At 55.0% G+C, this 57,671-nt stretch carries 48 protein-coding genes (2 of these 48 cut by a window edge); 10 read left to right on the plus strand and 38 right to left on the minus strand.

Translation table 11 applies throughout. The features are described 5' to 3' along the window. Both guaA and guaB read right to left on the minus strand, forming a co-directional pair. Window positions 1-126, minus strand: the start of a protein-coding gene (guaA, locus tag SGBXF1_RS18175; RefSeq protein WP_037417582.1) for a glutamine-hydrolyzing GMP synthase. 1,452 nt of this gene lie to the left of the window's left edge; the window shows 126 of its 1,578 coding nt (coding positions 1-126); the start codon lies at window positions 124-126; its stop codon lies off the left edge, out of view. A gap of 101 nt (window positions 127-227) precedes the next feature. After that, complete coding sequence (gene guaB / locus SGBXF1_RS18180; RefSeq protein ID WP_061808312.1) at window positions 228-1,691, minus strand: IMP dehydrogenase; 1,464 nt, start codon at window positions 1,689-1,691, stop codon at window positions 228-230. A gap of 170 nt (window positions 1,692-1,861) precedes the next feature. On the opposite strand from guaB, the gene xseA reads away from it, so the two are divergent. After that, window positions 1,862-3,253 carry an exodeoxyribonuclease VII large subunit gene (xseA, locus tag SGBXF1_RS18185; protein ID WP_186428536.1) on the plus strand — a complete coding sequence of 464 codons (1,392 nt, stop codon included), beginning with the start codon at window positions 1,862-1,864 and terminating at the stop codon, window positions 3,251-3,253. A 114-nt stretch (window positions 3,254-3,367) separates the two neighbouring features. Here xseA and SGBXF1_RS18190 read toward each other — a convergent pair whose 3' ends face one another. Further along, complete coding sequence (locus SGBXF1_RS18190) at window positions 3,368-5,734, minus strand: glycoside hydrolase family 31 protein (RefSeq protein ID WP_186427305.1); 2,367 nt, start codon at window positions 5,732-5,734, stop codon at window positions 3,368-3,370. A gap of 11 nt (window positions 5,735-5,745) precedes the next feature. Next, a complete protein-coding gene (locus SGBXF1_RS18195) occupies window positions 5,746-7,053 on the minus strand; it encodes an MFS transporter (protein WP_037417576.1) in 1,308 nt (435 codons plus the stop codon). A gap of 365 nt (window positions 7,054-7,418) precedes the next feature. Here SGBXF1_RS18195 and SGBXF1_RS18200 point away from each other — a divergent pair, with 365 nt between their 5' ends. The 3 genes from SGBXF1_RS18200 (at window position 7,419) to SGBXF1_RS18210 (ending at window position 10,112) form a co-directional block, all read left to right on the plus strand. After that, the gene (locus tag SGBXF1_RS18200; RefSeq protein WP_186427306.1) at window positions 7,419-8,501 is read left to right on the plus strand and encodes a LacI family DNA-binding transcriptional regulator; all 1,083 of its coding nucleotides are present in this window, start codon (window positions 7,419-7,421) and stop codon (window positions 8,499-8,501) included. 244 nt (window positions 8,502-8,745) lie between these two features. Then, complete coding sequence (locus SGBXF1_RS18205; protein ID WP_186427307.1) at window positions 8,746-9,771, plus strand: M4 family metallopeptidase; 1,026 nt, start codon at window positions 8,746-8,748, stop codon at window positions 9,769-9,771. Further along, entirely contained in the window at window positions 9,771-10,112 is a 342-nt protein-coding gene (locus tag SGBXF1_RS18210; protein ID WP_186427308.1) for a protealysin inhibitor emfourin, read from the plus strand. Before SGBXF1_RS18205 ends, SGBXF1_RS18210 begins: the two co-directional genes overlap by 1 nt. 70 nt (window positions 10,113-10,182) lie before the next feature. Here the strand turns inward: SGBXF1_RS18210 and SGBXF1_RS18215 are convergent, their stop codons facing one another. From SGBXF1_RS18215 to SGBXF1_RS18275, 13 genes are all read right to left on the minus strand, one after another. Continuing rightward, window positions 10,183-10,404, minus strand: a complete 222-nt coding sequence (locus SGBXF1_RS18215; RefSeq protein WP_186427309.1) for a zinc ribbon domain-containing protein — start codon at window positions 10,402-10,404, stop codon at window positions 10,183-10,185. Window positions 10,405-10,417: 13 nt separating this feature from the next. Beyond that, window positions 10,418-11,374, minus strand: a complete 957-nt coding sequence (locus tag SGBXF1_RS18220) for an AEC family transporter (RefSeq protein WP_037417564.1) — start codon at window positions 11,372-11,374, stop codon at window positions 10,418-10,420. 98 nt (window positions 11,375-11,472) lie between these two features. Continuing rightward, window positions 11,473-12,960, minus strand: coding sequence for a ribosome biogenesis GTPase Der (gene der / locus SGBXF1_RS18225; protein ID WP_037417561.1), 1,488 nt, complete (start codon window positions 12,958-12,960; stop codon window positions 11,473-11,475). 241 nt (window positions 12,961-13,201) lie between these two features. Further along, on the minus strand, window positions 13,202-14,383 hold the full coding sequence (bamB, locus tag SGBXF1_RS18230; RefSeq protein ID WP_037417558.1) for an outer membrane protein assembly factor BamB: 1,182 nt from the start codon (window positions 14,381-14,383) through the stop codon (window positions 13,202-13,204). Window positions 14,384-14,394: 11 nt separating this feature from the next. Further along, entirely contained in the window at window positions 14,395-15,015 is a 621-nt protein-coding gene (locus SGBXF1_RS18235) for a YfgM family protein (RefSeq protein ID WP_037417556.1), read from the minus strand. A gap of 13 nt (window positions 15,016-15,028) precedes the next feature. After that, entirely contained in the window at window positions 15,029-16,303 is a 1,275-nt protein-coding gene (hisS, locus tag SGBXF1_RS18240) for a histidine--tRNA ligase (RefSeq protein ID WP_037417553.1), read from the minus strand. A 138-nt stretch (window positions 16,304-16,441) separates the two neighbouring features. Next, complete coding sequence (gene ispG / locus SGBXF1_RS18245; protein WP_037417550.1) at window positions 16,442-17,563, minus strand: flavodoxin-dependent (E)-4-hydroxy-3-methylbut-2-enyl-diphosphate synthase; 1,122 nt, start codon at window positions 17,561-17,563, stop codon at window positions 16,442-16,444. 47 nt (window positions 17,564-17,610) lie between these two features. After that, window positions 17,611-18,582 carry a cytoskeleton protein RodZ gene (rodZ, locus tag SGBXF1_RS18250; protein WP_061808316.1) on the minus strand — a complete coding sequence of 324 codons (972 nt, stop codon included), beginning with the start codon at window positions 18,580-18,582 and terminating at the stop codon, window positions 17,611-17,613. Continuing rightward, a complete protein-coding gene (gene pilW / locus SGBXF1_RS18255; protein WP_037417543.1) occupies window positions 18,572-19,321 on the minus strand; it encodes a type IV pilus biogenesis/stability protein PilW in 750 nt (249 codons plus the stop codon). The genes rodZ and pilW overlap by 11 nt, the downstream gene beginning before the upstream one ends. An 87-nt stretch (window positions 19,322-19,408) precedes the next feature. Further along, a complete protein-coding gene (rlmN, locus tag SGBXF1_RS18260) occupies window positions 19,409-20,605 on the minus strand; it encodes a dual-specificity RNA methyltransferase RlmN (RefSeq protein WP_061808317.1) in 1,197 nt (398 codons plus the stop codon). Between the two features lie 290 nt (window positions 20,606-20,895). Next, entirely contained in the window at window positions 20,896-21,321 is a 426-nt protein-coding gene (gene ndk, locus SGBXF1_RS18265; protein ID WP_085118257.1) for a nucleoside-diphosphate kinase, read from the minus strand. Window positions 21,322-21,502: 181 nt separating this feature from the next. Beyond that, entirely contained in the window at window positions 21,503-23,827 is a 2,325-nt protein-coding gene (pbpC, locus tag SGBXF1_RS18270) for a peptidoglycan glycosyltransferase PbpC (RefSeq protein WP_186427310.1), read from the minus strand. A 61-nt stretch (window positions 23,828-23,888) separates the two neighbouring features. Then, window positions 23,889-28,880, minus strand: a complete 4,992-nt coding sequence (locus SGBXF1_RS18275) for an alpha-2-macroglobulin family protein (RefSeq protein ID WP_186427311.1) — start codon at window positions 28,878-28,880, stop codon at window positions 23,889-23,891. Between the two features lie 146 nt (window positions 28,881-29,026). On the opposite strand from SGBXF1_RS18275, the gene SGBXF1_RS18280 reads away from it, so the two are divergent. From SGBXF1_RS18280 to SGBXF1_RS18290, 3 genes are all read left to right on the plus strand, one after another. Then, window positions 29,027-30,037 (plus strand): LacI family DNA-binding transcriptional regulator, encoded by a 1,011-nt coding sequence (locus SGBXF1_RS18280; protein ID WP_186427312.1) that lies wholly within the window; start codon window positions 29,027-29,029, stop codon window positions 30,035-30,037. Between the two features lie 149 nt (window positions 30,038-30,186). Continuing rightward, window positions 30,187-31,626, plus strand: coding sequence for a Na+/H+ antiporter NhaC (nhaC, locus tag SGBXF1_RS18285; protein ID WP_186427313.1), 1,440 nt, complete (start codon window positions 30,187-30,189; stop codon window positions 31,624-31,626). A gap of 1 nt (window position 31,627) precedes the next feature. After that, window positions 31,628-32,806, plus strand: a complete 1,179-nt coding sequence (locus tag SGBXF1_RS18290) for a MalY/PatB family protein (RefSeq protein ID WP_186427314.1) — start codon at window positions 31,628-31,630, stop codon at window positions 32,804-32,806. 86 nt (window positions 32,807-32,892) lie between these two features. Here SGBXF1_RS18290 and sseB read toward each other — a convergent pair whose 3' ends face one another. From sseB to trmJ, 11 genes are all read right to left on the minus strand, one after another. After that, on the minus strand, window positions 32,893-33,723 hold the full coding sequence (gene sseB / locus SGBXF1_RS18295; RefSeq protein WP_037417524.1) for an enhanced serine sensitivity protein SseB: 831 nt from the start codon (window positions 33,721-33,723) through the stop codon (window positions 32,893-32,895). An 89-nt stretch (window positions 33,724-33,812) separates the two neighbouring features. Next, window positions 33,813-35,108: an aminopeptidase PepB gene (gene pepB / locus SGBXF1_RS18300; RefSeq protein WP_037417521.1), complete on the minus strand. Its 1,296-nt coding sequence runs from the start codon at window positions 35,106-35,108 to the stop codon at window positions 33,813-33,815. A 239-nt stretch (window positions 35,109-35,347) separates the two neighbouring features. Beyond that, on the minus strand, window positions 35,348-35,548 hold the full coding sequence (gene iscX / locus SGBXF1_RS18305; RefSeq protein WP_012146329.1) for a Fe-S cluster assembly protein IscX: 201 nt from the start codon (window positions 35,546-35,548) through the stop codon (window positions 35,348-35,350). Between the two features lie 13 nt (window positions 35,549-35,561). After that, on the minus strand, window positions 35,562-35,897 hold the full coding sequence (fdx, locus tag SGBXF1_RS18310) for an ISC system 2Fe-2S type ferredoxin (protein ID WP_037417518.1): 336 nt from the start codon (window positions 35,895-35,897) through the stop codon (window positions 35,562-35,564). A 2-nt stretch (window positions 35,898-35,899) separates the two neighbouring features. Beyond that, a complete protein-coding gene (gene hscA / locus SGBXF1_RS18315) occupies window positions 35,900-37,750 on the minus strand; it encodes a Fe-S protein assembly chaperone HscA (protein WP_186427315.1) in 1,851 nt (616 codons plus the stop codon). A 150-nt stretch (window positions 37,751-37,900) separates the two neighbouring features. Continuing rightward, entirely contained in the window at window positions 37,901-38,422 is a 522-nt protein-coding gene (gene hscB, locus SGBXF1_RS18320; protein WP_037417512.1) for a co-chaperone HscB, read from the minus strand. Window positions 38,423-38,485: 63 nt separating this feature from the next. After that, the gene (gene iscA / locus SGBXF1_RS18325) at window positions 38,486-38,809 is read right to left on the minus strand and encodes an iron-sulfur cluster assembly protein IscA (protein ID WP_037417508.1); all 324 of its coding nucleotides are present in this window, start codon (window positions 38,807-38,809) and stop codon (window positions 38,486-38,488) included. Window positions 38,810-38,864: 55 nt separating this feature from the next. After that, a complete protein-coding gene (iscU, locus tag SGBXF1_RS18330) occupies window positions 38,865-39,251 on the minus strand; it encodes a Fe-S cluster assembly scaffold IscU (protein ID WP_012146333.1) in 387 nt (128 codons plus the stop codon). Window positions 39,252-39,275: 24 nt separating this feature from the next. Continuing rightward, entirely contained in the window at window positions 39,276-40,490 is a 1,215-nt protein-coding gene (locus SGBXF1_RS18335) for an IscS subfamily cysteine desulfurase (RefSeq protein ID WP_037417506.1), read from the minus strand. Window positions 40,491-40,544: 54 nt separating this feature from the next. Next, window positions 40,545-41,039, minus strand: coding sequence for a Fe-S cluster assembly transcriptional regulator IscR (iscR, locus tag SGBXF1_RS18340; RefSeq protein ID WP_006318200.1), 495 nt, complete (start codon window positions 41,037-41,039; stop codon window positions 40,545-40,547). A gap of 193 nt (window positions 41,040-41,232) precedes the next feature. Next, complete coding sequence (gene trmJ / locus SGBXF1_RS18345) at window positions 41,233-41,967, minus strand: tRNA (cytosine(32)/uridine(32)-2'-O)-methyltransferase TrmJ (RefSeq protein WP_037417502.1); 735 nt, start codon at window positions 41,965-41,967, stop codon at window positions 41,233-41,235. Between the two features lie 119 nt (window positions 41,968-42,086). Between trmJ and suhB the strand changes: the two genes are divergently transcribed. Next, window positions 42,087-42,890, plus strand: a complete 804-nt coding sequence (gene suhB / locus SGBXF1_RS18350; RefSeq protein WP_037417499.1) for an inositol-1-monophosphatase — start codon at window positions 42,087-42,089, stop codon at window positions 42,888-42,890. A gap of 103 nt (window positions 42,891-42,993) precedes the next feature. Here the strand turns inward: suhB and SGBXF1_RS18355 are convergent, their stop codons facing one another. After that, window positions 42,994-44,016 (minus strand): nickel/cobalt transporter, encoded by a 1,023-nt coding sequence (locus SGBXF1_RS18355; protein ID WP_186427316.1) that lies wholly within the window; start codon window positions 44,014-44,016, stop codon window positions 42,994-42,996. After that, on the minus strand, window positions 44,007-44,675 hold the full coding sequence (locus SGBXF1_RS18360) for a DUF1007 family protein (protein WP_037417494.1): 669 nt from the start codon (window positions 44,673-44,675) through the stop codon (window positions 44,007-44,009). Before SGBXF1_RS18360 ends, SGBXF1_RS18355 begins: the two co-directional genes overlap by 10 nt. A 144-nt stretch (window positions 44,676-44,819) precedes the next feature. On the opposite strand from SGBXF1_RS18360, the gene csiE reads away from it, so the two are divergent. Continuing rightward, a complete protein-coding gene (csiE, locus tag SGBXF1_RS18365) occupies window positions 44,820-46,085 on the plus strand; it encodes a stationary phase inducible protein CsiE (RefSeq protein ID WP_186427317.1) in 1,266 nt (421 codons plus the stop codon). On the opposite strand, the gene SGBXF1_RS18370 is transcribed toward csiE, so the two are convergent. Together SGBXF1_RS18370 and glyA are read right to left on the minus strand one after the other, a co-directional pair. Continuing rightward, window positions 46,082-47,233 carry a 3-phenylpropionate MFS transporter gene (locus SGBXF1_RS18370; protein ID WP_037417491.1) on the minus strand — a complete coding sequence of 384 codons (1,152 nt, stop codon included), beginning with the start codon at window positions 47,231-47,233 and terminating at the stop codon, window positions 46,082-46,084. The two genes, csiE and SGBXF1_RS18370, sit on opposite strands and share 4 nt — an antisense overlap. 155 nt (window positions 47,234-47,388) lie before the next feature. Beyond that, on the minus strand, window positions 47,389-48,642 hold the full coding sequence (glyA, locus tag SGBXF1_RS18375; RefSeq protein WP_037417488.1) for a serine hydroxymethyltransferase: 1,254 nt from the start codon (window positions 48,640-48,642) through the stop codon (window positions 47,389-47,391). A gap of 372 nt (window positions 48,643-49,014) precedes the next feature. Between glyA and hmpA the strand changes: the two genes are divergently transcribed. After that, window positions 49,015-50,205, plus strand: coding sequence for an NO-inducible flavohemoprotein (gene hmpA, locus SGBXF1_RS18380; RefSeq protein ID WP_037417485.1), 1,191 nt, complete (start codon window positions 49,015-49,017; stop codon window positions 50,203-50,205). Between the two features lie 237 nt (window positions 50,206-50,442). Here the strand turns inward: hmpA and SGBXF1_RS18385 are convergent, their stop codons facing one another. The 6 genes from SGBXF1_RS18385 to SGBXF1_RS18410 form a co-directional block, all read right to left on the minus strand. Further along, window positions 50,443-51,630 carry a c-type cytochrome gene (locus SGBXF1_RS18385; RefSeq protein ID WP_186427318.1) on the minus strand — a complete coding sequence of 396 codons (1,188 nt, stop codon included), beginning with the start codon at window positions 51,628-51,630 and terminating at the stop codon, window positions 50,443-50,445. Further along, window positions 51,627-53,537: an NAD(P)-binding protein gene (locus SGBXF1_RS18390; protein WP_186427319.1), complete on the minus strand. Its 1,911-nt coding sequence runs from the start codon at window positions 53,535-53,537 to the stop codon at window positions 51,627-51,629. Before SGBXF1_RS18390 ends, SGBXF1_RS18385 begins: the two co-directional genes overlap by 4 nt. Before the next feature lie 86 nt (window positions 53,538-53,623). Continuing rightward, the gene (gene patD, locus SGBXF1_RS18395; protein WP_037417476.1) at window positions 53,624-55,048 is read right to left on the minus strand and encodes an aminobutyraldehyde dehydrogenase; all 1,425 of its coding nucleotides are present in this window, start codon (window positions 55,046-55,048) and stop codon (window positions 53,624-53,626) included. Between the two features lie 47 nt (window positions 55,049-55,095). Beyond that, window positions 55,096-55,902, minus strand: a complete 807-nt coding sequence (locus SGBXF1_RS18400; RefSeq protein ID WP_012146350.1) for an ABC transporter permease — start codon at window positions 55,900-55,902, stop codon at window positions 55,096-55,098. Then, window positions 55,892-56,830 (minus strand): ABC transporter permease, encoded by a 939-nt coding sequence (locus SGBXF1_RS18405; RefSeq protein WP_370452814.1) that lies wholly within the window; start codon window positions 56,828-56,830, stop codon window positions 55,892-55,894. The genes SGBXF1_RS18400 and SGBXF1_RS18405 overlap by 11 nt, the downstream gene beginning before the upstream one ends. Window positions 56,831-56,837: 7 nt before the next feature. After that, on the minus strand, window positions 56,838-57,671 hold the 3' portion of the coding sequence (locus SGBXF1_RS18410; protein ID WP_037417470.1) for an ABC transporter ATP-binding protein. Its footprint extends 195 nt past the window's final position; only the last 834 of its 1,029 coding nucleotides appear in the window; its start codon lies beyond the right edge, outside the window; it ends in the stop codon at window positions 56,838-56,840.

A 57,671-nucleotide genomic window follows, 5' to 3' on the forward strand; every position in this document is an offset into this window, starting at 1 on the left:
GCTAACGTCCCAGGCCCACAGCTCGCAGTAAACGCCGATTTCGCGCACGCGGCGTGCTACCAGTTGAGTGTATTGCGAACCAAAGTCCAGAATCAGGATGCGATGCTTATGGATATTTTTTGTCATGTGAGGCGAATTCCAGCAACAGAGAAAAAGAGCGAAAATAGTGTTTTCGGGGTGAAGCGTTACGCCCCACCCCGGCTTCTCCCGCAGGAGAAGTTAAAGCATTAACCCATGCGGTAGTTCGGTGACTCTTTGGTGATGGTCACGTCATGCACGTGGCTTTCCTGAATACCGGCGCCGCTGATGCGCACAAATTCAGCCTTGGTGCGCAGCTCATCGATGGTGCCGCAACCGGTCAGACCCATGCAAGAGCGCAGACCGCCCATTTGCTGGTGAACAATGGCTTTCAGCATGCCTTTGTAAGCCACACGGCCTTCGATGCCTTCCGGCACCAATTTGTCAGCAGCATTATCGGTCTGGAAGTAACGGTCAGAAGAGCCTTTGGACATCGCACCCAGTGAACCCATCCCGCGATAGGATTTGAACGAACGGCCCTGATACAGCTCGATTTCGCCCGGAGATTCTTCGGTACCTGCCAGCATGGAGCCAACCATGACACAAGATGCCCCCGCCGCGATGGCTTTGGCGATGTCACCGGAGAAACGGATGCCGCCGTCGGCGATAACCGGGATACCGGTGCCTTCCAGCGCTTCAACCGCGTCGGCGATAGCGGTGATCTGCGGTACGCCTACGCCAGTTACGATACGGGTAGTACAGATAGAACCAGGACCGATACCCACTTTCACTGCGCTAACACCGGCATCAGCCAGTGCTTTGGCGCCAGAAGCGGTCGCGACGTTGCCGCCAACGATCTGCAGATCCGGGTATTTGGCGCGGGTTTCACGAATGCGCTGCAATACGCCTTCGGAATGGCCGTGGGAAGAGTCGATCAACAGGACGTCAACACCGGCAGCAACCAGCGCATCAACACGCTCTTCGTTACCTGCACCAGCGCCAACCGCAGCGCCTACGCGCAGACGGCCATGTTCGTCTTTACAGGCGTTTGGCTTGCGTTCTGCTTTTTGGAAGTCTTTTACGGTGATCATACCCAGCAGATGGAACTGGTCGTCTACCACCAGCGCCTTCTCAACGCGTTTTTCGTGCATTTTCTGCAGCACGACTTCACGCGCTTCACCTTCTTTCACCGTAACCAGGCGCTCTTTCGGCGTCATCACGGCGGTAACAGGCTGGTTCAGATCGGTAACGAAGCGAACATCACGGCCGGTAATGATGCCGACCAGTTCGTTTTCTTCGGTCACGACCGGGTAGCCGGCAAAGCCGTTACGCGCGGTCAGTTCTTTCACTTCTTTCAGGGTGGTAGTCGGCGTTACGGATTGTGGGTCAGTGACCACGCCGCTTTCATGTTTTTTCACGCGGCGGACTTCTTCAGCCTGACGCTCGATGGACATGTTTTTGTGGATGAAGCCTAAACCGCCTTCCTGCGCCAGCGCGATAGCCAGATTGGCTTCGGTAACGGTATCCATGGCTGCGGACAGCATAGGGATGTTCAGGTGGATGGTTTTGGTCAATTGGGTGCCGAGCTCAGCGGTATTAGGCAGAACCGTAGAGTGAGCTGGAACCAGGAGAACGTCGTCGAATGTCAGTGCTTCTTTTGCGATGCGTAGCATGGGCAATATCTCACCAGAGTGGGCTGTGAAAAAGATAAAATATTGCCGCGGCATTATACAGAGCGTAAACGGTTGCCTCCAGCACTTTCTCACAAAAACTCTTGATTACCTTTTTCAGCCATGTAGTATCGACCAATTAAGTGCTTGTTTTGAAATTTGATCTGGGTCACATGTCGCTACCTGTTTCGCCGTCTATTTTTACCGTAAGCCGCCTGAATCAGACGGTTCGACAGCTGCTGGAAATGGAAATGGGCCAAATTTGGCTCTCCGCCGAGATTTCCAACTTCTCCCAACCCTCTTCCGGCCACTGGTATTTCACGCTGAAAGACGATCGTGCGCAGGTCCGTTGCGCGATGTTCCGCAACACTAACCGTCGCACCACTTTCCGTCCGCAGAATGGCCAACAGGTACTGGTTCGCGCCAGCATTACGCTGTATGAACCCCGCGGCGACTACCAGCTGATTGCCGAAAGCATGCAACCTGCCGGTGATGGCCTGCTGCAACAGCAGTTCGACCAGTTGAAACAGCGCCTGAGCGCCGAAGGCCTGTTCGACCAACAGTTCAAGCAAGCCTTGCCCAGCCCGGCCAAACGCGTCGGGGTCATTACCTCCGCCAGCGGTGCCGCGCTGCACGATGTGTTGCAGGTGCTGCAACGGCGTGATCCTTCACTGCCTATCATCATTTACCCCACGTCGGTGCAGGGTGCAGAAGCGCCATTGCAGATTGTGCGTGCCATCGAAACGGCTAACCGCCGCGACGAGTGTGACGTGCTGATTGTCGGCCGTGGTGGCGGTTCGCTGGAAGATCTGTGGAGTTTTAATGACGAACGCGTAGCGCGGGCGATTTTCGCCAGCCGCATTCCAATTGTCAGCGCCGTCGGCCATGAAACCGACGTCACCATTGCCGACTTTGTCGCCGACCTGCGTGCGCCAACCCCTTCAGCCGCCGCCGAACTGGTCAGCCGCAATCAGCTGGAGCTGCTGCGCCAGTTGCAGTCCCAGCAGCAGCGAATGGAAATGGCGATGGATTACTATCTGGCCCAGCGCCAACAACAGTTCACCCGCATCAACCACCGTTTGCAGCAACAGCATCCGCACCTGCGCCTGGCGCGCCAGCAGACACTGTTGTTCAAGCTGCAACGCCGGTTGGAAGAAGGTATGCAGAACCAACTGCGGGTCTCTTCACGCCGCAGCGAGCGGGCCCAACAGCGCTTGGCGCAGATGCAGCCACAGGCACGGATTCATCGCTATCAGCAACGTGTGCAGCAGCAGGAATATCGACTGCAGCAGGCGCTGGAGCGGCAGCTTAACGCCTGGCGTCAACGCTTTGGCGTGGCCTGTAGCCAGCTTGAGGCGGTCAGCCCACTGGCAACGCTGGCGCGTGGCTACAGCGTGACACAAACCCCGTGCGGTGAACTGCTGAAGACCACCAAACAGGCGCAGGTGGGTGAATTGCTGAAAACCCGTCTGCAGGATGGCTGGGTGGAAAGCGAGGTCAAGACCATCACCATCGCCAAAAAGCCGCGCAAAAAACGCACGACTGAATCTCCCCCTAATACTTGAAGTTACATCAGTGTTGGCTGCACCCATTCACCCGAATCACTTACCTGAGTAAGCTCATCGGGATGAACGTTCTTGCCGCCTTGCTGCAACTCCAATTATTTAGGGTATATAATGTTATTCCAGCGTAAAACTGTTGCCTGGCGCGCCGTTGATCCACAACTCGCGCGCTTCTCCGGCAGGCAAGCTGAAGGTCAGGGTTTGCCATGCCGGTTTAAAGCGGCCCTCGGTGGTGATGTTCAGCGTGATGCGCTGATTGTCACTGAGCATCTCCCAGCGCAGCCACAGTGCGTCGCCTTGCTGCCAGCCATAACTTTCCCCGTCATCTTCGAATAACAGCCCAGAAGCGCTGCCACAGCCTTTTTTCGGGTACAACTTAAGCTCACGTCGATCGTCTGCCGTTACGTCAACATGCGCCAGGCGGGATGACAATGGCAATGCCGCACCGGCACGTACCAGCAGCGGCAAGCGCTCCAGCGGGGCCTCCAGCACCACCGTCTGACCGCCACTGAACCATTGGCCGCTGTAGAAGCAATACCAGCCGTCGCCGTTATCCGGCAGATACACCGGCCGCTGGCGTTGCTCCTGCTCTACTACGCTGGCCACCAGCAGATCGCGACCAATCATAAAATCATCGGTTTCTTTCAGGGTCTGTTCGTCATGCTCATGGTCGAGGAAGGTCGGACGCAGCATCGGCTCGTCGTCGGCACTGGCCTGCCACAACAGGGTGTAGAAATACGGCATCAGCCGGTAACGCAGGTTAATCGCCTCGCGTACCGCCGGGGTGGCGGCCGGATACATCCAGGGTTCGTTAACCGTGGCGTCGTCGTTCCAGGAGTGAATGGTAAAACGCGGATGCATCACGCCGTTTTGCACCCAGCGCACCAGGAGTTCAGCGTCCGGCTTGTCACCGGAAAAACCGCCAACGTCGTGTCCCAGGTTATACAGGCCGGACAGACTCATGCCCAATCCCATGCGGATGTTGTAACGCAAAGTTTGCCAGTTGGTGCGGTTGTCGCCGCTCCAAGTCTGCACATAACGCTGCATACCGGCACAACCGGAACGCGAAATCAGGTAGGGCCGCAGCTCGGGAGCAAAGCGTTGCTGAGCCTCCATTGAAGCGCGCATCATCAGTAACGGCATCACCGGGCGAATGTGTTTGATGGCGATAGGTGTGCCAAAACCGTGGCAACGCGCCTCTCCGTCCCACACCTCATATTCGTTATTGTCATTCCAGGTAGAATCGATGCCCATCTCCAGCAGTTGCTGCGTCACACCCTGCTGCCACCATTGCACCGCCGCCGGGTTGGTGAAGTCGAGGTGCGAGCCTTCGTCATCCCAAAAGCTGGAGCGCTCCGGCCGGTCGCTTTCGGAATCCCGGATAAACAGCCCCTGATCCGCCGCCTGCTGATACTGCGGATGATCCTGCAACAAACACGGCTTGATGTTGGCCGCCAGCTTTAACCCGGCATCATGAAACGCCTGACTCAGCTGTTTGGGCTGCGGCACCTTGTCGTAGTTCCAGTTGAACACGTAGCGCTTGTTGCCGATCGAGGTATAACCCGATGACAGCTGGAACGAGTCGCAGGGAATATCATGCTGGCGACAGAGCTGAATAAATTGCTGTAGCTGCTGCTGGGCGTCCGGCGCATCGGTGTAATGCATGGTGGAACCGCTGTAGCCCAAGCTCCATTTCGGCCCAAAGTGAGTCTTGCCGGTCAGGCGTACAAACGCCTTGGTCACGTCCAGTACCTTAGGGCCGAGGAACAGGTAATAATCCAGATCCCCCGCTCCAGCCTGATAGCGGCGATAGGCCAGATGGTAGTTGTCGATTTCGTTACCCAGATCCAGCCAGCAACTGCTCAGGTTGTCGTAAAACAGCCCGAAACTGGCCTCTTCCCCGCGGGTGATGGTGAAAGGAATGTGCTTGTACAGCGGATCGGTGCTGGCGGCGTTGTAACCCATGGCGTCCAGGTTGCGCATTTCAAAGCGGCGGCCGCTGCGCTCCAAATCCCCGGCCTTCTCACCCAGGCCATAATAACGCCCGCCAGCCTGACGACGCTGATAGTGGGCCACGCCGTCACCATGCGGGTTCAGCAGGTAAGCGCTGGTTGGCCGATCGGCGGCAAGCGGGCGCCATTCACCGGCGGCGTTGCAGTGTTCCCATTCCAGCCACAGCGGCTGATGCACGGTAACGCGCAGTGCAGACGTCGTCACCACCAGCCGATCCTCATGTTGCCGCAACTGATAACCCGGCAGGCCGAAGCCGGCCACGCTCAAGCGGTCACGCCCTTCCCAGGGCACATCAGCCTGCGGTGCGATGCTCCAGGTACGATCCAGCGCCAATTCGCCATTGCGTTTAATCAACACGCGGAACAGGTCGTTTTCCAGCACATACAGACAGAACAGGTGACGTTCGTCGACCAACAGCTCAATGCGATCGCCATACTGGCCCGCCAACGTCCAATTTTTTAAGGTTTTCATAGGTATCCAACTTAACTATTGAGTGTTTTTTTACCGCCGCGTTCGGCGATTAAGGCAATCAGGAATACGGCACCGATCAGGTCGAAGAAGCCCATGGCGATAAATAACGGGTTGAAACCGACGGTATCGGAGACCGCGCCAATCAGCAGCGTGAACAGGAAGCTGGCGATCCAGGCGCTGGAGCCGCGCATACCGTTGACCGTCGCTACCTGATTTTTATCGAATGATTCCACCACCAGCGCGCTGAGCATGCAGGAGATCACCTGATGGCCGAAACCGCCGATCGAGATCAGTGCGATCGCCACATAGGGATCTTTGGTGATCGCCACAAACGCCAACGAGACCATCATGAATGCGCCGGTGACAGAGCTGGCAACCACCGAGTTGACGCGGCTGCAACCAAACCATTTACGGTACAGCGTGGTGAGATAACCACTGGCAACGCTGCCGATGTCCGCCGCCAAAAACGGCAGCCAGGCAAACATGGCGATGTGTTTTAAATCCATGCCGCGTTCGGTGGCTAAATACAGTGGCACCCAGAAACTGAATACCGCCCAGGCCGGCTCGGCGAGAAAGGCCGGAATGGCAATGCCGTAAAACTTTTTGTTACGGCAGAGAATGGCCAACGACTTGAAGAAAGGCAGTCGGGGTAATTCCGGCTCGTTATCTTCGCGGATCAGATCCAGCTCCTGCTGGCTCAAATTGGGATGCTGTTGCGGTGAATGGTAGAATCGCCACCACAGCACCACCCAGATCAGCGCCAACGCGCCAGAGAATAGAAAGGCACCCTGCCAGCCAAAGGAAACGTGAGCAATTACGATGATTGGCGGTGCCAGCATGGCACCAATAGAAAAACCGACGCCCGCCCAACCGGCGGCAATGGGCCGTTCCTTTTTTGGGAACCAGTCAGAAATCGCTTTGGCGTTGGCCGGCGTAGCCGCAGCTTCTGCCCCGCCCATAAAGAAGCGCAAGATAGCCAGTTGCACCCAGGTCCCCGCTCCGGCATGCATCATGCAAACCACCGCCCAGATACTGGCGCAGATTAAAAAGCCCATTTTCAGGCCGATCACGTCGATCAACCAGCCACAAATGGGTTGAAACACCGTATAGGCCAATTGGAACGACGCGACGACCCAGGAATATTGCTCGGTAGTCATGTTCAGGCTGGTTTTCAGCTCCGGCGCCAGAATACCCAGCGAGTTGCGGGTAATGTAGTTGACTGTCACGCCCAACAAAAACAACGCCAGCATCCACCAGCGCAGTGATTTAAATTTGCGCCGACCGCTAACCACAGCCGTCTGATTCATTTCCACACTCATCTGTCTTCTCTCCATAACGGCTGCCCGGTGAAACAGCGCGCTTTTTGGTAGGGTACGTTTTGGTATCGAAGGTATGGGTCGTTGAAAACTGCGTTGCACTTCAGAGAGACAGATGCATCATTATCACAACCACATGATTTATTTTCATTTTATTTATAATTCAGTCGATTAATTGGACTGATAAATCTATAAAGTTGGCATACCAATTTAGACTAGCGAGCCGGTGAAGAGAGCGAAACGTAGTTTTTTGCAAAAATTTTCATGTATAGACTGAAAGATCGCCATAATGGCGAAAGAAACCTGACAGTACGCCGAAAAAACACTGTGAAAATATTTTCACAGTCAAATTTGAAGGAGATCACAGAATGAACGGAAAGCTGAAAATACAGGAAATCGCCCACCAAACGGGGCTATCAATCAGCACCGTTTCACGCGTACTCGCGGGCAAATCCAATACCAGTGCCGAAGCACGCCAGAAGGTGCTGGCCTGCGCGCAACAAAATGGCATCCTGCAAGGGATATCCAGCGGACGACTGATGCTGAACAGTGTCATGGTCTTTGCCCCACAGCGTGCCTTTGACGTACGTACAGACATCTTTTACTACAAAGTGATCCAGGGGATCACCGCCGCATTGGCGGAACATGAGGTGCGTATCCGCTACTGTGGGCTTGAGGAATTGCACAGCGACGGTGCACTGTTTCTGGAAAAAATGAGCGATCCACAGACACAAGCCGCACTGATTATCGGCATCGATGATGAACACATTCATCAATTGGCCGCGGATCTGAACAAACCCTGCGTACTGATTAACTGCACTGACCGCCAAATGCGGCTCGATAGTGTCTCACCCGATCATCAACTGATTGGCGAATTTTCTGCCAATTACCTGATCCAGCAGGGTCACAGCCATATTCTTAACCTGCAATGCCTGCGTCGACACACCATGGAGCTGCGGCTGGCAGGCATTAAACACGCCTATGCACGGCATAATATTGCCTTTGATGACGGTCGCCATCTGGTTACCACTTCAGGTTTCGGTAGCGAAGAGGCTGAACAGGCGCTCACCACCTTTATCAACCGGGTCAGCCACCGTTCGCAGCTACCAACGGCCATTCTTGCCGGTGGCGACTATATGGCGGTTGGCGCGGTCAAGGCACTCAACAAATTACAGTTGAGCGTGCCGGGCGATATTTCGGTAATGAGCACCGACGGTTTTAATCTGGCAGAAATTCATGACGTTCCCCTCACTTCCGTACATGTGCCTCGCGACGAACTGGGCTATGAGGCCATTCAGCTCTTGCAGCGCCGCATGCTGCGGGCCGATGCGCCGCCGTGCAATCTTCTGTTACATGGCAAGCTGGCGGTACGCGCTTCAGTCAAACGCGTCAGCGCTCATAAAACCAGCCCGGCGGTCAGCACGCACGATCACCGCCTTTACGATGTCTGAACTACACTTAGTGGCAGAATCTTTATAGGTACCCTATAGCTTTCAAGCTACAGTCAGGCAACCAGCTATCAGGGCGAATTTATTCGCCCCCCTACAGTAACTGGAGTGAGCGACAAATCTGTCGGGAACAGATTTGAAAGCGTGATCAACGGCCCTGAAAGGACGAGGGCCGTAAGCAGGTAACAACGCTGTAGCTTGAAAGATGACGGGTAAATTTTTTGCCCTTTGCCTAAGGAGAGCCACTATGACGACCCTAACAGCACGATCGGTCATCCCCCCTTATATGCTGCGCCGGATCATTGAGCACGGCAGCCTGCCGCAGCGCGACTGCGCATTGCATACCCTGAATCATGTTCAAAGCCTGCTCGGCAACAAGCCGCTGCGCGCACCCGGTGAGAAAACCTCCAGCGCTGGTGTAGTCATCCGCGATATTTTTGATGCCGAAAACGGCACCCAACTGCCCGGTAAACAGGTGCGTGATGAGGGCCAGGCCAGTAATCATGACGTAGCGGTGGACGAAGCCTATGACTATTTGGGTGTCACCTATGATTTCTTCTGGCAAACGTTCAAACGCAATTCTTTGGACAACAAAGGCCTGCCGCTAACCGGCAGCGTGCATTACGGTAAGGAATATCAGAACGCCTTTTGGAACGGCCAGCAGATGGTTTTCGGCGACGGTGACGGGGAGATCTTTAACCGCTTTACCATCGCCATCGACGTGGTCGGCCACGAACTGGCGCACGGCGTAACCGAGAGTGAAGCCGGGTTAATTTACTTCCAGCAGGCCGGTGCGCTCAATGAGTCGCTGTCTGACGTGTTCGGCTCCTTGGTCAAGCAGTTCCACCTTCAGCAGACTGCTGAGAAAGCCGACTGGCTGATTGGCGAGGGGCTGTTGGCAAAAGGCATCAACGGTAAAGGCCTGCGTTCGATGTCGGCGCCCGGTACCGCCTACGACGATCCACTGCTGGGGAAAGATCCACAGCCAGCCAGCATGAAAGACTATATCCAGACCAAAGAAGATAACGGCGGCGTACACCTTAACTCCGGCATTCCCAACCGCGCCTTCTATCTGGCGGCAACTGCACTGGGTGGTTTTGCCTGGGAGAAAGCCGGTTATATCTGGTATGACACACTTTGCGATAAGGCACTGCCGCAGGACGCTGACTTTGCCACCTTTGCTCGTACCACGGTGAAGCATGCCAAACAGCGCTTCGACAGCACGGTCGCGGACAAGGTACAGCAGGCCTGGCACAAGGTGGGAGTGGAATAATGAAACCTTTACCGGCGCTCAATCAGGACACCGTCATTGAGCTGGCGCGTGAAGGCGGCTTTGCCTTTATTCCTAAACTGGCAGGCCAGCGGCGCATTGCGCTGGCCGACATTACGCCGGAACAACGGCAGCGCCTGAACCAACTGTTGAACCAGACGCTGCCCTACGCACAAGAAGAAGGCAAACCGGACTCCCCCGGCTGCGGTGATCAACGTTATTTTCGCGTGCAGATCAGCTACTACAGTGAGGCCCTGTGTAGTGAGATCGTACTGCTTATCCCGGAAACCAGCGCCCCGCAGGCGTTGATCGACCTGTGGAAAACGGGTCAGGTGGATGAGTAAACAAGCATAGAGATGTAGAGGTGCCACATGTTGCACCCACGTGACGAATCGGGGCGAATTTGTTCGCCCCTTACAGAAGGATATAACTAAATAACACCCGCTTTTTGGATATCAGGCCATGGCCGTTCTGGCACAGGTAGTCCACCGCACCGCAAGCCTTCAGCTCTTGCAACGGCTGCCCGCAATCCGGGCAATTAGCCAATTGTTGATAATCGCTGTTACAGGCGACGCAATGGTAGTGACCATTCACCCACTCCATCTTTTGCCCGCATTGCGGACATTGCGCTTCCATAGTCACTCCCAGATTAAATCACGCCCCATGAGCGTAAGAAATAGATGCCCAGCGCGGTAGTGAAAAACGAGCCGACAGTGGTGATGGCGATAATATTCGCCGCCAGCGTGGCATTGCCCCCCATCGCACGCGTCATCACATAACTGCCAGAAGCCGTTGGCGTGGCCGAGAACAGGAAGATAATCCCCAATGCCGCGCCGTGAAAACCGCACAACCAGCCACCGAGCGTCATTATCACTGGCACGACAAACAACTTGGCCGAAGAGGACAGCGCCGCCACATTGGACGAGCGAAACATGGCGCGTAGATCCAAACTGGCACCGGTACACAGCAACGCCAGCGGCAGCGACAGTGCCGAGATGTAACTGCCGGTCTGTCTGATCACCTGCGGAATACCCAAGCCAGTCTGCGCGTACGCCAGCCCACACACCAGACCGATGATTAACGGGTTAGTCACGATGCTGCGCAACAACGATAAGCGGCTGATTCGTTTCCCCTGCCCACCTTGTAAGCTGCGCGTCAACGTAATCACAGACAGCACGTTGAACAGGATCACCGTCACCGTCAGATACAGCGAGCCCAACGCGATCCCTTCGCTGCCATAGGCCGTCATGGCGTATGCCAATCCAACAATGGCGGTATTGGCACGGAAGCCACCTTGCACGAACACACCACGCTCGCGCGGTTCCTTAACCAACCACACTGCCGCCATCTCCAGTAACAAGAAGGTGGCCAGAGTGCCAACCGCGCCGAAGATTACCAGCGGCAGGTTGCCCAATAATTGTGGATGGTTGGTCGCAATGCTGAAGAACAACAGACAGGGTAGCGCCAGATTGAACACCAACTTGGTGGCGCCGTCGATAAAACGATCGTCCATCAAACGCCAATGGCGCAACAGTATGCCCAACAACATCATTAACAGATTCGGTACGGTGACGTTGAATGCAAAACTCCAGGTTTCCCAGGACATGACGTTCCTTCAGCTGATGGCGATAATCTACGGATAATAAAACGATTTCAGACCAATAAAAAAGGGGCGCGGTATCACTACCGCGCCCCTCATACTGATTATTTGCTTTTCTTCAGGTGGCTCATCAAGCGTTTACGCTTGCGCATCTGGTTCGGCGTCAGCAGGTTACGCTTACCAGCAAACGGGTTTTCACCCTCTTTGAACTGGATACGGATTGGCGTACCCATTACCTTCAGAGAACGACGGAAGTAGTTCATCAGGTAACGTTTGTACGAATCGGACAGATCGGTCACCTGGTTGCCGTGGATCACCACAATCGGTGGGTTATAACCACCGGCATGTGCATACTTCAGCTTCACGCGGCGACCACGCACCAACGGTGGCTGGTGATCGTCGGCAGCCATCTGCATGATTTTGGTCAGCATTGAGGTGTTCACACGACGGGTCGCACACTCGTAAGCTTCCAGTATCGATACGAACAAGTTGCCAACACCGCTACCATGCAGGGCCGAGATGAAGTGGATGCGGGCGAAATCGACAAAGCCCAGGCGCAGATCAAGCATCTCTTTCACGTGGTCACGATCTTCCTCGCTCATGCCGTCCCACTTGTTGACCGCAATCACCAGTGAGCGCCCACTATTGAGGATAAAGCCAAGCAGCGAGAGATCCTGATCGGAGATGCCTTCGCGTGCATCCACCACCAGCAATACTACGTTCGCGTCTTCGATCGCCTGCAGCGTTTTGATTACCGAGAATTTCTCTACGGTTTCCGTTACCTTGCCACGCTTGCGCACCCCGGCGGTATCGATCAACACGTATTCGCGTTCGTCGCGTACCATCGGAATATAAATGCTGTCACGAGTGGTGCCTGGCATGTCGTACACCACAACACGTTCCTCGCCGAGGATACGGTTAGTGAGTGTGGACTTACCCACATTAGGGCGACCCACGATAGCCAGTTTGATCGGCAAATCTTGTGGGTTGAAGTCGTCTTCCGGCTCTTCTTCTTCGCCTTCGAGGGTTTCACCTTCTTGCTCAGCCCAATAAGCGGCATTAGCCTCTTCTTCGGTCAGCTCTACTTCTTCCGGCTTTTCACCGACAAACGGCACCAGCACATGTTCAATCAACTGCGCGACACCACGGCCGTGAGAAGCGGCGATCGCATGCACGTCACCCAGACCCAGCGAGTAGAAATCGGCGGTGGCCATGTCAGGATCCATACCGTCGGTTTTGTTAGCGACGAGGAAGGTGGCCTTCTGGCGGTTGCGCAGATGCTGGGCGATGCCCAGATCGGCAGGCATCAGACCTGCGCGCGCATCGACCATAAACAACACGATGTCAGCTTCTTCGATCGCCAGCAGCGACTGGCCGGCCATACGTGTTTCAACACCGTCTTCAGTACCGTCAATACCGCCGGTATCAACGATGATAAATTCATTACCCTCAACTTCTGCACGACCATACTTGCGGTCTCGCGTTAGCCCGGGGAAATCCGCCACCAGCGCATCGCGCGTATGTGTTAAACGGTTAAACAAGGTGGATTTACCCACATTCGGGCGCCCAACTAGCGCGACGACAGGTATCATTGTGAAGCCTCATTACTTAATAATCAATGCGTTACTGCACCATGGGTAGACACCAAGCGTGCAGCTTATAAAATACGAAACGGCCCCTGAACCCTCAGGAGCCGTTTTCCCCTTCATCTTTCGCGTCACAGTGGCATGGACTGCGCACCCTCATCCCAGTCACTTATCCTGGGGTTCTGTGCGCTTGTCGCCTGACTGCACCCGAAAACTTTGGGTACTGAAAAGGTTGCGACGATCGGCGTTAGCGGGTGAACGCGTAAACTTTACCGCCCTTCGCCTGGATGACCAGCTTATCGCCAGCTACCATCGGCGCAGACAGGAAGCCGGAGCTATCCACTTCCTGCTGAGCAACAAAACGGCCGTCCGTGGTGTTGATCCAGTGCAAGTAACCTTCAGAGTCACCCGTCACCAGGAAGCCATTATACATGACTGGCGGAGTCAGGTTACGGTGCAGCAGATCACTCTGCGTCCACACGGTCACGCCGCCTTCGGTGCTCAACGCCACCACGCGATCATTCTGATCCACCAGGTAGATGCGACCGGCATCAACGATGAAATCGTTCACAGAACCCAGTTCACGCTTCCACATGATCTGACCTGAACGCAGATCCAACGCCGTCAGGTTACCATTGTAACCTAATGCGTAGACAACGCCTTCAACAATCACCGGCGTCGTGTCGACATCGTTCAAACGATCGATTTCAGTCGCGCCGCTCGGTTGAGAAATACGTTGCTGCCAGATCAACTGACCCTGCTGCATCAGCACTGCGCTGACGCGACCGTTATCACCGCCAACAATGGCTGCGCCAAAGGCAACGGCCGGTGCAGACTCACCACGCAGTGACAGAGAAGGCATATCCAGGTTAACAGTCCACTTCACCGCGCCATCAGATTCGTTCAGCGCCTGCAGCAGACCGTTGGAGGTGTGGATCAGTACCATACCGTCGCTGATCACCGGACGTGAAATCGCTTCACCGGCAACCTTGGTCTGCCATGCCACTTTACCGTCTGCGGTATTCAGTGCGTAAACTACGGCTTTCTCACTGCCAACATAAACTTTGTCACCAGCTACCGCCATGCCACCCGACAGCAGCGCCGGCAGATTGCTGGACAAGAAGCCGGTTTTCTCAGAGAGATCAACCTTCCACTTTTCATTACCGCTGTCTGCGTCCATCGCTTTCACGATGCCGTGGCGATCGGCGGCATAAATTGTGTTGTCCTGGAAAGCGGGACGCAGGTGAGAATAAAACTCACCAACACCGTCACCGACCGAGGTACTCCACGCTTTGTTTGGCGTGAACTGATTTTCAACTTTCGGCAGCGGCGACATGGTAACCACGTCTTCTTCACTGTTGAACAGTGAGCAACCACTCAGCAAGGCAACGGAAACCAGTCCGACCAAGAGTGTTTTACGCAATTGCATGGGAATTCCCCTTAGCTGGACAAGTTATTCAATTTCATGCGCAGCAGAACCTGCAGCGCCTGAGAAGCGTTAGACTCAATGCCTTTACTGTATGCCTCACGCGCACCTTTGGTGTCGCCTTTGGCCAACAGCACGTCGCCGCGCGTATCTTGCGCCATCGCCGCCCAGCCTTCGCCTTTCACGCCATCCAGCGTTTTCAGCGCGTCATCCAGCTTTTTCTCCTGCATCTGAACTCGTGCCAGACGCAGATTAATTATCGCAAGCAGGTTTTCGTCTTTGGTCTGACCTTGAGCCAGCACCAGTTGTTGATCCGCTTTGGCAAAGTCATTCTGCTCAACAAAATGCTTCGCCAGCTCCAGCGAGGCCAGCACGCCGTAGCTGTTGCTGTTGGCCTGAGCAAACTTCTGCGCAGCGGCCACGTCGTCCGGCTTACCGTCAGCCAGACGATCGCTGGCTTCCTGATAGGATTGGGACGCAACCATCATGTTGGCGTTTTCGTGGCTCTGCCAGTAACGCCAGCCGACCAGGGCACCAATTCCGAGCACCACGCCCACTGCCAGCGCTTTGCCATTCTCGGCAAAGAACCGACGCACGGCGTCGACTTGTTCGTTTTCAGTGGTATAGACTTCCACGGTGTCCTTCTCCTTAACCTAACATCAAAGCCAGACGCGCAGCGACTTCGCTTTGCGCCAGCGTTTCTTGTTCACCACTGCGCAGGTCTTTGACGACGACCTGCTGGGCCGCGACTTCGTTCTCACCCAAGATCAGGGCAATACGCGCGCCCCACTTATCTGCACGGGTAATCTGCTTCTTAAAGTTGCCGCCACCGTAGTTGGTCATCAGTTTTAGCTGTGGCGCGGCATCACGCACGCGTTCAGCCAACTGCATTGCCGCACTTTGGGTACCGGCACCGGAGGAGATCACGTACACGTCAATGGTCGCCGCGGCTTTAAACTCTGGGTTCACTGCCTGAACCAGCAGCACCAAACGCTCCAGACCCATCGCGAAACCGACCGCTGGCGTTGCACGCCCGCCCAGTTGCTCGACCAGCCCGTCATAACGACCACCAGCACACACTGTCCCCTGAGCACCCAAACTGTTGGTCACCCATTCAAATACAGTGCGGTTGTAGTAGTCCAGACCACGCACCAGGCGTTCATTGATGGTATATGGGATACCCGCCTGAGCTAAAAGTTCACACAGACCGTCGAAGTGGGCTTTGGATTCTTCATCCAGATACTCGGACAGGCGTGGCGCGTCATTCAATAGCGCCTGCACTTCCGGGTTTTTCGAGTCCAGTACGCGCAACGGGTTACTGTACATGCGGCGTTTACAATCGTCGTCCAGCTTCTCTTGATGCTGTTCCAGGAACGCCACTAAAGCATCACGGTAGTTAGCACGGGCTTCCAGTGAACCGATGGAGTTCAGCTCCAGCTTAACGTGCTCGGAGATCCCCAGCGCTTTCCACCAACGGGCGCTCAGCAAGATCAGCTCGGCGTCGATATCCGGGCCTTGCAGGCCAAACACTTCTGCACCCAGTTGATGGAACTGGCGATAACGGCCTTTTTGCGGGCGCTCGTAGCGGAACATCGGACCGACGTACCACAGACGCTGCTCCTGATTGTACAGCAGACCATGTTCAATGCCGGCGCGCACGCAACCAGCAGTCCCTTCTGGACGCAGCGTCAGGCTTTCGCCGTTGCGATCGTCGAAGGTATACATCTCTTTTTCTACGACGTCGGTCACTTCGCCGATCGCGCGTTTGAATAACGGGGTCTGCTCTACAATCGGCAAGCGGATTTCGCTGTAACCGTAGCCGCTAAGCACCTGTTTCAGGATGCCTTCAATACGCTGCCATAATGCCGTTTCTTCCGGCAGGTAGTCGTTCATGCCGCGAATGGCTTGAATGTTCTTTGCCACGTGAGTTCTCTGTCCGTTGTCTATAAAAATGAACCCGATTATAGGGACTTTGCCGCCCTGTATTCAACGCGAATACAGCGTTCTGCTCCCGGGTTCATAAACAAGCGGGCTAAAAAGCCCGCCGTATCGATATAATGCTTATTTTTCCAGCAAGTTGACCGCGATGCGATTGCTTTCATCCATCATCGACGCCTTGGCGCGGATTTTGGCTTCCAGTTGGTCAATCATCTGTTCGTTGTCAAAACGTTCTCTCTGGCGCACGCCGTCTTCGTAGAATCCGCTCTTTTTGTGACCACCGGTCACACCCAGCGTGGAAACCAACGCTTCGCCCGGACCATTGACCACACAACCGATAATCGAAATATCCATCGGTGTGATGATGTCTTCCAGACGCTGTTCCAGCGCGTTCACTGTGCCGATAACATCAAATTCTTGACGAGAACAGGTTGGGCACGCGATGAAGTTAATGCCGCGAGCACGAATGCGCAGCGATTTCAGAATGTCGAAACCGACCTTCACTTCTTCTACGGGATCGGCAGCCAGTGAAATACGCAGGGTATCGCCAATGCCTTCTGACAGCAGCAGCCCCAGACCAATCGCCGATTTCACTGAACCACTGCGAGCGCCGCCAGCTTCGGTGATGCCCAGATGCAGCGGCTGATCGATACGGGCGGCCAACAGACGGTAGGATTGCACTGCCAGGAACACATCGGACGCCTTGACACTCACTTTGAACTGGTCAAAGTTGAGACGATCGAGGATATCCACATGACGCATAGCGGATTCGAGCAGCGCTTCCGGCGTGGGTTCGCCGTATTTTTCCTGGATGTCTTTTTCCAGAGAGCCGCCATTTACCCCGATACGGATCGGGATATTTTTATCGCGAGCGCAGTCCACGACTGAACGGATACGCGACTCGTTACCGATATTGCCTGGGTTGATGCGTAGGCAGTCGACGCCATATTCAGCAACTTGCAGCGCAATGCGGTAATCGAAGTGGATATCAGCGACCAGCGGCACGTTAACCTGCTGCTTGATCAGCTTGAACGCCTCAGCGGCATCCATTGTGGGAACTGAAACGCGGACAATATCAACGCCCACACGCTCCAGCGCTTTGATCTGATTAACCGTTGCTTCAACATCGGTAGTACGGGTGTTAGTCATCGACTGCACAGCAATCGGCGCACCATCACCAATAGGCACATTGCCGACGTAAATTCGCGTTGATTTTCGACGGTTGATGGGCGATTGGTTATGCATTACTTACTCTCCATTGTTGCCCTGACTTAACGACAATGGCCGCGCAATTACTGCGCGGCAACGGTCAGACGAGCAACACGGTTTGACTTAACAAACCGGCTTAAATCAACCGGCTTACCTTGATATTGAATCTGTACTGCGGCCGGTGCGCCAATAGTCAATTTGTACGGCGCGGTGCCCGCCAGGCTCAGCTTGCCGCCACTTTTCTGGCTGCCGCTGTACAGCGTTTTACCGCTGGCGTCGGTCACCTGCAACCAACAGTCGGCGGAGAAGCTCATCACCAGCGCGTTAGGATCAACAGCCGGTGCAGCCACACCCGCGTCTGCGGTTGGCAACGGTGCGGCTGGTGCCGCAGGCGTTGTCTCAGGCAGCGTCGTCTGGCTTGGTGAAACGACAGCAGGTTGCTGCGCAGTTGCACTGCCGGTAGCGGCCGGAGTCTGTGACGGCTGTGGAACAACGCCGGTATCAACCGGCGTAGAACCACTGTCAGCCAAAGGTGCACTGTTGTCGGCATTGCTGTCGGTCAACGGCACTGATTGGCCTTCACTGTTTTGTGAAAGCTGGGCAGAGGATTGATCGGCCATCGTGACGATCTCTTCCTGCTGGGCCTTGTGGTTTTGCCACCACCAGGCGCCGGTCAGGCCAACCACCACGAAAACGATCAACCACGTGAAGCTCATCAACCAACCGTCGCGTTTTTTGCGACGCTTGCCCAATGAGAAGCTCTGCATTGGCGCAACCTTTGCCACCTTCAGCGGAGCCTGCTTAGCCAACATCGGCAGCAGCTCATCCTCAGGCAAACGCACCAGCTTGGCGTAAGAACGGATATAACCGCGCACAAACGTTGAAGCCAGATCTGCGGAAAGATTGTCTTCTTCAATGTCACGCACGGTAGACATTTTGAGGCACAGGCGTTCTGCAACGGCCTGTTGACTCAACCCGAGTTGTTCACGGGCTTGACGCAGACGTTCGCCTGTCGTCATTGATACGGTTTTATCTTGGGAGGCTTCAGTATTCATTAGCTAAGAACTGCTGGTACTGTTTGGATTGTGGAAAACTTCGCGATAACTGCTTGCCATAGCGTTGCACGCTATCTTGGCGCCCGGCTAACGCGGCGAAACGAATCTGTAACCATAAGCTGTCGGCGCTAGCCGGCAAAACATGTTGATAACTATCCAATAAAAGTTGCGACTGTGCGCGCTTCCCTTCTCCAAATTGCTTTTCTGCCTCCACCAACAGTGGAGTGCCTTTGTCCGGATCGACCTTCAGCGCACGCGTTAACAAGGTACGTGCTTCATCGTTCTGTCCGGCCTTGAGAAAACAGTAACCTGCGTTTTCCAGGCTGTCGGCAACCTGACCGTAATCCGGTGCTACTGCCGCAGCGCTAAACTGCTGTTGTGCCGGTACATACTGCCCTAAACTGCAAAGAAACGCACCGTAATTATTCAGCACGGTGCCATTGCCCGGCGCAAGTTTGAGCGCCTGCTGATAACGTTGTTCAGCCGCGACATTCTCGCCAATCTGCTGCTCGTAGAGTGCCATTCCCAATTGGGTCCGGTAATCCTGTGGGGCAGCGTCCGCCGCTTTCTCCAGATTCTGTCGCGCGGCGTTTAAATCGCCCTGCTTCAGATATTCCAGACCCAGTTGCAAACGCGTTTGGCCCACTTCAGGCTGCGCGTTTTTTTCTTCCGGTGCTGAACCGGAACAGCCCGCCAGTAACCCGGCCGCCAGCAACGTACCCCACAGAGTCAGCTTCATGCCTGCATTCATTTCCTTGTCTGATGCTATCTTGGCGTCCATTCACATAACAGACTGTAAGATAACAAAAAAATCATGCTATAGGGTTCAGACCGCACGCACGGTGATAGGTTCCCCGGCCATTTTCTTTTTCAGGGTACGCTTGGTACGGTCGATCACTTCACCCGCCAATTGCCCGCAGGCGGCATCGATATCATCACCACGGGTTTTACGAACAATAGTCGTAAAGCCGTATTCCATCAACACTTTGGAAAAACGATCCACGCGGCTGTTGGAGCTGCGGCCGTAAGGTGCGCCAGGGAACGGGTTCCATGGGATCAGGTTGATCTTGCACGGCGTGTCTTTGAGGACTTCGGCCAATTGGTGCGCGTCGTCAGTGCTGTCGTTGATATGATCCAACATGACATATTCGACCGTGACTCGGCCCTGATTCGCATTGGATTTTTCCAGGTAACGGCGTACCGCAGCCAAGAAGGTTTCGATATTGTATTTGCGGTTGATCGGCACGATATCATCGCGGATCTTGTCATTCGGTGCATGCAGCGAGATGGCCAGCGCAACGTCAATCATATCGCCCAACTTGTCCAGGGCAGGCACGACACCTGATGTAGACAGGGTAACGCGGCGTTTGGACAGACCAAAACCAAAGTCGTCCAGCATGATTTCCATCGCCGGTACCACGTTGTTCAGGTTGAGCAACGGCTCACCCATGCCCATCATCACCACGTTGGTGATCGGACGTTCGCCGGTGACTTTCAGTGCGCCGATAATTTTCGCCGCACGCCACACCTGGCCAATGATTTCAGACACGCGCAGGTTGCGGTTAAAGCCTTGCTGCGCGGTCGAACAGAATTTGCATTCCAGTGCACAACCCACCTGGGAAGAGACACACAGGGTCGCGCGGTCGCCGTCCGGGATATACACGGTTTCGACCTGCTGGTCGCCAACCTTGATCGCCCATTTAATGGTGCCATCGGCTGAGCGTTGTTCTTCCGCCACTTCAGGTGCGCGGATCTCGGCAACGCGTTGCAATTTATTGCGCAGGACCTTGTTAATGTCGGTCATTTGCTCAAAATCATCGCAGCAATAGTGGTACATCCACTTCATTACCTGATCGGCACGGAAGGGTTTCTCGCCCATTTTGGCGAAGAATTCACGCAATTGCTGACGGTTCAAATCCAGCAGGTTAATTTTGGCCACAGCCGGTGTTTCCGCGTTAACGGATTGAGTAGTCAGCGAATTATTTTCAGACACGATGTGCTCGGACGTGATGGGTTCTAACATAATTGATCTCTGGCCTCGTTGTTACACTTTATGGCGCGAAAGAGTTGAAAGTAAGTGCGTCGTTCAACCCGCAAAAATCGGGCGACGGCGCTAAAAGCGCGCCCCTGATAAGACGACTTATCAGGGGCGCGGCATTGTACAAATTTTAGTAGCAGCTTTCCACGTCTGAAAGGTATTCAGGGCATTTTTATTGTTTCAGCCGATGAATACCGTGTTCTGGTCGGGTGCTGCACCTGTGCCAATCGGGGCGAATTATTCGCCCCCTACAGCTTGAAAGGCGACGGGTATTATTAACGTGAGCAGATTTCGCTATCGTTAAAGAAGTACGCGATTTCGCGCTGTGCAGATTCTACTGCGTCAGAACCGTGTACGGCGTTAGCAGTGAAGCTGTCCGCGTAGTCAGCACGCAAGGTGCCGGCCAGTGCGTTGTCTGGGTTGGTAGCACCCATGATGTCACGGTTGCGCTGTACTGCGTTTTCCGCTTCCAGAACCTGAACCACGATCGGGCCAGAGGTCATGAACTCAACCAGACCATCGAAGAATGGGCGACCTTTGTGCTCAGCGTAGAAGCCTTCTGCTTGCTCGCGAGTCAGACGCAGCATCTTGGATGCGATGATTTTGAAACCAGCGCGCTCAAAACGCGCATAGATTGCGCCGATGTCGTTGTTAGCTACAGCGTTTGGTTTAATGATGGAAAAGGTACGTTCTACAGTCATGATGGCCTCTATATAACTTCCAAAATAGACCGGTCTGCAAACAGGGTGCCGGCCTTCTCAAGTGGCGCAGATTATATGTGCGCTGTTAACGCTTGCCTACGGGAAAATCAACATTTCATTAAAAAATTATTATCTTCATTCTTCACTTTGCGGTTCAGAGCGCAGGTTGCGAAAATCCAGCCTAATCGAAGGTAAATTCGCGCAGCGCGACCTGACCACTTTCATCCAACACACTGAGCTGATAGCGGCCCGGTTGCGTCAGTGTCTGCAATAACGATTCCCCTTCTCCCGCTAATTGGCCGTTCAGGAACCACCAACGCTGTCCACTGCCGCCCTGCGCACTGACCCGTAAATCCAGTGCATGCTTGCCGGGCAAACGACGCAGCAACGCGCCATCGCGCACGCCCAACATCAGTAACGGTGGTGCTTCCTGCTGTTGCAACGGTGGGCATTGTGGATCAACAGCCGGTAAACGCTGGGCACGGCGCTCAGCCAATGGCAGCCAGGGTTCCAACGGTGTAGGCCACAATGCCAACCGCCGAGGTGTTGCCCCTGGACAATCTGCCGCAACGCGAAGCCCGCGCGGGCTTAGCCACACCAGCGGCTGGCTACCCAGAACGCTTTCCTGCCCCGGTGCGGGTAACGTTGGCGGGATAGTTCCGTCAAGGATCCAACTCAGGCGACGTTGACGGCAATTACCGTCACCCGCAGGAAGCGGTTGCCCACCCGGCCAGCAAATCACCGCGCGGCTGACGCTGGCAGGACGTGGGTCCACTGGGATCCCTTCACCACGCTGGCGTAAAGAGGTCAGCAACAGATTATTGACCTGATTGAGCAGTGGTACCGCCGTGGCAAAGCCAAATTGCCCGGCGACCGGCGTGCCGTCTGGTCGCCCGACCCAAATGCCGATCGTATAGCGCGCATTGACTCCGATGGCCCAGGCATCGCGATAACCGTAACTGGTACCGGTCTTCCATGCCAGCGGCACAGTGGCGGGCAATGCATCATCTGGCAACGGACGAGCCTCCCCCGCCAAGATTCGCCGCACAATCCAGGCGGCACCCGGTGACAACAATTGGCGATCATAAAGCCCTTGTTGAGGCGTAAAGCGCAGCGGTGCCACTCTACCTTGCCGAGCCAGTGAACTGAATCCGGCGACCAACTGATCCAACCGTGCACCAGCTCCGCCCAAAATCACAGCCAGACTCGGATCGGCATGCGCAGGCAGTCGCAGTTCAACGCCTACATTGCGTAGGTTGGCAGCAAAGCGTTTTGGTCCATAGGCCTCCAGCAATTGCACCGCGGGCAGATTAAGCGAGCGCGACAGTGCATCACTGGCGCTAACCGGACCATGAAAACCGGTATCAAAATTTCCGGGGCGATAATCACCAAAACGGCGAGGTACGTCCTGCAACAGCGATTCCGCGTGGATCAGACCGTCATCCAGCGCCAAACCATACAAAAACGGTTTGAGCGTTGACCCCGGTGAACGCCAGGCGGCCACCATGTCGACATGGCCAAAGCGGCTGTTATCGTTAAAATCTAACGATCCCAGATAGGCACGTACTTTCATATTGGCGTGATCAACCACCAACACACCCACAGAAGTTTTCTCTGGTAATTGACTCTTCCAGCCGCGTGCCAGCTCTTCCAGCCGCCGCTGCAACGTAGCGTCCAGCGTGGTGGTTACCACCTGACGGTGATTACCCTGCGTCATGCGCCGCGCCAGTAACGGAGCCAATTGCGGCACCTGACGCGGAGCCAACCACAATGCTTCCTGACGAATTTCAGTCACCTGCTGCGCGGGCCAAACCTGGTAGTACGCCAGCCGTTCCAACACTTTGTCACGCGCAGCCTGTGCCCGCTCCGGATAGCGGTCCGGCCGTAAACGACTGGGTGCCTGCGGCAATACCGCCAGCAACGCCGCTTCGCCGCGTGTCAGTTCCGAGGGGGGCTTCCCCAGATAAGTCCAGCTGGCCGCACCGATCCCTTGCAGCGTGCCGCCGTAAGGCGCGCGGTTAAGGTAAATTTCGAGGATTTGATCCTTCGACAGATGCCATTCAAGCTGTGCCGTGCGCCACACCTGCCGCAGTTTACCGCCAAGCGTACGTGGATGAGGATCAATCAAGCGTGCAACCTGCATCGATAACGTACTGCCGCCGGAGACAATCTGCCCGTTACGCAAATCTTGCCAGGCAGCACGGATCAGCGCCAAGGGGTTAATACCAGGATGCTGATAAAACCAACGATCCTCATAAGTCAGCAGCGCCTGCAGATAATAGGGCGATACCTGCTGCAGGCTGACCGGATAACGCCATACACCATCACTGTCCGCATAACGCCATAATGGTGTGCCGTCTTCCGCCACCACCACGCGCGCCATCTCGGCATCTTTTAAGGGTAACGGCCACAGCCGGTCTGCCAGCCACAGCAAAGCGGGCAGCAGGAAAATCGCCAGCAACCAGACTGCGCCACGGCGACGTAAATGGGTGAAAAATCGCTTCATCGATAAGGTATCACTCTCTTACCCCGCCACCGGAGAAATCACCGGGGCGGAGTAAAAGGGATTATTGCTCGATATCAAGCCGTTGCGGCGTCGCACCCAGCGCACGCCAGGCAGGAACATACATCGACTCAACCTGCGGTGCCGGCACCAGATAAGAACCCGGCGTCACGGCCCGAGCCAGATACAGCAGCGTGGTATGACGGTAGCCGTCAATATTCACCGCTGCCACATAGCGATCGTCACGGAACTCCTGATGTTTGATGTCGGCTTGCTGCATGTCCTGCAACAGTTCAGTCACGCTGCTGGCGCTTTCACCCAAGCTGGCGCTGCTGTCGCCCAAATTCTGGTTCTCCAGTTCCAGACCCGCGGGCAGGAGATCAACCACCAGCGCATCCGGCACCTGGTTATCAGCCCAGACATCCAGGTGTACCAAGATCAATTGGCCACTTTTTAGTTGGGTCAGATCCACCGCTTTACCGTCCAGCCCAAGGAATTCACGACGAATATTCAGCACATTGCTTTGCGGCTGCGGTGCTTGTTGCGGATAACCGACCAGATCGACCCGGCTGTACAGCGTGCCGCTGCCGGTATTGGTGAGCTGTAACCCGGTAGCCAACTGTTCAGCAGACAGGTTTTGCGTCAGCGCCTGGCTACCGGACAGGGTCTTGCCCTGCGCCGTTTGCGCTTGCCATGGCGTTTCAGCACTGCCAATCAGGTTGCGCGCAGCCAGGAACAAGGCATTGCTCTCCTGCGTGGATAGATAGCGTTCACCGTTAAGTCGTTCAGATAGCGTCAGCAAGCGCTGGTCGCGCTCGGCCGGCAGCAGATTATTCTCGGTCAACAACGCCAGAATCATCGCGTCATCACGCAATGGACTGCCGTAATCTTCCAGCCAGTAGTCCTTGGCATTACGCTGCGTAGCCAGCCCCTGTTCGATCGCCTGATTAGCTCGCGGCATATCCCCCATCAACTTCAGCGCCACACCAAGCTGCACCAGCGGCAAGCCCGAGCGAGCATCGGCGCGACGCTCAAACAACTGTCGCAATGCTCCAAGCGGTGCCTGCTGTTGACGCGCCAGTACCAATCCGGCATAAGCCTGCACCGCAAAACGGGTGTGGTCCGGATACTGGGTGGAAGCAACGTCGATCTGGCTGCGATCCTGCAAATAGCGTTGCAGACGATTGTTGGCAGCCGTCAGGGCATCGGCCGGCACGCTGTAGTTTTGCTCACTGGCGCGGAACAGGAAGTCTGTGGCATAGGCCGTCAGCCAGAACTCCTCCTGACTATCGCGGTTCCACAAGCCAAAACCTCCGTTATAGCGCTGCATGCTAAGCAGATGCTCGATGCCAACATCGATACTGGTACGGCGACTTTCATCGCTACCGGATTTGATGCCCAGCGCGCTGAGCTGCGCCCGGTTGGTATACAGCGACGGATAAAGCCCGCTGGTCGTCTGCTCCAGGCAGCCATAGGGATAGGCATACAGTTCGCTGATGTAACGCGCCAGGTTGATTGGCGGACGGCTGGTCAACAGCAGTTGCCCTTCGGTCGTCGCCTGCACCAGCCCGGCGGCGGCATCTGCCGGCAGATCCCAACGTTCACCGGCGTGGATTACGCTGGCGAACTGACGGGTTTGTGCTGGATAGGCCGGGCGCACGCCAATCTTCCAGGTATGCTGATAGTCTTTTAACGTTTCCCCCGGCAGTACCAAACCACTAACCGTCAGCGATACTTCGCCTTGTCCAAAGCCTGCCAACGCCTGCACAGGAATGTGTAGCGTGGTGCGCTGGCCGTTTGTCAGGTTGACTTGCTGTTCAGTTGCCCCTTGCAATGCCACCAGCCCGTTGGAAGTCAGTTTTACCGTTAATGCCTGCGGTTGCCCGGACAGATTACTGACATCTAGCGCCAACTGGGTGCTATCACCCCCAGCCAGGAAGCGCGGTGTCGCCAATTCAGCCACCACAGGTGCGGCCACGACGGTCTTGCCTTCTGCATTGCCGAAGTCTTCATCACTCCACGCCTGCGCCATCAGCCGCAGCTCACCGTTGAAGTCCGGAATGGCGATCTGGATTTCACCTTCGCCGTTGGCATCCAGCTTAACCGGTTGCGCCTGCTGGGCAACAATGGTTACCGCAGTGATCGGCTTTTTGCCACCGCGTGACAGCGCATCTTCGTCATCGCCGTCGCCACCGTAACGCAGGTTAGCCAAGCGCCCTTTACCTTCGATCAGTTGGCCGTAAACATCGTACTGATCGGCACTATAGCGTTTGCGGCCAAAGAAGGCCTGATAGGGATCCGGCGTTGCATAGTCAGTGATATTGAGGATGCCGCTGTCCACTGCGGAAAGCAGCACGTTGATTTGTTGCGGCGGTTTACCGCTGCTGTGAGCAGCCTTCACTTTCACCGTCAGCATCTGGTTTGGCCGCATACGCTGCGGCGCGTCCAACGTCAGCGCCAGTTTACGTCCCTCATCCACTAAAGGCAGATGCAACAATCCGACAGCACGTTTCGGCGTCGACTGCTGTTGCTTATCGCCCGGACGGATCACCAATGCACTGAGATACAGATCATGGCGTTTCCAGTCCTGGTTGATGGGCACTTCAACATCAACCCCTTTAGCGGGTACGTCCAACTCCTGCCACCACAACGGGCCGTCACTGGATTCCACCAGCAGATAACCCTTGCCGGCGGCTGGTGCTTCAATATGCAGCTTCACTTTTTCACCCGGCTTATAGGCCGGTTTGTCCAGCTTCAGCTTCACTTGATCTGGACGCACTGCGCCGCTGCCGTTGGTGTTGTCCTGCCAGCTGTAGCCCGCCCAGAAACGCAGGCTGCTGATCAGATTGCTTTGCGGATCCACCACCTCAATGCGATACGCGCCCCACTCCACCGGGAAACTGACCTTTGCACTGCCATTGGCAGCAATATCGATGGTTTGCTCTGCCAAAGGCAGATCTTTCTTGTCATACAACGACTGCCAGCCTTCCCCTTCCGACCACTGCCAGTAGTAGTCACGACGCTCACGCACCAGACGGGCTTTCAATCCGTTGACTGCCAGCTTTTCACCAGCAGCATTGGCATAGACGATATCAAAACCAGCCTGGGTATTTTCATCCACCACGGGCTGGGCCTGATAGCTGTTACTACGATAATCATAAATCTGTTGTTTGTTGAATAATGGCCGAATGCCAGGCAGCGCATCAGCAGGCCAGATCGCCTGTTCGGCGCGGCGCGTCACCGGGCGGCCACCAGACTCCAGCAGGCTGGCCTGCAAGATGGCCTTCAGTGGCGATTTCACCTCAGCCCAACTACTGTCCACCGCCACTTGCGCTTTGCCGGCATTATCCAACGCTTGATCAAACTCATCCATATTGCGTGACAGGCTTTCTTCCGTCACCGAACCGAATTCATAACCCGGTAGACTACTGACGGCTTCACGCTGTGGTCGCAGGAATACCTGCCCTTGCAGACGGTTGCCCGAAGCCGGTGCGCCGTAGAGATAACGGCCGGTAACATCGAACACCAGTTGCGCGTCAGGACGCAGCGGGGTTTTCTCCCCGGTAATATCGAGCGCCATACGTTCCGGCAGGAAATCCTCTACCTTGAAGCTGTAAAGCCGCGGCTGGTTATCACCCAGATTAAAGCGCAACGACCAGTTGCCCGTCGGGCCACCCTCGGGGATTTGATATTGGTATTGGTACAGACCATCCTGCGGTTGCCAGACAAAGCTCCTCGCCACCTGATCGTCCGGTTTTACGATATCCACCTTCACTGGCTGAGCTGGCAGCGGCTTGCCGTCAGCGTCACGCAGCAGGCCATTAACGATCAGTGTTTCGCCTGGGCGATATAAATCACGCGGTCCGAAAGCGAAGAACTGTTTGCTGTAACCTTCCGGGCCGGCAATATCGAACTCAGCCAAATCCAACGCCGGTGTCGACAGATCAATCATGCTGGTCTGGCCCTGTTGAGTGGCCAGCAACAAGCGCGCCTTATTGCTTTTCGTTAACTGGGCATGCCCTTGCTTATCGGTGGTTCCCTGGGCCAGCGTTTGACCTTTTTCATCCAATAGACGCAGTTCAACGGCACCCAATGCTGCGCCACCATCCAGCGCCTGGGTGAACACGTCCAGACGATCATGATAGCTGTGGAGTGAAACACCGATATCGCTGAGGGTAAACAGCGTCGCCGGATTGGTATAGCCATAGTGTCCGGCCTGTTGCATCACCGCCAGGTAGACCCCCGGTTTCTGCAAGGCTTCGATGCCGCTCAGCGGCAACAGCAGGCGTTCGCGGGTATTGCGCTGCGGGTTAAGATCAAAACGGCCGCTGTAGACCAGATCGGCCATTTTCAGCAGTTCTTCCGACTCCCAACTGGAGAGCGAATTGCGATATTCCCAGTTTGCCAGGAACGCCGGTAAGGCATCGGCCTTCACCCGGAAGAAGTTGACGTCAACATTGTCGACGTTCAACGCCATGACCGGTAAGCCCGCTGCCAGCTTAGTCGGCAGCAATGAGCCTTTACCGGCAAAGCCGACGCTTGGTTTGATGTCGCGGGTGGTAATCGTCTGTTCCTGCTGTTTGCCCAGTTCGGCACCGTTGACCGCTTTAAGGCCACTTTCAATGGTCAGCACCAGTTTGCGATTAGGTTGCAGATGACGCAGCCGCAGTTCCATCAGGTTGTCTGACAGTTCCCAGGCACCGTCGATTTTACCGCTGACACTGTCGACCAGATGGACTCGTGCGGCGAAATCTTGATTGGGAGCGAGCGGCAAAGAAAACGTCAACACCATGGCACTGGCGCCGTCGAGCTGCAGTTCAGAGGCATCGAGCAGCGTCAATGGCTTGCCGGCGTCGCGTTTCGCTAACGTCGCCAGCGCAGCAGCATCCGGTCTCTTGACCTGTGTAACGCTGCTCGCCTGAGCATCAGCCTGCACTGCCGTGGGCGTTTTACCGCCGTCATCACAGGCGGTCAGCAGCAGTAAGCCCCCCGCCAATGCAATCCCCTGACAAAGCTTCTTGCCTGATGCAAATGCCCCTGAATGGCATGGTTTCATCGTTTAACTCCCTGGCAACGTTTACGCGACACGGGTCGACGCAATATCCGAATATGGATGAATAATAGCAGTGCTGTTAGCATCAGACCCAGCCCAATTTCCCCCTTTAACGGAAAGCGCTGCCACAGCCTTAAGCAGGAGATGATATGGCCACAATGAAAGAGGTTGCCCGGCGCGCTGGCGTATCAACGGCCACCGTCAGCAGGGTTATCAATAACACCGCCTATGTTGAGCCGGTAACTCGCGAGCGCGTTGAAAAGGCCATGCGTGAGTTTAACTACCACCGCAATGCTGCCGCGCTGGCTCTGGCAAAAAGAAGTGGGAATATGCTGGGGTTATTGACCGGTAATCTCGACGACCCTTTTTTTTCACGGCTCGCACGGGGCGTAGAGGATGTCACCCGCAAAGGCGGCGTAAAACTGATGGTCTGCAGTGGGGGGCATCAAGCCGAACTGGAGAAAAACGGCCTCGACTTTCTGATCAATCAGGGTTGCGAATCCATCGTTGCTCACGTTACCCGAATGAGTGATGCCGACGTTTTGCGCTATGCCGCCCATACCCCTGCAATGGTGGTGATTAATCGCTATTTGCCCGCCATCGCCAATCGTTGCATTTGGCTAGACAATGCCAGCGCTTCACGAGCCGCCACCCAAATGCTTATTGAGTATGGGCACAGGAACATCGCCTGCATCACCACAGACTTGCCGATCGATGACCGAAAACAGCGTCTGGAGGGATATCGAACGGCCATGGCTGATGCCGGGATCTCGGTACCGGGTTCTTGGATCATCAGTGTCCCCTTCAATGAGCAAGGGGGCGAATTAGCCGCAGAAAAAATACGGGCCAGCAAGCATCCGTTTACCGCTGCACTCACCTTCAATGACGTGATGGCCGCTGGCATGATGCGCACCTTCCACCAGCATCAAATGAACCTGCCTGAAGATCTCTCGATTGTCGGGTTTGATGACGTGGCTTTGGCTAAATACCTCCATCCATCACTAACCACGGTGCATTACCCGGTTGAGAAAATGGCCCGACGCGCGGCTAATTTGGCGTTGCAGCTCAATTCCGGTGCTGCTGTGACACCCCAGAACAATATGTTTACTGCTGAGCTGATCCTGCGAGACTCCGTCGCTTCCATAGAAAAAATACGCTAAATCAAGAAAACAAGGTCATTAAGTGAGAGGTGACTCACATAACCCTATGCCATGAAACCGATTACATAGACAGTTGCCCGCGCTCACACCTCATTCATAACGAATTCATTAGGCTTGCGTCACACCCTCATCCTTAACCGGAGTTGTAAATGAATGACAAGAAGAAACTCAACCTGGGGCTAGCGATGCTACCCATTGTGGCGATGCTCCTGCTGCTTATCATCGGCTATGGCCAGTTTGGCCTGCGGATCGAGCCGTTGCTGTTGGTCTCTGCCGGTATTGCCGCCGCCCTGGCCTACTGGCAAGGTTACGGCTGGAACGACATTATTGACTCTATCGTTGCCAAGTTAGCCAAGGCAATGCCGGTTATCATGATCCTGATCTGCGTCGGCGGGTTGATCGGCACCTGGATGTTCAGCGGCACCATTCCTTACATGGTGTACTGGGGCTTAAAGCTGATCAGTCCGCAATATATCCTGATTGCCGCGTTCTTTATTACCAGCGTAATTTCCGTGTGTACCGGGACATCCTGGGGGGCAGCAGGCACTGTGGGTGTTGCCTTGATGGGCGTAGCTGCTGGCCTGGATGTGCCATTGGCCGCCGCTGCCGGTGCGGTAGTTTCCGGCGCCTACTTTGGCGACAAAATCTCTCCGCTGTCTGATTCTACCAATTTCGCGGCTATCGTCGCAGATACCGACCTCTACAGCCATATTCAGCACCTGATGTATACGACATTGCCGAGCTTTGTTTTAGCCGCAGTGGTGTATCTGATTGCCGGGCACACCAGCGCCGTCGGCAGCGTGGCTACGCCAGAAAAAGTGACGGAGATCGTCACGGCTCTGGAAGGTCTGTACCACTTCAACTTGCTGTTAATCCTGCCACCGGCCTTAGTGCTGTGGGGGGCCGTCACCAAACGTCCCGTGATCCCCGTGATGCTGGCAGCCTGTACTCTGGCGATTGCCATTGGTGTGTTCCTTCAGGGGTTCAACTTGCAGCAAGGCCTAAATGCGTTGATGGATGGTTTTAACCTTTCGATGTTCACGGCACAGGGACAAAGCATTACCGGCATCGTCCTAGATGTTCCACGTCTGCTCAACCGAGGCGGTATGTTCTCAATGATGAGCACCATCCTGCTGGTCTTCTGCGCATTTTCATTTGCGGGCGCATTAACACTCACCGGAGCGCTGACCGTGATCATCAATCGCTTGCTGAAAGTGGTTCATACCACCGGTCAATTGATTGCCGCGACAGTCGCGACCACCATTCTGGTTACCGGTGCCACCAGCGATGGAAAGTTGGCACTGCTCATCCCTGCCGAGCTGTTCAAGGGCGCCTATCACCGCATGGGTTTAGACAATAAGAACCTGTCACGAACCGTGGAAGATGCTGGCACCGTCATAGAACCTTTAATCCCATGGACAGCCGCTGGCATTTATATGGCAACCACCTTGGGTGTCAGCACGCTGGATTTACTCCCTTGGGCAATTCAATGCTACGCCGCCGTGGTATTCGCCCTGATTTATGGGTTTACCGGATTCGGGATAGCCAAAATACAGCCACAGAACGATTTACAGCGTAAGGAAGCCTGACGTGAAACAGACCGATTTTAATCAGATAATCAACCGTCATAATACCGGGTCGGTGAAATGGGACTTTATCGACCGCTATCTGCAACTCGATGAAACGGACCTTTTGCCGATGTGGGTCTCTGATTTTGACTTCCAGTGTCCTGTTGAAGTCCGGCAAGCGCTGCATAACCGTGTTGAACACGGCATCTTTGGCTACAGTGAACGTGACTCTCAGTATTACCAAGCAGCGATGGATTGGTTCTCGAGTCGGCATAATTTGCCTTTGCAGCGTGAGTGGTTCACCTCTATCGAAGGTGTTGTACCAGGCTTGGCAATCTTGATCCAACTGCTCAGTCAGCCTGGAGATCCTGTCGTCATCCAGGGCCCCTACTATGGATCTTTCGCCAAAATAATCGCCATGAACGGTCGAGAAGTGCTAGAAAATCCGTTGAAAGAAAGCGCACAAGGCTACCAGTTCGACTTCGAGCACCTGGAGGCGTGCTTCGAGCAACGACGTCCCCCGGTGTTGTTGTTGTGTAATCCGCACAACCCTACCGGTCGATGCTGGACCCACAGTGAACTGACGCAACTGATGGCACTGTGCAGCCGCTATGGCGTGACGGTCATTTCCGATGAAATTTGGGCCGACTTATTGCTGCCGGGCGAGGTCTTCACTTCCGTGCTGCACCTGGATGAGGCTTGGCATAACAATCTGATTTCGGCGACCTCTGCCAGCAAGAGCTTTGGCTTGTCGTCACTCAGGATCTCAAATTTTCTGATCCCCAATGCTCACACTCGAAATGCATTCATCGAACGCCTTAATGCCCACGGGTTGGATGTCTTCAATGCGTTGTCGATGACCGCCGCAACGGCCGCTTATCAACAGGGAGAAGGCTGGCTTGATGATTTACAAGGTTATCTGGCCGACAATCGGCGTTGGTTTGAACAGGCGTTAGCCTATGCCGCGCCCTGGTGCAAAATGACCCCAGCCGAGGGTACCTACCTTGCCTGGTTGGATTGTCGCGCGCTGGGCCTGGATGATAACGCCCTACAACAGGCGTTAATCCACCAGTCAAAGATTGCCGCCTCGATGGGAATCAGCTTTGGCGATCAGGGAAAAGGGTTTATACGCATTAACCTCGGCTGCCCACGCCAATACCTTGAACGCGCCATTGAAGGGCTCGCCCGTTTAGCCCCATAAACAAGGCATTCCGGCGTAAAAAAGGCCCCAAATGGGGCCTTTTTATTGAACAAGGTATCGCAACACACCGCTCAGAGCGATGAAGATTACTGCGTCTTATCGGTCGAAGGGATAATGTTACGCAACCAACTGCCCCAGCGGCGCTGGTAGAAGGGTTGGGTATGGGTGATCAGGTAATGACTGACGCCACGTTCCTTTTCCGATACCAGACAAAAATCCACTGGTTCGTCGTTAGGCGCGGTTTCGCTGGCCACGCTGCCCGCTTCATTGATCAGTGCCTCGACATCGCCTTGTTCGCCGTCTACTTCCAGCCCGACCAGCAGATTGGGTTTTTCGTCGACCGCCTGGTCGTGCATCAGCGCCAGAAACGCGCGGCGGACCGGCTTGCGCTGGCTGAACAATGTGGTCAGGGCATCGACCATCGCCGATGGATATTCTTCCGGCTGGCCCAACAGGATCTGGGTATCCTTGTCGATATAGCGTTCTGCCGGTTTGCTTACACCGCCGGTGGCCAGCAGCATTGCCACCTCTTCAGGATAAAACTCCTTGCCGTACTCGGCCTTCGGGTTGAGGAACAGATCCGCACCCTGCGTAATCTCGAATAATACCCGCGCCGGCATGGCGATGAAGGGTTGTTCATCCTCAACGGCCTTTTGCAGCGCCTCTACCGAGGTGAAAAACGGGATGATGCTACCGCCGTCCTGCTTTTCCCAATGCTGGATATTCACCGGTGTGTCGGCGTTGAGCGTGATGTCACCGCCGAGTTGTACCTGTTCACTGTCACCGAGGATCAACACCGTAGCCTCAAGCAGTTCACGGAAGAATGCCGGACGATGGGCCGGCTCCGTCACCGCCAGTTTCAACAGGCGTTCAAGTTCGTTTTCGCCTGTGGCGACTTCGTGATGGTGAGAACTCATGACAAACTCCAGCAATCAAATAACGGGGCCCAGCATGCTGGGCCCCGAGGGTAAATGATATTCTAACGCCCACCTGAGTGAGCGTTCAATTATTTGGCTTTGCTCAGCAGTAGGTTGGCCAGTGCACGTACACCCAGACCGGTTGCGCCAGCTGACCATTGATCCACTGCACCTTTGCGGTAAGTTGCAGAACAGTCAATGTGCACCCAACCCTGCTGGTAGTTTTTCACGAAGTGCGACAGGAATGCAGCTGCGGTGCTGGCACCCGCGGTGTAGGCTGGACCGGCCACGTTGTTCAGTTCAGCAAAGTTAGACGGCAATTGGCTACGGTGGAACTCAGCCAACGGCAGGCGCCAGAATGGCTCTTGTTCTGCGGCAGCACTCACCAGTAGTTCTTGTGCCAGCGCGTCATCGAAGCTGAACAATGCATGGTAGTCATTACCCACCGCTGTTTTCGCCGCCCCAGTCAGAGTGGCGCAGTCGATGATCAACTGTGGATTCTGCTCAGATGCGTCGATCAGGCCGTCGGCCAGAACCAAGCGCCCTTCCGCATCGGTATTCATCACTTCAACGGTTTTTCCGTTACGGTAACGGATGATGTCGCCCAGTTTGAACGCGTTACCGCTGACCATGTTATCGGCGCAGCACAGGTACAGTTTCACACGTTGTTTCAGACCGCGAGCCGCCGCCAGCGCCAGTGCGCCGGTAATGGTGGCCGCACCGCCCATATCCGCTTTCATGGAGTCCATAAAAGCGCTTTGTTTCAGGCTGTAGCCACCGGTGTCAAAGGTAATGCCTTTGCCCACCAAACAGGCAAACACCGGTGCTTCCGGGTTGCCAGTCGGGTTGAAGTCCAATGCCAACAGAACGGGTGAACGATCAGAACCCCGGCCAACGGTGTGAATACCAGCGTAGTTTTGCTCACGCAGATCCTCACCCTTGGTGATACGGTAGCTGACAGCCTCGCAACCGACGTCACACATCAGATCAACCGCGCGGGTAGCCAGTTGCTCCGGCCCCAGTTCCTCTGCCGACATATTGATGGTGTCACGCACCCAATCAACGATCTTCAGGCGCTGATCCAGCTCTTTGCGGTCTGTTTCCGACAGTTCAGCCCATTCAACGGTGCGCTTGCCTTTCGGCCCACGGAAACCTTGCCAAAATGCCCAGCTGTTTTCCAGATCCCAGCCTTCGCCTGCCAGTTTGACGTTTTTGACGCCCTGACCGTCGATCTTACGGGCTGCACGTTGAATGATGCCCAACTTGTCGTTGCCGGTCAGGTGAATGGTCATCCCTTCTGCACCGGTGCTCAGTAGCGCTTTCTCGCCCCAGCGAGCGTCAGCAGGTTTGTTCGACAGCGTTACCAGCATAAATTCAGTTGTCATAGCCTTACTCCGGATTTCCCCTTCTTTTTCACGTTTTTGCGCGAAATCTATTGGGGATTTTTATTGTATACCCTATGAGTTTCAAGTTGCAGCTAGGCGGCCAGCTCACTCATCCCCAGGCGCTTACTTGAGTAAGTAACTGGGGGGAGTGAGTGCAGGTAACAACGCTGCAGCTTGAAAGGCGACGGGTATGTCGGATACAAAATAAACGGGCCGCCTATGGCAGCCCGTTACGCTATTTACTCTGCTTCATCTAACCAGACCAGCAGGACAGCTTCCAGTATTTTTTCATTGGAAGCCTGTGGATCGTCGTCAAAATCTTCCAGATCGCAAATCCACTGATGCATGTCGGTAAAACGTACGGTTTTCGGATCGGTATCCGGGTATTGGTCATACAGGGCTTCGCCGATTTCACGGCTGTCGGTCCACTTCAGTCCCATTATTATTGTCCTCTTACCCTTCACGCGCATGGTTGACGGTATAACGCGGCATTTCAACCACAAGATCTTCGTCAGCCACCAACGCCTGGCAGCTCAGACGACTCTCTGGCTCCAGACCCCAGGCCTTGTCCAGCATGTCATCTTCCAGTTCGCTGCTCTCTTCAAGAGAGTCAAAACCTTCGCGAACGATACAGTGGCACGTGGTGCAGGCACAGGATTTCTCACAGGCGTGCTCAATATCGATACCGTTGCGCAGCGCAACGTTGAGGATTGATTCCCCTTTTTCGGCTTCCAATACTGCCCCCTCCGGGCATAAATCTTGATGGGGCAGGAAAACAATTTTAGGCATGATTAAACCTCATCCACAGAATGGCCAGCCAGCGCACGGCGAATGGAAGCATCCATGCGGCGCGCGGCAAAGTCTTGCGTTTGTGCATCTAATGTTTTAATTGCGGCTTCAATAGCGGCAGGATCGGTGCCCTGCGTCGCCTGTTGCAAGGCGTCCACAGCCGCAGTGATCGCCGTACTTTCTGCTTCGCTCAGCAATGCGGCATCGCTGGCCAATGCACCTTGCAGGCTTTCCAGCACGCGCGACGCCTCGACCCGTTGTTCGGCCAGCATGCGTGCGCCAACATCACTCTGCGCATTAGCCATCGAATCTTTAATCATACCGGCGATTTCGGCGTCAGACAGACCATACGACGGTTTAACCTGGATCGATGCTTCAACACCGGTAGATTTTTCCATCGCGGTGACGCTCAGCAAGCCATCGGCATCCACCTGGAAGGTGACGCGAATATGCGCGCCGCCGGCAGGCAGTGGTGGCAAACCACGCAGCGAGAAGCGTGCCAGCGAGCGGCAATCCTGCACCAGCTCACGTTCGCCCTGCAGCACGTGGATCATCATCGCGCTTTGGCCGTCTTTAAAGGTGGTGAACTCCTGCGCACGCGCCACCGGAATGGTGGTGTTCCGCGGGATCACTTTCTCAACCAGACCGCCCATGGTTTCCAGACCAAGTGACAGCGGGATCACGTCCAACAACAGCATGTCGCTGTCTGGCTTGTTACCCACCAGAATGTCCGCCTGGATAGCAGCGCCAATGGCGACCACTTTATCCGGGTCGATCGACGTCAACGGCGTACGCCCAAAGAACGTACCTACCTGCTCACGTACCAACGGCACGCGGGTAGAACCGCCAACCATCACCACTTCCAACACCTCTTCGGCGCTAACGCCTGCGTCTTTCAGTGCGCGACGGCATGCCATCAGGGTGCGTTTAACTAACGTCGCGATCAGCGCGTCAAACTGTGCACGGGTCACTTCGCCCTGCCAGCCGGCAACCTCAACGGTGGTGCAATCAGCATCGCTCAGCGCAATCTTGGCTGCGATGGCCGCATCCAACAATTGACGCTGCACACCGTGATCGCTGCGATCAGCCACACCAGACTGCTCACGCAGCCAGTCAGCCAACAGATGATCAAAGTCGTCGCCGCCCAGCGCGGAATCCCCGCCGGTGGCCAACACTTCGAATACCCCACGGCTCAGCCGCAGAATAGAAATATCAAAGGTACCGCCGCCCAGATCGTACACGGCGATGATGCCTTCCTGCCCAGAATCCAGACCATAGGCAATTGCCGCCGCCGTCGGTTCATTCAGTAGACGCAGTACATGCAGCCCGGCCAGACGCGCAGCGTCTTTGGTCCCCTGGCGCTGTGCATCATCAAAATAGGCAGGAACCGTGATCACGACACCATCGAGATCCCCTTCCAGCGCGGTTTTCGCACGCGCAGCAAGCGCCCTGAGAATATCGGCTGAAACACCCACCGGGTTAACCGGACCGGCTGCAGTGACGATCATAGGCAAACCATTGTCACTGGCCTGGAATTGATACGGCAGGTTCGGGTAGCGCTGCTGTACGTCGGCCAATGACCGGCCCATCATGCGCTTGATTGAGCTGATGGTGTTGGCAGGATCCTGGGCCGCTTGCTGACGTGCATCCCAGCCAACACGCAACGTGTCCGCCTGATAGTGCACCACCGACGGCAGCAAATCGCGCCCTTCGGCATCGGCCAGCGTTTCCGCCTGTCCGCTGCGCACGGTAGCAACCAGAGAATTGGTCGTGCCTAAATCAATACCGGCAGCCAGACGGCGCTGGTGCGGCGCGGCACTGAGGCCAGGCTCACTAATTTGTAATAAGGCCATATTGAAGCTTCCCATATCCTTCATACTTGAAGCCGCATCGTTGTTGGCTGCATTTATTCGCACCAGTCACATAGTTACCTATGCTCCTGGGGGGTCACAAATTTGCCGCCTTGATGCAACGCCAATTATTTTGGGTATAAATGAAAAGAATTACTCAAAACCCAACAGTTTTTCTTCGAGTTGTTCAACTTGTTGCTGGAGTTTGTCCAAGAAACGTAGCTTACGCACGGTATCAGCGGCCTCAGGCCATTGTTGATTATCCAACTGCTGCACCATCAGCGCGCTGCGCTGTTTGACCGTCTCGTTCACCCGTGCACCAAAGCTGGCCAACAGGCTTTCCGCGTCCGCTTTGCGTTCAATGGCATCGAGCTCTTCGCGCAGTTCCAATTGTTCCATCAGAAACGCCGTATCACGCAGGGTGTGTTGCTCGTTGCCCAAATCAAAACCGTGCAAAGATAGCATATACTCCGCGCGTTTTAATGGGTGCTTCAGCGTTTGGTAGGCTTCATTGATAGTCGCAGCCTGTTGCAACGCCATTAGACGTTCGCGTTCTGGCTGACTGGCAAAACGATCGGGATGGAATTGGCGCTGCAGATCCTGATAGCGAGATGCAAGCAGGCTGCCGTCCACGGGATAGCGAACTGGCAGCCCGAATAAAGTAAAGTAATCCATAGCGTGCTCTGGGCGTTATCGGATGAAGTTCCCCCGCACCTGGCGGGGGAGCACGATGGACTGTCAGACGTTGAAACTTTCGCCGCAGCCACACTCGCTTGAGACATTTGGGTTGTTGAACTTGAAGCCTTCGTTCAGGCCTTCCTTAACGAAATCAAGCTCGGTGCCGTCAAGGTAGACCAGGCTCTTGCCGTCAATGATCACCTTAACGCCTTTGTTTTCAAAAACGATGTCGTCATCGTTCATTTCGTCAACAAATTCCAGCACGTACGCCATCCCGGAGCAGCCAGAGGTTCTCACCCCCAGACGCAGGCCAAGGCCTTTGCCACGGTTATCCATAAATGCTTGAACGCGCTGTGCAGCGCTGTCGCTCATGGTAATTGACATCACAACCTCACACTTCAAAGCCCAACCAAGGCCGGGCTAAATGACTCAGAAATAATTACTTGGCGCTGTGTTTGCTCTTGTAGTCGGCAATCGCTGCTTTAATGGCGTCTTCGGCCAGAATTGAGCAGTGAATTTTTACCGGCGGTAATTCCAGCTCTTCAGCGATCTGAGTGTTTTTGATCGCTTCAGCCTGATCAAGAGATTTGCCTTTCATCCATTCGGTCACCAGCGAGCTGGAAGCGATGGCGGAACCGCAGCCGTAAGTCTTGAAACGCGCGTCTTCAATGATACCTTCATTGTTGACTTTGATTTGCAACTTCATCACGTCGCCACAGGCCGGTGCACCCACCATGCCGCTGCCAACGCTAGGATCTTCGTTGTCGAAAGAACCCACGTTACGCGGGTTTTCATAATGATCGATTACTTTTTCGCTGTAAGCCATGACCTTGCTCCTGAATCCTGAGAATTAATGATGTGCCCATTCGATGCTGTTGATATCCACGCCTTGCTTGAACATGTCCCACAGAGGAGACAGGTCACGCAGACGGCCGATGGATTTACGCACCAGTTGAATGGTGTAATCGATCTCTTCTTCTGTGGTGAAACGCCCCAGAGAGAAACGGATCGAGCTATGCGCTAACTCGTCGGTCATTCCCAACGCGCGCAGCACGTAAGATGGCTCAAGGCTAGCGGAGGTACAGGCAGAACCCGAAGATACGGCCAGGTCTTTCAATGCCATGATCAGCGATTCACCTTCAACATAGTTGAAGCTGACGTTCAGGATGTTAGGAACCCCGTTCTCCAGGGAGCCGTTCAGATACACTTCTTCCATATCTTTCACGCCGTTCCACAGACGATCACGCAGTGTGCGCAAGCGTGCCATTTCTGTCGGCATTTCTTCTTTGGCGATACGGTAAGCTTCGCCCATCCCGGCGATCTGATGCACAGGCAGGGTACCGGAACGCATACCGCGCTCATGGCCACCGCCGTGGATCTGGGCTTCAATACGGATACGTGGTTTACGACGCACGTACAGCGCACCAATGCCTTTCGGACCATAAATTTTGTGGCCGGAGAACGACATCAGGTCGACTTTCAATTTGCTCAGATCGATAGGCAATTTGCCTACGCTCTGGGTTGCATCAACGTGATAAATGATACCGCGTGCACGGCACATTTCGCCGATAGCGTCGATATCCTGCACCACACCGATCTCGTTATTCACGTGCATGATAGAAACCAGAATGGTGTCTTCACGCATCGCCGCTTCGAGGTCCTGCAGGCTGATAATACCGTTGCTCTGCGGTGCCAGATAGGTCACTTCAAAGCCTTCACGCTCAAGCTGACGGCAAGTGTCCAGCACGGCTTTGTGTTCGGTTTTGCTGGTGATGATGTGCTTGCCTTTCTTTTGATAGAAATTGGCAGCACCTTTAATCGCCAGGTTGTCGGATTCGGTTGCTCCGGAAGTGAACACGATTTCGCGCGGGTCAGCGCCAACCAGTTCAGCAATTTGGTTACGGGCGATATCTACCGCTTCTTCCGCCTGCCAACCGAAACGGTGGGAACGGGAAGCCGGGTTACCGAAAGTCCCGTCCAGAGTCAAAAACTGCATCATTTTCTCAGCAACGCGCGGATCAACCGGCGTCGTTGCTGAGTAGTCTAAATAGATCGGTAATTTCATTGCTCTTGTGCTCCGTACATCACTTCCAAAAACTAAAAAAATATCGCCAGCTGCTTATGCGCGCAGATTAACGTTGATAGTTTCTTGCGGACGACCGTTGGCCGTGCGACGGGTATCATTATTTTGACGATCCGCCACCACCAGCACTTCCTGGTTGTTTACCAGTTCAGCCAGCGTAATGTTGTTCAGGAACCCGCTGATGCGCTCGCTCAGATCGCGCCACAGGGTATGGGTCAGGCAGCGATCGCCACCCTGACAGCCTTCTTTACCCTGGCAACGGGTTGCATCTACCGATTCATCGACAGCAGTGATGACTGCACCAACGGCAATCTCACTCGCGTCTTTCCCCAGCAGATAACCACCGCCCGGTCCACGTACGCTGGCAACCAGGCCATTCTTACGCAGACGGGAGAATAATTGTTCCAGATAAGAGAGCGAGATACCTTGGCGCTCAGAAATATCCGCCAGAGGTACGGGCCCTTCCTGGGAGTGCAATGCCACGTCAAGCATAGCGGTTACGGCATAACGGCCTTTGGATGTCAGTCTCATAGCTAATGGTTACCTGTTGGTCAAACATGGCCGAAAGTCTGACATTCCCGAGTAAATCAGTCAACTATTTAACCTAGTAATTTACTCAAGTATTAGCACATTTTGGACTAAGCCATATAAAATGCATATAGAATACACATTATAACCATTGGATAACTAATACTATTACCGCGAGCCGTTACAACACATCAAATTAATTACCTTGATGTTTGTCCTGTTTCTCAATCGACGTCAGCATGCCGCGCAAGATATTCAGCTCTTGTGCTTCTGGTCGCGCGCGGGTGAATAAACGGCGCAAACGGCTCATGACCTGCCCCGGATGTGACGGGCGAATAAAGCCACTGTGCTGTAGCGTTTGTTCCAGATGCTGATAGAAACGCTCAAGATCGTCCACCAGCGGATAAGGTGTTTCTTCCAACGGCGGCACGCCTGCCTGTTGGCGATCTAGATAAGCCACTCGCACTTCGTACGCCAGGATCTGCACGGCCATTGCCAGATTCAGGGAGCTGTAATCCGGATTAGCGGGAATGGCGACGTGATAATGGCATTTTTGCAGCTCATCATTCGTCAGACCAACACGTTCACGGCCGAAGACCAGCGCGACTGGCGCGTGCTCGCCTTCGTGCACAGCGCGTACACCGCATTCACGCGGTTCCAGCATCGGCCACGGCAAGGTACGTGAGCGCGCACTGGTGCCGACCACCAGGCTACAGCCGGCAATGGCGTCATCCAAGGTATCAACGATAGTGGCGTTGCCAATTACGTCACTGGCACCTGCAGCCAGGGCGATCGCCTGAGAATCAGGTTTTATCAGCGGATTAACCAGATAAAGGTTGGTTAACCCCATGGTTTTCATGGCTCTGGCGGTCGAGCCCATGTTGCCGGTATGGGAAGTCTCTACCAGAACAATGCGGATGTTATGCAGCATACAAACTCTGAGCGTAGCGGAAAATCACAGCATCTTAACACAGCCGTAGGCAATTTGCCGAACACCTGCTATACTTCGCGCCGTTTCCTGTTCTTTAACATCCTAGTTGGAAGATACCCATGCATCCGATGCTGACTATCGCCGTGCGCGCTGCGCGCAAGGCCGGTAACCTGATTGCCAAAAACTACGAAACCCCGGACGCTGTAGAAGCGAGCCAGAAAGGGACCAATGACTTCGTCACTAACGTCGATCGCGATGCAGAGCATCTGATCATTGACGTCATTCGCAAGTCCTATCCGCAACATAGCATTGTTACCGAAGAACGCGGCGAATTGGTCGGCGAAGACAAAGATGTACAATGGGTGATCGATCCACTGGATGGCACATCAAACTTCATCAAACGTTTCCCACACTTCTCAGTTTCCATCGCCGTACGCATTAAAGGCCGTACTGAAGTGGCTGTGGTATACGATCCAATGCGTAACGAACTGTTCACCGCAACTCGCGGTCAGGGCGCACAGCTCAACGGTTACCGTCTGCGCGGCACCAATGCCAAAGATCTGGATGGCACCATCCTGGCAACCGGCTTCCCGTTCAAAGTTAAACAGCACGCAACGCCATACATTAATGTGGTTGGCAAACTGTTCACTCAGTGTGCCGACTTCCGTCGCACCGGTTCTGCCGCGCTGGATTTGGCCTATGTGGCTGCCGGCCGCGTTGACGGTTTCTTCGAGATTGGCCTGAAGCCATGGGATTTCGCCGCGGGCGAACTGCTGGTGCGTGAATCTGGCGGCCTGGTGACTGACTTTGTCGGCGGCCACAACCACTTCAGCTCCGGCAACGTGGTAGCGGGTAACCCACGCGTAGTGAAAGCCATGCTTTCCACCATGCGTGAAGAACTGAGCGAAGCGCTGAAGCGTTAATTCAGGCTATTACGCTGAGCGCACCCAAACTGTCTGCGCTCATGACGCCTGATCCTGTTTTGAATATTGAAGCGCTGCCTCGGCAGCGCTTTTTTTATGCCTGTCAGCGAGAGAAAGGCCGGATGCCGCCACCGAACTCCGGTTGGGCGCTGACGTATAACAGCAGCCCGGCGAATAACAGGACCAGGCCACCAGCCAGCGCCAACGAACCCCAGGCCACTGCACTCCAGGCGGCGGGCGCACGTGAACGGCTTAAGCGCACTGCCAACCGGCGGCTGTAATGCACCAGTAAAGCCAATAATGAGATGGTCAACGAAGTACCCAGCGCCATGGCTAACGCAGAAATAACCCCCCAGATAAAGACACCAATCACCTTTGAAAACAGTAACACCAGTATCGCGCCCGAACATGGCCGCATCCCCATCGCCAACACAATGGCGGTCTGTGTGCGCCAGTCGCTACCGGCCTGCAGCTCGCTGTCACTTGGCATATGCCGGTGGCCGCAACCGCAATGTTCGTTATGAATATGATCCGCCGACAATGGCTGCAGGCTATTGATACGCAACGCAGGCGACGGACGCATCGCTTTCACCGCGTGATAAAGCCGCTTCAAGGCGCGCCAGCTCAGTAATACTCCAAGCAGTATCACCAGAATAAAACTGCCCTTCTCCAGCCAGAAACTGCTTTGGTGCAGTTGCCGTGATGACAGTTGCAACACCACCAGCATCAGCGTTACCAATGCAATCGCCACCAGTCCCTGGACCAACGACGCAGCAAAGGTCAGTTTTAGACTGCTTTTCAGCCGCGCTGGATGTGTTGCCAAATAGGTGGCGATCACCACCTTACCGTGACCGGGGCCCAGCGCATGCAGCACGCCATAACTCAGGCTGAACAGCATCAATGCCAGCCCGGCCTGCTGCGGTGCTGCTTTTACCTGCTGTAGCAAACCGGCTAACTGCTGATGCAGCCCTTTCTGCCACACAACACTTTGCATCAACAGCTGCGGCCAATAGTGCCACGCCAACTGGGCACCCAGCGCCAGCAACAATGCAAACAAAAGCAATGGCCACAGACTGAAAGCCCAGTGTCGCTTACGCGCCGTCTGCTGGCTGAGGTTTATTGACATTGCAGGCTGACCCGTTGTGCAAACTGTTGCCCTAGCGCCATATCTTCGCCGGGCGAATCGTTCTTATCGAGGGACAAGGCATATGCCTGCAAAGACGAGTTTGGTTTAGGTGTCATCAGCTTGAACTTGCACTGCGATGCCATGTCTGGCGGCAAGTGCAGCGCTGTCTTATCTTTGTAGGTCATATCGACAAAATAGGTTGGATCGTAAGTAGAGATCTCAAACGGCTTACCCGCCAGCGGTTGCGGCTCGGCCAGCGGTAACACAAACTCAAGCACCGCCTGGTGCCCCTGGCGCGACAAATGGTATTCCGTCGGCAAATTCAAATATTTCACCCGCTTACCGTCGCGATACATATCCGTGAAATAATGCTGACCCAGCACATTGGCCATGACCTGCGCTGCCAGCTTTTTCCATACTTCTGAATCGCTTTTGGCATTCTCCGCATCGTAAAGCAGGTCCGCCGAGGTGATTTCATCCATAACCCAAACCATTTTCAAGCCAACCAGCTGTTGATCCTTCGCCACAAAGGTGGTGTTCATATCAATAAAGCTGTGCGGGTGAGCGACAGCGCCGGTGCTGCATAGCATGAGAAAACCGGCCAGAATAAAACGTAACTTCATCATCAAACGATACTCATTATTGTTATAAAGTAACATCAACCAATCTTAAACCGCCGTGATTCCGCCCAATAATTGTGACGAAAGTTGTAAGCCGAAGTAAAACCGGGTGCCGTCGCCACGCCGCGCATCGCCTTTTGCTATGCTTACTCATAATTTAAACGTGACCTGCCTGAAGGTGATATGAGCCTGGACACTGCCCCTGTGCCTGAGCTCTCCGGTCAACAACGACGCTGCCATCTGTTATTGATGCTGTATGCGCCGGTGCCCGCAGTACAACTGGAGACTATCAGCCAAATTAATGGCGTCGCCCCCCCTATCACCCGGCAAGATATAGCCGAGGTTGCCAGTGAAATCCAGCGTTTCCATCATCTGGAGATCGACGGCAATCCCGACGAGGGATACCGGATTCGGGGCAGTGCGCTCAATCAACGTCTCTGCCTGCTCCACTGGCTGCGACGGGCGCTGCGCTGTAGCCCGGACTTTATTGAACAGCATTTCTCCCCGTGGCTACAGCAGGCACTGGGATTGAACCATGATTTGACCACGCAGTTGGAACAGTACATCAGCACATGTGAACCCTTGATTAACCGCAGCTTTGATCGGCGTGATCGTCAGTTCCTACAGCATTATCTCCCCTATTGCGTGTGGGAAGCACGGAGCCAGCGGCACCCCACGTTCAACCCCACCCAGCGCGACTGGCTGCATCAGAAGCCAGAACATCAGGTGGCGGGTGCACTACTTCACTCATTGAGCCAACTTTTTGCCTTGCAACCCGAAGAGAGTGAAAGCGACTTTCTTGTATTGATGTTCACCATGCTGAAAAACCACAGTTATCAGAGCAATGACTCTGCAGAAGACCTGCGGCTGATGACTGCAATTGAAAATATGGTCGAGTGCTTCCAACAGATATCCGGTATGACCTTCAGCAGTAAAGACGATTTGATCAGTCAATTGTTTGCCCATCTGGCGCCTGCGGTGGAGCGTTGCCACTTTGAGATTGGTATCGACAACACGCTTCTGGAAGAAGTCGAACGCAAATACCCACGGCTGATGCGCACGGCTCAGGAGGCGCTGTCACCGCTTGAACAGGAATACGGCATTCATTTCTCCAACGAGGAGGCCGGCCTGGTCGCGATCAGTTTTGGCGCTTGGTTAATGCAAGGTAATGCGTTGCAAGAAAAGCAGGTGTTACTACTGACGCTGGACAACCCGCAGCTGGAAGAGGAAGTGGAATATCAGATCCGTGAATTAACGCTACTGCCATTGAATATCAAATATTTGCCGTTGCGTGATTACCTGCATTCCGGCCCCCCTCAAGGGGTCACCTTAGTGATCACCCCTTACGCTACGGAGCACGGTGAACGGCAACCGCCGCTGATTTACACTGAGTTACCGTTAGAACGCCAGCAACGCAAAGCCATCCGTGCGCTGCTGGAAACCTCTTAACGGCTGCTGCTGACCGCGACAGCCGGCGGACGAATAAACAACGCCGGCAATGCCACTGCCGCCATCACCCAGAATACCCCGCCCTGCAGATGCTCGAACAGGAAGCCGGCAATCACTGTCATAATCGCAATCCCACCCCCCATCGCCAGCGCCGAGTAAACCGCCTGCAAGCGGATCACTTCCGGCCCCTTGCGTGCCGCGATAAACCGCATCGCCGCCAGATGGCAAACCGTAAAGGTGCCGCAGTGCAGAATCTGAATCACCAACAGCCATCCCAATTCAGTACTGCTGGCCATCAAACCCCAGCGTACTATTCCGCAACAGGCGGAAAGCAGTAACAAATTGCGTGCATTCCAGCGACGGAACAGGAAATTACTGCTGGCGAAAATAATCACCTCTGCCACAACCCCCAGCGACCACAAGTAACCAATGGTCGACGCCGAGTAACCCGCCTCTTGCCAATAGATGGACCCAAAACTGTAATAGCCTGCGTGTGCGCCCTGCAACAGGGTTACGCACAACAAGAAGCGCCAAACCGGCCCTTCTTTAAGCATCTCCCACAATGAACGGTTTGCTTCATTGTGGGTACGCGCCTCACCCTGTGGCATCACGCTTGGCTTCAGCATCATGCCCAACAGCATGGCCAATATGCTGATAATCAAGCTGTAGAGAATAGCGTTATGGCCCCAAACGGAAACCATCTGGCCGGTCAATGCCGAACCAATCACAAACGCCAGCGATCCCCATAACCGGACACGGCCATAATCCATGGTGATCTGTTTTTGCCAGGTACCGGCCAACGCGTCAGTGAGCGGGACCAACGGCGAAAAGAACAAGTTGAAGCCGGCGATCACCAACATTAACCAACCCCAGCCATTACCGAAACAGAACCCGACGGCAAAAGCCAGTGTCAGCAATGCCAACAGGCGCAGGGCAGTCACCAGATGAGCGGGATCTTTTACGCGCGGGGCAATCAGCAAACTACCGAGGAAACGTGCAACCAGACCTGCGCCAAGCAGAATACCGATAGTTTCAGGCGGTATACCTTCGCCTTTTAACCAAACACCCCAAAAAGGTAAGAAGATGCCATAAGAAAAGAAGTAGGTGAAATAGCTGAGAGCGAGCCAACGCGTTGATTGCAAAACCATGATCCCTCCGGTGTGAGGGCGATACTTTGACAGAGGTCACACTGGCTAGCAATGTACATTCACCGTCGAGGGGGTAGAGTGCTAGGTAGTTCACAGTTTGTCTGCAACAGGCATAAAAAAACCCGCCGAAGCGGGTTTTTAAAGGGAAAGCAGAGTTATGCGTAAACCGGTAGACGGGCGCAAATATCCAATACTTTCTTCTTGGTACGTTCGATGGTGGCTTCATCATTGATGTTGTCCAACACATCACAGATCCAACCAGCCAATTCACGCACTTCAGCTTCTTTGAAGCCACGGCGAGTCACTGCCGGCGTACCGATACGCACACCAGAAGTCACGAATGGGCTCTTAGGATCGTTTGGCACGCTGTTTTTGTTCACAGTGATGTTGGCACGGCCCAAGGCTGCGTCAGCTTCTTTACCAGTCAGGTTCTTATCAACCAGATCCAGCAGGAACAGGTGGTTATGAGTGCCACCGGAAACCACTTTGTAGCCGCGATCCAGGAACACTTGTACCATCGCTTTAGCGTTATCAGCCACTTGCTGCTGGTAAATTTTGAACTCAGGCTCCATCGCTTCTTTCAGTGCTACCGCTTTACCGGCGATCACGTGCATCAGCGGGCCGCCCTGGCCACCAGGGAACACTGCAGAGTTCAGTTTTTTGTACAGGTCTTCATCACCGCCTTTCGCCAGGATCAGGCCGCCACGCGGACCCGCCAGGGTTTTATGGGTCGTGGTGGTAACGATGTGTGCGTGTGGTACTGGGTTCGGATAAACGCCGGCGGCGATCAGGCCTGCAACGTGTGCCATGTCAACGAACAGGTAAGCACCGATGCTGTCGGCGATTTCACGCATTTTTGCCCAATCAACGATACCGGAGAAGGCTGAGAAGCCACCGATGATCATTTTTGGTTTATGAGTTTGTGCCTGTTTCGCCAGATCTTCGTAGTCGATTTGGCCTTTTTCGTCGATGCCGTAAGGCACCACGTTATACAGCTTACCGGACAGGTTGACAGGTGAACCATGAGTCAGGTGACCACCATGTGCCAGGTTCATCCCCAGAATGGTGTCGCCCGGCTGCAACAGCGCGGTATAAACAGCGAAGTTCGCCTGAGAGCCGGAGTGCGGCTGTACGTTGGCATAATCGGCACCGAACAGCTCTTTAGCACGGTCGATAGCCAGTTGCTCAACGATATCCACGTATTCGCAGCCGCCGTAATAGCGCTTGCCTGGATAACCTTCAGCGTATTTGTTGGTCAACTGGGAACCCTGAGCCTGCATAACGCGCGGGCTGGTGTAGTTCTCAGACGCAATCAGCTCAATGTGCTCTTCCTGACGCACAACTTCTTGCTCCATTGCACGCCACAGTTCGGCATCGTAATCAGCAATGTTCATTTCACGCTTTAACATCCGGCTTCTCCTGACTAAATCAGCTAACTAAAAAATCACCAAACAACTACCCGTTCGGGTTCTGGCCCACAGTGTAAACTGTTTCGCCCCACCGAGGATAGGTCTTGACAGAGGTTTTTACGCAAACGATTGGCTTTAGACGCAGCAAGGCTTTGATCCGATAAATAGTGCCATTGGGCAACGGACTTTTACTCATGCTAAGAATGCGTTTTTTTCATGTTCTGTGAGCGGGATCGTCGCTTAACGATTCCGTAACAAAAACAGGGGTATTTACAGCCACCTCAGAAACCGCTAGGATGCGTCTAAACTTAAAGATGCATTTAAAATGCATCATTATAAAACGCCAATAATAACCGACCAAGGAGCGCTACCATGCTGGATAGCAAAACCATCGCCACCGTAAAATCTACTATTCCCCTGCTGGCCGCTACCGGGCCAAAACTGACCGCACATTTCTACGATCGTATGTTCGAACACAACCCCGAATTAAAAGATGTGTTCAATATGAACAACCAACGTAATGGCGATCAGCGCCAAGCACTGTTCGACGCAATCTGCGCCTACGCCTCGAATATCGAAAATCTGGCGGCACTGCTGCCAGCAGTGGAGCGTATTGCCAACAAACACACCAGCCTGAATATTCAGCCGGATCAATATCACATTGTCGGCGGTCATCTGCTGGCCACGTTGGATGAAATGTTCAGCCCGGGCCAAGAGGTATTGGATGCCTGGGGCAAAGCCTATGGCGTGTTGGCGAATGTGTTTATTCAGCGTGAAGACCAGATTTATCAGGCCAGCGCAGCCGCCGACGGTGGCTGGCGTGACCTGCGTGCCTTCCGCATCGTCAAAAAACAGCCGCAAAGTGACGTGATTTGCAGCTTCGTGTTGGCACCGGTTGACGGCGGTCGGGTAATCGATTTCAAACCTGGCCAATATCTGGCGGTCTACATCAAACACGACAGCATGGAAAACCAGGAAATACGTCAATACTCACTGACCACTTCACCTAACGGCGAATACTACCGTATTGCGGTGAAGCGTGAGGATCAGGGCAAAGTGTCTAACTTCCTGCATCAGCAAGCCAAAGAAGGTGACGTGATTTACATCGCCCCGCCGCACGGGGATTTCTTTCTCGACGCGCAGCCGGACACACCTGTGGCACTGATTTCCGCCGGTGTCGGCCAAACCCCGATGCTCGGCATGCTAAATACACTGCACGATAACCAGCACCCGGCAGATATACACTGGCTGCATGCAGCTGAAAACGGCAGTGTTCACGCCTTTGCCGATGAAGTTGCGGATATTGCCAAACGTATGCCTAATCTGCGCCGTCATGTGTGGTACAACCAACCCGGTGCCGACGATGTAGAAGGCCGTGACTACCAAAGCCGTGGTTTGATGAATCTGAGTGCACTGCGCGAAACGCTCAGCACCCCACAGATGCATTACTATTTCTGCGGCCCAGTACCTTTCATGCAATATGTGGCCAAGCAGTTACTGGAGATGGGCGTGGACGCCGATCGCATCCACTACGAATGCTTCGGTCCGCATAAGGTCATGTAATTGAAAGGGGCGCGGCCTATTACCGCGCCCTCATACGGCTGATAATGTCCATTATTAGGGAGCGCGAGCCGAAGGAGTCGTAGCAGCTTTAGCTGCCGACCAATTTGCCGGGAGCAAATTGGAACGACGTCCAGTCGGCCCGTAGGGTGGGACACACGGATGTGTCCCATAAGTGCCCTTCGGTGCGCCAGGCACAAGTATCTCTATCTAACAAACAGCTCAACGCGCGCCCTTGCGTTATTTCTCCGCCAGCTTGCGTGTCTCTTTTACCTGCTGCGGCGTAACCGGTGCAGCTTGATTACCCCAGCTTCCTCGTAAATAACTCATCAGATCGGCAGCTTGCTGGTCATTCAACGCCCAAGCATAACCCGGCATAGCAACCGCCGTGGCATGTTGCGTGATTGGCGTATGCGCCCCTTCCAACACCACGCGCAGCGCGGTTAGTGGATTCTCCGCTGTGACCGTTGCGTTACCCGCCAGTGCCGGAATGGTGTTGTCACTGCCCTCACCCTTATTGCCATGACAGGTTGAACAATACATGGCATAGGTGCCTTGCCCCGCTTTCCAGTTATCGACCGCCATGGCAACAGGTTTCTCCGTCGACGGTTTTTCTGCCGCCAGGCTATGCAAATAGGTGGCAATGGCGCTCAAATCACCGTCGGTCAGATATTGCGTGCTGTGGCTAACCACGTCACTCATCGGCCCGGCGACCGCGGCATGTTGGCTGCGCCCGGTTTTCAGCAAAGACACGACTTCATCAGGTTTCAGTCCACGTATTCCGGAAGCGTACCAGCCATCCAGCTCAGCGCCACTCAGGAAAGCGGGCTCTTTGCTGTCCAGCCCCTTCTCCTGCATTGCCCAGCCGCGTGGCGTATGGCAACTGCCGCAGTGCCCAGCGCCCTGAACCAGGTAAGCTCCACGATTCCACTCGGCACTCTGACTGCTGTCTGGCTGGTAGGGCGTATCGTCATGGAATAACTGGTTCCAGACCGCCAGCGGCCAACGCATCGACAACGGCCAACTGATATCACTGGCGCGGTTAGCCGTATTCTGTGCCGGCACTTCCTTCATCAGGTAGTCATACAGCGCACGCATATCTTCCGCATTCATTTTGGCGTAAGAGGTGTACGGCATCGCCGGATACAGTCGATGACCATCTTTAGCAATCCCCTGACGCATAGCACGATCAAATTCGTCAAAAGAATAGGCACCGATGCCCTGCTGTTTGTCCGGCGTGATGTTGGTGGCGTAAATGTTGCCCAACGGAGTGGGGAACTTCATCCCGCCTGCAAACAGAGCCCCGCCCGGCGTGGTATGACAGGCAGTACAGTCACCGGCTTTCGCCACATACTCCCCCGCCGACATCGCCTGAGCAGACCCTCCCGCCGCGAGTAAGGTCAGCAAATACAGTGAACGCATGCTCATGCTCCCTCCTTGGTGGCAGCCTGGCCGAAGGCCAATTCATTAACCGCTCGCCATGCCTGGTCGATCGCCGAGTTGGCATACGGGCTCCAGTCTGAGTCCGAGTTGGCAATTACAATTTTGCCGATCGGCTTACGCGCAGTCTCAATGATTTTCTTTGCTTCTTCTTCATCGTCAAACAAGCCGTTCAGGAAGTAAGAATAACCATGTGACCAACGGTTCACGGTAATTGCTTCGATATCGCGCTGGTGATCAAAACCGGCGGAACCGAGCATGCCCTGCAACTGCTCACGGATCATCTGTTCATGCACTTCAAACGGCGTGCCCAATAGCAATGCACGGCCTTTGCGCGACTGTTCGCGTGGGCTTAACCCACTGCCCGCCAGCGTCGGCACATACACCATGTGCAGGCCAATCGGTTGGTTCGGATCGCGTGGGTGCTGATAACCCCCCATGCTCACCGGATAATCCAGCTTCACGCGGCAATACGGTGCCGTTGGTGAGTAAACCTCATGCACGCCCAGCTTAATAAACGGCTGCCAGTTGCGGATCACCACTTTGCTGTACACCAACGGTGACTTAACGTTCTGCTTCAGCGCTTCTTGCTGTTCCGACGACATTTCCGGTACCAGATACGGGATCATCATATTGTACCCGGCCATCACTACTTGCCCGGCGCGCACTTTGGTCATTTTTTCGCCGGTCATATAGGTCACTTCGACCTTGTCGCCGACGTTGGCTGCATGCAGACCCGTACTATTCAGTCGCAGTTTTACCGGCGACTCCGCGCGGTCAAGCTGGCTGTAGTCGAACTTCGCCAACACGATATCATTCATGTCCTTGCCGCCCGGTGAAACTGCCGGGATTAAATGACGTACCATTAAGCGCGTCAATGTGGCGTTGCCGTCAGGAAAATGGAACACGTAAGGATCGTCGAGATCCGCCTGTGACTCTTCATCCAGCGGCGGCAGATTCATGCCGTTCAGGCCAGGCAGATCGCAAATACGCGCATCGCTGCACGAAGTGGCGTCGATGCCCACCGCCTGGAAGTCACTGGTGGTTTGTTGGAAATAGCGGATCGCCATTTCGCTCAGGCCGACCTTATCGCGCAGGAATTCGGTATAGCTGTGTTTGTCGAGCCATTCACTTTTCTGCTCCTGACTCATTTCCGGCAGGTAATCCTTATCCACCGTATGCAACGCAATCAGTGCCTGACGATCACTTTCCGGCAGTGGGAAATCACCGATAAAGGCTTCGTAGGACCGACCATTAAGACGATCGTGCGGGATGTCATCGGCAACCATGCGGCCCGGATCACCACTCACGATTTTGTCGACGCCGAAGTTTTTACGATCGAAATAAACGCCGCGGCTCAGATTCAAATTCGGGTAGAAAGTGGTATCGAACGCTTTTTCCAGATTATCGATGCTGACACCCAACTTTTGCAGCAGGCCCATCGCTACCGGACTGAAGTTGGATCGCGGCGACTGCAATGACTCACTGCCGCCATAACCGAGAATGGTGCCATTTTCACTGCTGAATTCATTGCGCTTGGCATGACCACCAAAATCATCGTGGTTGTCGATCAGCAAAATACGTTGCTGCGTGCCCTTCATTTGCTGCCAGAAGCAGGCAGCGGCTAGCCCGCTGATACCGGCCCCCACCACCACTAAATCGAACTCTTCGGTAGCCGGCACCGTGGCAAAATCGAAGGCCTTGCCGTCACGCCCCAGTTGATGAGCATGCTCAAACGAACCAGGATGATTCCCCCGTAGCCCGGTCAGCGTCGGCGGATAATAGAGGGTTTGATTGGCGGTTTGCGGCGATGCCCGCAGGATCTGCATCGGCGTTAACCCGGCGGCGATGGTGATCGCCACCCCATTAAGAAAATCGCGTCTGGTGATGCCCATAATTGGCTTCCTTCTATTTTTATTATCATCAGACCGGCCGGAGCCGGTCTGAAAGCCGCGTTATTTTGCAGATAAAACCTGATAAATCAATGTTTAAACATTACATGGCGAATCGCGGTGTAATCTTCCAGGCCGTACATCGACATATCCTTGCCGTAACCGGACAACTTTTGACCACCGTGTGGCATCTCGCTCACCAGCATGAAATGGGTATTGACCCAAGTACAACCGTATTGCAAACGCGCGCTCAGACGATGTGCCCGCCCCACGTCCCGCGTCCACAGTGAAGACGCCAGCCCATAGTCAGACTCGTTGGCCCAGGCCAGCACCTGCGCCTCGTCGTCGAACGGTGTAACGGTCACCACCGGCCCAAACACTTCACGCTGTACAATTTCATCCTCCTGACGAGCACCGGCCAACAACGTCGGCTGGAAATAGTAGCCAGGGCCGTTAACCCGCTCACCACCGGTCACCACCTGTACATGCGGCAAGGCTTTCGCTCGCTCGACAAAACCCACCACCCGCTCCAGATGCTGAGCGGTAATCAACGGGCCCAGCTCGCTGCTTTGATCTTCTGGCGGCCCGATCTTGAGGCTACTAATCGCCTCGCCCAACGCCTTCACCAACTGCGGATAGATGCCTTTCTGCGCGTAAATGCGACAGGCGGCGGTGCAGTCTTGACCGGCGTTGTAGAAACCAAAGCTGCGGATCCCTTCCACCACCTGTTGCAGGTCAGCGTCGTCAAACACCAGCACCGGCGCCTTGCCCCCCAGTTCCATATGGGTGCGCTTAATGCCGGATGCGGTATGGCCAATAATATGTTCGCCGGTGGCGATTGAGCCGGTCAGGGATACCATGCGCACTTTGTTATGGCCGGTCAGCCTGTCACCGACACTGGCACCACGACCAAACAGCACGTTGAACACACCCGGAGGGAACAACCCGGCAGCCAGTTCAGCCAGCTTAAAGGTCGTTAACGGGGTTTGTTCCGATGGCTTAAGCACCACACAGTTACCCGCCGCCAGGGCCGGTGCCAACTTCCACGCCGCCATCATAAGCGGGTAGTTCCAGGGAGCAATAGAGGCGACAACGCCCAAGGGATCACGCCGGATCATCGAGGTGTGCCCAGCCAGATATTCACCGGCCGCCAGCCCGCTCAAACAACGACTGGCCCCGGCGAAGAAGCGGAAAACATCAGCCACGCCCGGCAGTTCGTCGTTCAATACACAGTGGTAAGGTTTGCCGCAGTTAATCGATTCCAGGCGGGCAAAAGTTTCCGCATGACTGTCGATCAGATCCGCCAGCTTCAGCAAATATTCGGAACGCTCTTTCGGCGTCGTTTGTCCCCATTCAGTAAATGCGGCGTCGGCCGCCAGCACCGCCTGATCGATCTGCTCTGCACTGGCTTCAGCCACCTGCACCACTACCTCTCCGGTTGCCGGGTTATACACCGGCAACAACGCGCCCTGGCCGGTAACCAGTTGGCCGTTAATCAACAGTTGGCTTTGCATAAGGTTATCCTTTTGTAAGATGTCTGGTACGCATTAGGGTCAAGAGGCTATTTGCCGCTGCCGGCGACGCTTTCGCCGCCCTTGGTCAGGTAATAGGCTCCCAAAATCGGGATCATGGTCAGCAACATCACCGACAGCGCCACCACGTTGGTGATGGGCACATCGCGCGGGCGACCGAGTTGATTCAGCAGCCACAGCGGCAGCGTGCGTTCATGCCCGGCAGTAAAGGTGGTGACAATGATTTCATCAAACGACAGCGCGAACGCCAGCATGCCACCGGCCAGCAATGCTGACCCCAGGTTGGGCAACATCACGTAGCGGAAGGTTTGCCAACCGTCGGCGCCGAGATCCATGGAAGCCTCGATCAAGCTATGGGAGGTCCGGCGGAAACGAGCGATGACATTGTTGAACACGATCACCACGCAGAAGGTGGCATGCCCAATCACGATGGTCAGTACGCCCGGTTCGATATTTAGCGCCTTGAACGCCGCCAGCAGCGCCAGACCGGTAACAATGCCCGGCAGCGCGATTGGTAACAGCAGCAACAGTGAAATGCTGTCTTTACCGAAGAAATCACGCCGGTACAGCGCCGCCGCCGCCAGGGTGCCCAGTACCAGCGCCACCGCCGTCGCCAGCGCAGCAATCTGCGCGGAAAGCAGCATCGCATCGATAATGTCCTGCCGACCGGCAGCAACACTGAACCAATGCAACGTGAAACCCTTCGGCGGGAAGCTGAACGCCGCGTCCTCGGTGTTGAAGGCGTAGATGGCGATAATCGCCAGTGGGAAATGCAGGAAAATCAGACCGCCCCAGGCGGCCAGTTTCAGCCCTAATGGCGCGCGCTCAGAGTGCATCGAAGGCCCCCAGACGTTTCACAATGGAAAGATAAATCGCGATCAACACAATCGGTACCAAGGTAAAGGCCGCTGCCATCGGCATATTGCCGATCGCCCCTTGCTGGGCGTACACCATGCTGCCGATGAAATAGCCCGGCGGCCCCACCAGCTGCGGCACAATAAAGTCCCCCAACGTCAGCGAGAAGGTGAAGATCGACCCGGCGGCAATGCCCGGCACCGCCAACGGCAGGATCACGTAACGGAAAGTCTGCGATGGACGTGCCCCCAGATCCGCCGAAGCATGCAGCAACGAAGGCGGCAGGCGTTCCAGCGCCGCCTGGATCGGCAAGATCATGAACGGCAGCCAGATATAAACAAACACCAGAAAACGCCCCAACCCGGAGGTCGACAGGGTATTGCCCCCAACGCCCGGCACGGTGAGGATTGCCGCCAACACTGGCTCCAGCCCCAGATGTTGCAGGAACCACTGCGCCACGCCATCCTTTGCCAGCAGCAGCGTCCAGGCGTAGGCCTTGACGATATAGCTGGCCCACATCGGCATCATCACCGCGATATAAAAGAACGCTTTGACGCGGCCACTGGTGTAACGCGCCATGTAGTAAGCAATCGGGAACGCCAACACCGCACTGGCCAGCGACACCAGTACCGCCATCGTCAGCGTGCGCAGGATGATGTCGTAGTTGGCCGGGTTGAACAGCGCCCGCAGGTTATCGAAGGTTAGATCCGGCGTCACCGTCATGGTGAAGTCGTCGAAGGTATAAAACCCCTGCCACAGCAGCGTCAGTAATGAGCCAAGGTACACCGCGCCGAACCACAACAGCGGTGGAACCAGTAACAGCAGCAGGTACAGCGTCGGCCGGCGGTAGAGGAAGGTCGACAGGGTGCGCAAAGTACCGCGGCGCGGCGCGGGATAGTCGATGCTCATCTCCATCTCACCTCTCCTCCAGCAGTGGCACCATCGCCTCACGTGACCAGCAAGCGGTGACCGGCTGACCGATCAGGTGCTGCTGCCCGTCGGCGTGCCACTGAGGATTCGCCTCACTGACCAGCAGTTTCTCACCGCTGCTCAACGCAATTTCATAGCGCGTGGCCGCGCCTTGGTAATGGATCTCTTGCAGCAATCCCTGCACCTGGATTTCACCCTGTGCAACACCGGACTGACCCATTAAGCGAATATGTTCGGGACGGATCGAGAAGGTGGCAGTCTGGCCGAGCAAGCGCTGCGCCAACTCGCTGCGCACCACGTTAGAGGTGCCGACAAACTCGGCGACGAACGGCGTCTTCGGCCGCATATACAGCTCACGCGGCGCATCCACCTGTTCGATTCGCCCGTTGTTGAACACTGCCACCCGGTCGGACATCGATAGCGCTTCGCTCTGATCGTGGGTAACGAAAATAAAGGTGATACCCAGTTGGCGCTGCAGCTTTTTCAGCTCGCCCTGCATCTGTTCACGCAGCTTGAGATCCAACGCGCCCAGTGGTTCATCCAGCAACAGCACCCGCGGTCGATTCACCAGTGCGCGGGCCAGTGCAACACGTTGGCGCTGACCGCCAGAAAGGTGCGCCGGTTTACGCTCTGCCACGAACCCCAGCGCCACGCTGTCCAGCGCTTCCTGTGCCCGCGCCAATCGTTCACGTTTGGCTACGCCCTTCACCATCAATCCGTAGGCGACGTTTTCCAGTACCGACATGTGCGGGAACAACGCGTAATCCTGAAATACGGTATTCACGTCTCGTTGATACGGCGGCAGGTTGGCCGCCTCCTG

The organism is Serratia grimesii (assembly GCF_900186025.1).
In the GTDB taxonomy this organism is placed as follows: Bacteria; Pseudomonadota; Gammaproteobacteria; order Enterobacterales; family Enterobacteriaceae; genus Serratia; species Serratia grimesii.

Coding starts and splice junctions, on each gene's coding strand:
- guaB (WP_061808312.1), bottom strand. CDS start 1,691: ATGCTACGCATCGCAAAAGAAGCACTGACATTCGACGACGTTCTCCTG.
- xseA (WP_186428536.1), top strand. CDS start 1,862: ATGTCGCTACCTGTTTCGCCGTCTATTTTTACCGTAAGCCGCCTGAAT.
- SGBXF1_RS18190 (WP_186427305.1), bottom strand. CDS start 5,734: ATGAAAACCTTAAAAAATTGGACGTTGGCGGGCCAGTATGGCGATCGC.
- SGBXF1_RS18195 (WP_037417576.1), bottom strand. CDS start 7,053: ATGAGTGTGGAAATGAATCAGACGGCTGTGGTTAGCGGTCGGCGCAAA.
- SGBXF1_RS18200 (WP_186427306.1), top strand. CDS start 7,419: ATGAACGGAAAGCTGAAAATACAGGAAATCGCCCACCAAACGGGGCTA.
- SGBXF1_RS18205 (WP_186427307.1), top strand. CDS start 8,746: ATGACGACCCTAACAGCACGATCGGTCATCCCCCCTTATATGCTGCGC.
- SGBXF1_RS18210 (WP_186427308.1), top strand. CDS start 9,771: ATGAAACCTTTACCGGCGCTCAATCAGGACACCGTCATTGAGCTGGCG.
- SGBXF1_RS18215 (WP_186427309.1), bottom strand. CDS start 10,404: ATGGAAGCGCAATGTCCGCAATGCGGGCAAAAGATGGAGTGGGTGAAT.
- SGBXF1_RS18220 (WP_037417564.1), bottom strand. CDS start 11,374: ATGTCCTGGGAAACCTGGAGTTTTGCATTCAACGTCACCGTACCGAAT.
- der (WP_037417561.1), bottom strand. CDS start 12,960: ATGATACCTGTCGTCGCGCTAGTTGGGCGCCCGAATGTGGGTAAATCC.
- bamB (WP_037417558.1), bottom strand. CDS start 14,383: ATGCAATTGCGTAAAACACTCTTGGTCGGACTGGTTTCCGTTGCCTTG.
- ispG (WP_037417550.1), bottom strand. CDS start 17,563: ATGCATAACCAATCGCCCATCAACCGTCGAAAATCAACGCGAATTTAC.
- rodZ (WP_061808316.1), bottom strand. CDS start 18,582: ATGAATACTGAAGCCTCCCAAGATAAAACCGTATCAATGACGACAGGC.
- pilW (WP_037417543.1), bottom strand. CDS start 19,321: ATGAAGCTGACTCTGTGGGGTACGTTGCTGGCGGCCGGGTTACTGGCG.
- rlmN (WP_061808317.1), bottom strand. CDS start 20,605: ATGTTAGAACCCATCACGTCCGAGCACATCGTGTCTGAAAATAATTCG.
- ndk (WP_085118257.1), bottom strand. CDS start 21,321: ATGACTGTAGAACGTACCTTTTCCATCATTAAACCAAACGCTGTAGCT.
- pbpC (WP_186427310.1), bottom strand. CDS start 23,827: ATGAAGCGATTTTTCACCCATTTACGTCGCCGTGGCGCAGTCTGGTTG.
- SGBXF1_RS18275 (WP_186427311.1), bottom strand. CDS start 28,880: ATGAAACCATGCCATTCAGGGGCATTTGCATCAGGCAAGAAGCTTTGT.
- SGBXF1_RS18280 (WP_186427312.1), top strand. CDS start 29,027: ATGGCCACAATGAAAGAGGTTGCCCGGCGCGCTGGCGTATCAACGGCC.
- nhaC (WP_186427313.1), top strand. CDS start 30,187: ATGAATGACAAGAAGAAACTCAACCTGGGGCTAGCGATGCTACCCATT.
- sseB (WP_037417524.1), bottom strand. CDS start 33,723: ATGAGTTCTCACCATCACGAAGTCGCCACAGGCGAAAACGAACTTGAA.
- pepB (WP_037417521.1), bottom strand. CDS start 35,108: ATGACAACTGAATTTATGCTGGTAACGCTGTCGAACAAACCTGCTGAC.
- iscX (WP_012146329.1), bottom strand. CDS start 35,548: ATGGGACTGAAGTGGACCGACAGCCGTGAAATCGGCGAAGCCCTGTAT.
- fdx (WP_037417518.1), bottom strand. CDS start 35,897: ATGCCTAAAATTGTTTTCCTGCCCCATCAAGATTTATGCCCGGAGGGG.
- hscA (WP_186427315.1), bottom strand. CDS start 37,750: ATGGCCTTATTACAAATTAGTGAGCCTGGCCTCAGTGCCGCGCCGCAC.
- hscB (WP_037417512.1), bottom strand. CDS start 38,422: ATGGATTACTTTACTTTATTCGGGCTGCCAGTTCGCTATCCCGTGGAC.
- iscA (WP_037417508.1), bottom strand. CDS start 38,809: ATGTCAATTACCATGAGCGACAGCGCTGCACAGCGCGTTCAAGCATTT.
- iscU (WP_012146333.1), bottom strand. CDS start 39,251: ATGGCTTACAGCGAAAAAGTAATCGATCATTATGAAAACCCGCGTAAC.
- SGBXF1_RS18335 (WP_037417506.1), bottom strand. CDS start 40,490: ATGAAATTACCGATCTATTTAGACTACTCAGCAACGACGCCGGTTGAT.
- iscR (WP_006318200.1), bottom strand. CDS start 41,039: ATGAGACTGACATCCAAAGGCCGTTATGCCGTAACCGCTATGCTTGAC.
- trmJ (WP_037417502.1), bottom strand. CDS start 41,967: ATGCTGCATAACATCCGCATTGTTCTGGTAGAGACTTCCCATACCGGC.
- suhB (WP_037417499.1), top strand. CDS start 42,087: ATGCATCCGATGCTGACTATCGCCGTGCGCGCTGCGCGCAAGGCCGGT.
- SGBXF1_RS18355 (WP_186427316.1), bottom strand. CDS start 44,016: ATGTCAATAAACCTCAGCCAGCAGACGGCGCGTAAGCGACACTGGGCT.
- SGBXF1_RS18360 (WP_037417494.1), bottom strand. CDS start 44,675: ATGTTACTTTATAACAATAATGAGTATCGTTTGATGATGAAGTTACGT.
- csiE (WP_186427317.1), top strand. CDS start 44,820: ATGAGCCTGGACACTGCCCCTGTGCCTGAGCTCTCCGGTCAACAACGA.
- SGBXF1_RS18370 (WP_037417491.1), bottom strand. CDS start 47,233: ATGGTTTTGCAATCAACGCGTTGGCTCGCTCTCAGCTATTTCACCTAC.
- glyA (WP_037417488.1), bottom strand. CDS start 48,642: ATGTTAAAGCGTGAAATGAACATTGCTGATTACGATGCCGAACTGTGG.
- hmpA (WP_037417485.1), top strand. CDS start 49,015: ATGCTGGATAGCAAAACCATCGCCACCGTAAAATCTACTATTCCCCTG.
- SGBXF1_RS18385 (WP_186427318.1), bottom strand. CDS start 51,630: ATGAGCATGCGTTCACTGTATTTGCTGACCTTACTCGCGGCGGGAGGG.
- SGBXF1_RS18390 (WP_186427319.1), bottom strand. CDS start 53,537: ATGGGCATCACCAGACGCGATTTTCTTAATGGGGTGGCGATCACCATC.
- patD (WP_037417476.1), bottom strand. CDS start 55,048: ATGCAAAGCCAACTGTTGATTAACGGCCAACTGGTTACCGGCCAGGGC.
- SGBXF1_RS18400 (WP_012146350.1), bottom strand. CDS start 55,902: ATGCACTCTGAGCGCGCGCCATTAGGGCTGAAACTGGCCGCCTGGGGC.
- SGBXF1_RS18405 (WP_370452814.1), bottom strand. CDS start 56,830: ATGAGCATCGACTATCCCGCGCCGCGCCGCGGTACTTTGCGCACCCTG.